At 67.9% G+C, this 55722-nt stretch carries 55 protein-coding genes (2 of these 55 running past the window's edge); 20 read left to right on the top strand and 35 right to left on the bottom strand.

The genetic code is table 11. The features are described from left to right. The 5 genes from ACO05L_RS12830 to ACO05L_RS12810 form a co-directional block, all read right to left on the bottom strand. A protein-coding gene (locus tag ACO05L_RS12830; RefSeq protein ID WP_421731692.1) for a YfbR-like 5'-deoxynucleotidase crosses the window boundary here: on the bottom strand, window positions 1–246 show its 5' end (the start). It extends 348 nt beyond the left edge of the window; the window shows 246 of its 594 coding nt (coding positions 1–246); it begins with the start codon at window positions 244–246; the stop codon falls past the left edge of the window. Between the two features lie 135 nt (window positions 247–381). Further along, on the bottom strand, window positions 382–1281 hold the full coding sequence (locus tag ACO05L_RS12825) for a methyltransferase type 11 (RefSeq protein WP_421729554.1): 900 nt from the start codon (window positions 1279–1281) through the stop codon (window positions 382–384). A gap of 123 nt (window positions 1282–1404) precedes the next feature. Then, on the bottom strand, window positions 1405–2277 hold the full coding sequence (locus ACO05L_RS12820) for an AAA family ATPase (RefSeq protein WP_421729553.1): 873 nt from the start codon (window positions 2275–2277) through the stop codon (window positions 1405–1407). 96 nt (window positions 2278–2373) lie between these two features. Continuing rightward, window positions 2374–3195, bottom strand: a complete 822-nt coding sequence (locus ACO05L_RS12815) for a transglutaminase-like domain-containing protein (RefSeq protein ID WP_421729552.1) — start codon at window positions 3193–3195, stop codon at window positions 2374–2376. A 43-nt stretch (window positions 3196–3238) separates the two neighbouring features. Next, complete coding sequence (locus tag ACO05L_RS12810; protein ID WP_421729551.1) at window positions 3239–4138, bottom strand: transglutaminase family protein; 900 nt, start codon at window positions 4136–4138, stop codon at window positions 3239–3241. A 48-nt stretch (window positions 4139–4186) separates the two neighbouring features. Between ACO05L_RS12810 and ACO05L_RS12805 the strand changes: the two genes are divergently transcribed. Further along, window positions 4187–4951 (top strand): N-formylglutamate amidohydrolase, encoded by a 765-nt coding sequence (locus tag ACO05L_RS12805; protein ID WP_421729550.1) that lies wholly within the window; start codon window positions 4187–4189, stop codon window positions 4949–4951. Window positions 4952–4955: 4 nt separating this feature from the next. On the opposite strand, the gene ACO05L_RS12800 is transcribed toward ACO05L_RS12805, so the two are convergent. The 3 genes from ACO05L_RS12800 to ACO05L_RS12790 are packed head-to-tail and all read right to left on the bottom strand — an operon-like array spanning window position 4956 to window position 7291. Continuing rightward, the gene (locus ACO05L_RS12800) at window positions 4956–6284 is read right to left on the bottom strand and encodes a sensor histidine kinase (protein WP_421729549.1); all 1329 of its coding nucleotides are present in this window, start codon (window positions 6282–6284) and stop codon (window positions 4956–4958) included. Further along, window positions 6281–6943 carry a response regulator transcription factor gene (locus tag ACO05L_RS12795; RefSeq protein WP_421729548.1) on the bottom strand — a complete coding sequence of 221 codons (663 nt, stop codon included), beginning with the start codon at window positions 6941–6943 and terminating at the stop codon, window positions 6281–6283. Before ACO05L_RS12795 ends, ACO05L_RS12800 begins: the two co-directional genes overlap by 4 nt. After that, entirely contained in the window at window positions 6944–7291 is a 348-nt protein-coding gene (locus tag ACO05L_RS12790; protein WP_421729547.1) for a PepSY domain-containing protein, read from the bottom strand. A gap of 101 nt (window positions 7292–7392) precedes the next feature. On the opposite strand from ACO05L_RS12790, the gene ACO05L_RS12785 reads away from it, so the two are divergent. Continuing rightward, entirely contained in the window at window positions 7393–9486 is a 2094-nt protein-coding gene (locus tag ACO05L_RS12785) for a TonB-dependent receptor plug domain-containing protein (RefSeq protein ID WP_421729546.1), read from the top strand. On the opposite strand, the gene ACO05L_RS12780 is transcribed toward ACO05L_RS12785, so the two are convergent. From ACO05L_RS12780 to ACO05L_RS12770, 3 genes are read right to left on the bottom strand one after another with little or no spacing between them, the layout of a single operon-like run. Then, entirely contained in the window at window positions 9452–10921 is a 1470-nt protein-coding gene (locus ACO05L_RS12780) for an alkaline phosphatase D family protein (protein ID WP_421729545.1), read from the bottom strand. The genes ACO05L_RS12785 and ACO05L_RS12780 overlap by 35 nt on opposite strands. A 5-nt stretch (window positions 10922–10926) precedes the next feature. Next, window positions 10927–11730 (bottom strand): inositol monophosphatase family protein, encoded by an 804-nt coding sequence (locus tag ACO05L_RS12775; RefSeq protein WP_421729544.1) that lies wholly within the window; start codon window positions 11728–11730, stop codon window positions 10927–10929. A 13-nt stretch (window positions 11731–11743) separates the two neighbouring features. Further along, window positions 11744–13090, bottom strand: a complete 1347-nt coding sequence (locus tag ACO05L_RS12770; RefSeq protein WP_421729543.1) for an MFS transporter — start codon at window positions 13088–13090, stop codon at window positions 11744–11746. A 273-nt stretch (window positions 13091–13363) separates the two neighbouring features. On the opposite strand from ACO05L_RS12770, the gene fliQ reads away from it, so the two are divergent. The 7 genes from fliQ to ACO05L_RS12735 all read left to right on the top strand — a co-directional run bounded on the left by fliQ (window position 13364) and on the right by ACO05L_RS12735 (window position 21476). Continuing rightward, on the top strand, window positions 13364–13627 hold the full coding sequence (gene fliQ / locus ACO05L_RS12765) for a flagellar biosynthesis protein FliQ (RefSeq protein ID WP_421729542.1): 264 nt from the start codon (window positions 13364–13366) through the stop codon (window positions 13625–13627). 24 nt (window positions 13628–13651) lie between these two features. Continuing rightward, entirely contained in the window at window positions 13652–14422 is a 771-nt protein-coding gene (gene fliR, locus ACO05L_RS12760; protein ID WP_421729541.1) for a flagellar biosynthetic protein FliR, read from the top strand. After that, complete coding sequence (flhB, locus tag ACO05L_RS12755) at window positions 14415–15494, top strand: flagellar biosynthesis protein FlhB (RefSeq protein WP_421729540.1); 1080 nt, start codon at window positions 14415–14417, stop codon at window positions 15492–15494. Before fliR ends, flhB begins: the two co-directional genes overlap by 8 nt. 208 nt (window positions 15495–15702) lie before the next feature. Then, complete coding sequence (locus ACO05L_RS12750; protein WP_421729539.1) at window positions 15703–16785, top strand: serine hydrolase domain-containing protein; 1083 nt, start codon at window positions 15703–15705, stop codon at window positions 16783–16785. Further along, window positions 16782–17291, top strand: coding sequence for a nuclear transport factor 2 family protein (locus tag ACO05L_RS12745; protein ID WP_421729538.1), 510 nt, complete (start codon window positions 16782–16784; stop codon window positions 17289–17291). The genes ACO05L_RS12750 and ACO05L_RS12745 overlap by 4 nt, the downstream gene beginning before the upstream one ends. A 187-nt stretch (window positions 17292–17478) precedes the next feature. Next, the gene (gene cckA, locus ACO05L_RS12740; RefSeq protein WP_421729537.1) at window positions 17479–19587 is read left to right on the top strand and encodes a cell cycle histidine kinase CckA; all 2109 of its coding nucleotides are present in this window, start codon (window positions 17479–17481) and stop codon (window positions 19585–19587) included. 62 nt (window positions 19588–19649) lie between these two features. Next, window positions 19650–21476 (top strand): DUF885 domain-containing protein, encoded by a 1827-nt coding sequence (locus ACO05L_RS12735; protein ID WP_421729536.1) that lies wholly within the window; start codon window positions 19650–19652, stop codon window positions 21474–21476. Between the two features lie 18 nt (window positions 21477–21494). Here the strand turns inward: ACO05L_RS12735 and ACO05L_RS12730 are convergent, their stop codons facing one another. From ACO05L_RS12730 to ACO05L_RS12715, 4 genes are all read right to left on the bottom strand, one after another. Then, entirely contained in the window at window positions 21495–22412 is a 918-nt protein-coding gene (locus ACO05L_RS12730) for a LysR substrate-binding domain-containing protein (protein WP_421729535.1), read from the bottom strand. A gap of 279 nt (window positions 22413–22691) precedes the next feature. After that, on the bottom strand, window positions 22692–23606 hold the full coding sequence (locus tag ACO05L_RS12725) for an NAD(P)/FAD-dependent oxidoreductase (protein ID WP_421729534.1): 915 nt from the start codon (window positions 23604–23606) through the stop codon (window positions 22692–22694). A 10-nt stretch (window positions 23607–23616) separates the two neighbouring features. Beyond that, window positions 23617–24750, bottom strand: coding sequence for a DUF1176 domain-containing protein (locus ACO05L_RS12720; RefSeq protein WP_421729533.1), 1134 nt, complete (start codon window positions 24748–24750; stop codon window positions 23617–23619). 52 nt (window positions 24751–24802) lie between these two features. Next, window positions 24803–25147 carry a DUF2945 domain-containing protein gene (locus ACO05L_RS12715; protein WP_421729532.1) on the bottom strand — a complete coding sequence of 115 codons (345 nt, stop codon included), beginning with the start codon at window positions 25145–25147 and terminating at the stop codon, window positions 24803–24805. A 236-nt stretch (window positions 25148–25383) separates the two neighbouring features. Between ACO05L_RS12715 and ACO05L_RS12710 the strand changes: the two genes are divergently transcribed. From ACO05L_RS12710 to ACO05L_RS12700, 3 genes are all read left to right on the top strand, one after another. Continuing rightward, on the top strand, window positions 25384–26604 hold the full coding sequence (locus ACO05L_RS12710) for an NADP-dependent isocitrate dehydrogenase (protein ID WP_421729531.1): 1221 nt from the start codon (window positions 25384–25386) through the stop codon (window positions 26602–26604). A gap of 190 nt (window positions 26605–26794) precedes the next feature. Next, the gene (locus tag ACO05L_RS12705; protein WP_421729530.1) at window positions 26795–27445 is read left to right on the top strand and encodes a DUF2939 domain-containing protein; all 651 of its coding nucleotides are present in this window, start codon (window positions 26795–26797) and stop codon (window positions 27443–27445) included. A 24-nt stretch (window positions 27446–27469) separates the two neighbouring features. Beyond that, the gene (locus tag ACO05L_RS12700; protein ID WP_421729529.1) at window positions 27470–28039 is read left to right on the top strand and encodes a DUF2939 domain-containing protein; all 570 of its coding nucleotides are present in this window, start codon (window positions 27470–27472) and stop codon (window positions 28037–28039) included. Between the two features lie 39 nt (window positions 28040–28078). Here the strand turns inward: ACO05L_RS12700 and ACO05L_RS12695 are convergent, their stop codons facing one another. The 11 genes from ACO05L_RS12695 to chpT all read right to left on the bottom strand — a co-directional run bounded on the left by ACO05L_RS12695 (window position 28079) and on the right by chpT (window position 41717). After that, window positions 28079–29866 carry a DUF885 domain-containing protein gene (locus tag ACO05L_RS12695; protein WP_421729528.1) on the bottom strand — a complete coding sequence of 596 codons (1788 nt, stop codon included), beginning with the start codon at window positions 29864–29866 and terminating at the stop codon, window positions 28079–28081. A gap of 78 nt (window positions 29867–29944) precedes the next feature. Beyond that, window positions 29945–31615: a ShlB/FhaC/HecB family hemolysin secretion/activation protein gene (locus ACO05L_RS12690; protein ID WP_421729527.1), complete on the bottom strand. Its 1671-nt coding sequence runs from the start codon at window positions 31613–31615 to the stop codon at window positions 29945–29947. A 110-nt stretch (window positions 31616–31725) separates the two neighbouring features. Then, window positions 31726–32445 (bottom strand): hypothetical protein, encoded by a 720-nt coding sequence (locus ACO05L_RS12685; protein WP_421729526.1) that lies wholly within the window; start codon window positions 32443–32445, stop codon window positions 31726–31728. Continuing rightward, entirely contained in the window at window positions 32442–32777 is a 336-nt protein-coding gene (locus ACO05L_RS12680) for a hypothetical protein (protein ID WP_421729525.1), read from the bottom strand. The genes ACO05L_RS12685 and ACO05L_RS12680 overlap by 4 nt, the downstream gene beginning before the upstream one ends. Before the next feature lie 422 nt (window positions 32778–33199). Next, window positions 33200–35866: an alanine--tRNA ligase gene (alaS, locus tag ACO05L_RS12675; RefSeq protein ID WP_421729524.1), complete on the bottom strand. Its 2667-nt coding sequence runs from the start codon at window positions 35864–35866 to the stop codon at window positions 33200–33202. Between the two features lie 173 nt (window positions 35867–36039). Next, window positions 36040–36231 carry a hypothetical protein gene (locus ACO05L_RS12670; RefSeq protein ID WP_421729523.1) on the bottom strand — a complete coding sequence of 64 codons (192 nt, stop codon included), beginning with the start codon at window positions 36229–36231 and terminating at the stop codon, window positions 36040–36042. 259 nt (window positions 36232–36490) lie between these two features. Beyond that, a complete protein-coding gene (recA, locus tag ACO05L_RS12665; RefSeq protein ID WP_421729522.1) occupies window positions 36491–37573 on the bottom strand; it encodes a recombinase RecA in 1083 nt (360 codons plus the stop codon). 178 nt (window positions 37574–37751) lie between these two features. Then, window positions 37752–39644: a M20/M25/M40 family metallo-hydrolase gene (locus tag ACO05L_RS12660; RefSeq protein WP_421729521.1), complete on the bottom strand. Its 1893-nt coding sequence runs from the start codon at window positions 39642–39644 to the stop codon at window positions 37752–37754. A gap of 114 nt (window positions 39645–39758) precedes the next feature. Then, a complete protein-coding gene (locus ACO05L_RS12655) occupies window positions 39759–40574 on the bottom strand; it encodes a CheR family methyltransferase (RefSeq protein WP_421729520.1) in 816 nt (271 codons plus the stop codon). Window positions 40575–40590: 16 nt separating this feature from the next. Continuing rightward, window positions 40591–40962: a response regulator gene (locus tag ACO05L_RS12650; RefSeq protein ID WP_421729519.1), complete on the bottom strand. Its 372-nt coding sequence runs from the start codon at window positions 40960–40962 to the stop codon at window positions 40591–40593. 83 nt (window positions 40963–41045) lie between these two features. After that, window positions 41046–41717 carry a histidine phosphotransferase ChpT gene (gene chpT / locus ACO05L_RS12645; RefSeq protein ID WP_421729518.1) on the bottom strand — a complete coding sequence of 224 codons (672 nt, stop codon included), beginning with the start codon at window positions 41715–41717 and terminating at the stop codon, window positions 41046–41048. 90 nt (window positions 41718–41807) lie between these two features. Between chpT and cysQ the strand changes: the two genes are divergently transcribed. Continuing rightward, a complete protein-coding gene (gene cysQ / locus ACO05L_RS12640) occupies window positions 41808–42587 on the top strand; it encodes a 3'(2'),5'-bisphosphate nucleotidase CysQ (protein ID WP_421729517.1) in 780 nt (259 codons plus the stop codon). 8 nt (window positions 42588–42595) lie between these two features. Here the strand turns inward: cysQ and ACO05L_RS12635 are convergent, their stop codons facing one another. The 5 genes from ACO05L_RS12635 to ACO05L_RS12615 form a co-directional block, all read right to left on the bottom strand. Next, window positions 42596–43852 carry a hypothetical protein gene (locus tag ACO05L_RS12635; protein WP_421729516.1) on the bottom strand — a complete coding sequence of 419 codons (1257 nt, stop codon included), beginning with the start codon at window positions 43850–43852 and terminating at the stop codon, window positions 42596–42598. Window positions 43853–43966: 114 nt separating this feature from the next. Continuing rightward, window positions 43967–44335, bottom strand: coding sequence for a hypothetical protein (locus tag ACO05L_RS12630; RefSeq protein ID WP_421729515.1), 369 nt, complete (start codon window positions 44333–44335; stop codon window positions 43967–43969). Between the two features lie 94 nt (window positions 44336–44429). Then, entirely contained in the window at window positions 44430–45218 is a 789-nt protein-coding gene (locus tag ACO05L_RS12625; RefSeq protein WP_421729514.1) for a hypothetical protein, read from the bottom strand. A gap of 60 nt (window positions 45219–45278) precedes the next feature. Beyond that, the gene (locus ACO05L_RS12620) at window positions 45279–45788 is read right to left on the bottom strand and encodes a hypothetical protein (RefSeq protein WP_421729513.1); all 510 of its coding nucleotides are present in this window, start codon (window positions 45786–45788) and stop codon (window positions 45279–45281) included. Window positions 45789–45840: 52 nt separating this feature from the next. Continuing rightward, window positions 45841–47487 (bottom strand): peptide chain release factor 3, encoded by a 1647-nt coding sequence (locus ACO05L_RS12615; RefSeq protein ID WP_421729512.1) that lies wholly within the window; start codon window positions 47485–47487, stop codon window positions 45841–45843. 226 nt (window positions 47488–47713) lie between these two features. Between ACO05L_RS12615 and ACO05L_RS12610 the strand changes: the two genes are divergently transcribed. Further along, window positions 47714–47857 (top strand): hypothetical protein, encoded by a 144-nt coding sequence (locus ACO05L_RS12610; RefSeq protein ID WP_421729511.1) that lies wholly within the window; start codon window positions 47714–47716, stop codon window positions 47855–47857. 22 nt (window positions 47858–47879) lie between these two features. On the opposite strand, the gene ACO05L_RS12605 is transcribed toward ACO05L_RS12610, so the two are convergent. Together ACO05L_RS12605 and ACO05L_RS12600 are read right to left on the bottom strand one after the other, a co-directional pair. Then, window positions 47880–48260: a hypothetical protein gene (locus ACO05L_RS12605; RefSeq protein ID WP_421729510.1), complete on the bottom strand. Its 381-nt coding sequence runs from the start codon at window positions 48258–48260 to the stop codon at window positions 47880–47882. Between the two features lie 119 nt (window positions 48261–48379). Further along, the gene (locus tag ACO05L_RS12600; RefSeq protein ID WP_421729509.1) at window positions 48380–48715 is read right to left on the bottom strand and encodes a DUF1491 family protein; all 336 of its coding nucleotides are present in this window, start codon (window positions 48713–48715) and stop codon (window positions 48380–48382) included. A gap of 56 nt (window positions 48716–48771) precedes the next feature. Between ACO05L_RS12600 and ACO05L_RS12595 the strand changes: the two genes are divergently transcribed. Then, window positions 48772–49638, top strand: coding sequence for a hypothetical protein (locus tag ACO05L_RS12595; protein ID WP_421729508.1), 867 nt, complete (start codon window positions 48772–48774; stop codon window positions 49636–49638). Between the two features lie 21 nt (window positions 49639–49659). Here the strand turns inward: ACO05L_RS12595 and ACO05L_RS12590 are convergent, their stop codons facing one another. Beyond that, window positions 49660–50409, bottom strand: coding sequence for an SDR family NAD(P)-dependent oxidoreductase (locus tag ACO05L_RS12590; protein ID WP_421729507.1), 750 nt, complete (start codon window positions 50407–50409; stop codon window positions 49660–49662). Window positions 50410–50525: 116 nt separating this feature from the next. After that, on the bottom strand, window positions 50526–51299 hold the full coding sequence (locus ACO05L_RS12585) for an IclR family transcriptional regulator (protein WP_421729506.1): 774 nt from the start codon (window positions 51297–51299) through the stop codon (window positions 50526–50528). Between the two features lie 183 nt (window positions 51300–51482). Here ACO05L_RS12585 and ACO05L_RS12580 point away from each other — a divergent pair, with 183 nt between their 5' ends. From ACO05L_RS12580 to ACO05L_RS12560, 5 genes are all read left to right on the top strand, one after another. Further along, on the top strand, window positions 51483–53057 hold the full coding sequence (locus ACO05L_RS12580) for a sodium/sugar symporter (protein WP_421729505.1): 1575 nt from the start codon (window positions 51483–51485) through the stop codon (window positions 53055–53057). 1 nt (window position 53058) lies between these two features. Continuing rightward, entirely contained in the window at window positions 53059–53946 is an 888-nt protein-coding gene (locus ACO05L_RS12575; protein WP_421729504.1) for a 2-dehydro-3-deoxygalactonokinase, read from the top strand. Continuing rightward, entirely contained in the window at window positions 53943–54578 is a 636-nt protein-coding gene (locus tag ACO05L_RS12570) for a 2-dehydro-3-deoxy-6-phosphogalactonate aldolase (RefSeq protein WP_421729503.1), read from the top strand. Before ACO05L_RS12575 ends, ACO05L_RS12570 begins: the two co-directional genes overlap by 4 nt. After that, a complete protein-coding gene (locus ACO05L_RS12565) occupies window positions 54575–55429 on the top strand; it encodes an SMP-30/gluconolactonase/LRE family protein (protein ID WP_421729502.1) in 855 nt (284 codons plus the stop codon). Before ACO05L_RS12570 ends, ACO05L_RS12565 begins: the two co-directional genes overlap by 4 nt. Before the next feature lie 177 nt (window positions 55430–55606). Continuing rightward, window positions 55607–55722, top strand: partial view of a cyclic nucleotide-binding domain-containing protein gene (locus ACO05L_RS12560; RefSeq protein ID WP_421729501.1) — the 5' end (the start) only. Its footprint extends 640 nt past the window's final position; only the first 116 of its 756 coding nucleotides appear in the window; the start codon lies at window positions 55607–55609; its stop codon lies off the right edge, out of view.

Genomic DNA, 55722 nt, shown 5'->3' with positions numbered 1-55722 from the left:
GTCGCCGATGACGTATTCCGACGCATCGTGGAGCAGGGCGGCGAGGCGCCATTTGGGCTCCAGCCCCGGCTGGATGTGGGCGGCGATCTCTTCGACCACGCAGGAGTGCTGGGCGACGGAGAAGGCGTGCTCGCCGATCGTCTGGCCGTTCCAGCGGGCGACGCGGGCCAGGCCGTGGGCGATGTCGCCGATCTCGATGTCGAAGGGCGAGGGGTCCAGCAGATCCAGCCGGCGGCCGGACAGCATACGCTGCCAGGCGCGGGGCTTGGCGCTGGAGGAGGATTTCGAAGAGGTCGTCGGGCGCTCGGCCAAGGGAATGTCCTGATGGCGGTGGCGGTTCAGGTGACCCAACTGGCCGCCGGGATCAAGGCCGAGGGCCGGTTATTCGCCGACGTTGAGGGTGACGAGCTCCTTGGCGTCGTCGAATGCGCTGTCGTTGTCACGCTCCTTGGCGCGGATCGTCGCCACCACGATGGGGCCGCCGCGAGGGCCGCGGGCCTCATAGCCGACCATGCGCCAGCCAGCGGGGGACGGCGTCTGGTCGGTCAGCAGATAGGTCTGGCGCGTCGCTTCGCCTGAGGTGCGGGTGCGGATCTCGGCGGCATTGTCGCGGGCGTTGATGCTGACGGCCTCGCTCTCGGCCGCGGCGGTGGCAGAAGACGTGGCGTTCGGCGGAGTGACAGAGCCCTGGACCTGGGCGCTTTCGCCATCGGCGCGGATGGTCAGGCCGCCGATACGGACGTCGGCATTGTCGCCGTTCGCTTCAATGTGGATGCCCGGCATATGCACCGAGGCGCGGTCGCCGTTGGTGTCCACGGTCATCCCCGGCAGGGCGACGGAGGCGGCGTCGGCATCGGCGCGGGCGGCCTCTGCATCGGCCCGGCTTGCGTCGGCGTCAGCGCGTGCGGCGTCCGCATCACGCCGCGCGGCCTCAGCCTGTTCCCGCACCAGGGTCGTGGGCATGAGCGCAGCCAGGCGTGTCTCGAACCCACGCAGGGCCTGTTCCGGGGTCTGGCTGTCGACCGCGACCAGATGCAGCGAGACCTCGGTGCCGCGCCGGCCGACATAGTTGCAGACCGTGCCGTCGGCCTGGGCCGAGCCCTTGCGCGTCAGCTCGCCCATGCTGTCGGGGCATTGCAGGGCCGTGACGACCTTGAGAACGCCCTTGGACTCGTCGCCGGCCGTGTTGGTGCTGATCCTGACCGAGCGGTCGCCATCGCAGCCGGCCAGCAGGGCGGCGGCGGCGAGTGTCACGGCAAGGGCGGCGGAGCGCAGGCGCATCAAGGTCCTCTTTCGATACCCATCCTGACCGGAAAGTCCGGTCATGCCAGTGAAATCGCCGTAACCGGCATGACCAAACCTGTTCGAACCTGTGTTGGGAAGGCCGCAATCGGCCCGCCGAACTCAGCCTCCGGGGCGGGCGCCTTCGCGGCGGGTCAGGAAGGCCAGCCGCTCGAACAGATGCACGTCCTGCTCGTTCTTGAGCAGGGCGCCGTGCAGGGGCGGGATCAGCTTGTTGGGCGTCTTTTCGCGCAGGGTCTCGGGGTCGATGTCCTCGACCAGCAGCAGCTTCAGCCAGTCCAGCAGTTCCGACGTGGAGGGCTTCTTCTTCAGGCCAGGCGTGTCGCGGATCTCGTAGAAGGTCCGGAGCGCCTCGGACACCAGCCGCTGCTTGATGCCGGGGAAGTGGACCTCGATGATCGCCTTCATCGTCTCGTCGTCGGGGAAGCGGATGTAGTGGAAGAAGCAGCGGCGCAGGAAGGCGTCGGGCAGTTCCTTTTCGTTGTTCGAGGTGATGACCACGACCGGGCGGACCTCGGCGCGGATCGTCTCGTTGGTTTCCTGGACATAGAACTCCATGCGATCCAGCTCTTGCAGCAGGTCGTTGGGGAACTCGATGTCGGCCTTGTCGATCTCGTCGATCAGCAGAACGGGGCGGACAGGCGAGGTGAAGGCCTCCCACAGCTTGCCCTTCTTCAGATAGTTGCGGACGTCGTGGACCCGCTCGTCGCCCAGCTGGCTGTCGCGCAGGCGGCTGACGGCGTCGTATTCATACAGGCCGTTGTGGGCCTTGGTGGTCGACTTGACGTGCCAGGTGATCAAGGGGGCGTTCAGGGCCTTGGCCATCTCATAGGCCAGCACCGTCTTGCCCGTGCCGGGCTCGCCCTTGATGAGCAGGGGGCGTTCCAGGGCGACGGCGGCGTTGACCGCGATCTTCAGGTCCTGGGTGGCGATGTAGTTCGAGGTGCCCTCGAACCTGTCGGTCGGCTTCGGCATGGGTCGTACGCTCCGGTATTTCTGTCAGTGGCCTAGCCGATGGGCCGCGAGGTTTACAATGATAACCTCTGTCCGGCGCCGCCACTTCGCCTCACATCAGCCGCCGGGCAGGGCGTCGATCGCGTCGGTGTGGACCTCGAACCGGGTCAGGGTCGCCTGGCCGAAAGCGGTGGTCAGGGCGGCGTCGACGGCGTCGCGGCCGGTGGCCATCAGGATGCGGCCGATGCGCGGCTTGTTATGGCGGGCGTCGAAGGCGTGCCATTTGCCGCCCAGATAGACCTCGAACCAGGCCGAGAAATCCATCGGCGCGTCGATGGGGTCGATGCCGATATCGCCCAGGTATCCGGTGCAGTAGCGCGCCGGGATGTTCATGCAGCGGCACAGGGTGATGGCCAGGTGGGCGAAGTCGCGGCAGACGCCGCAGCGTTCGTCGTGCGCGTCGAAGGCGGTCTTGGTCGCGCGGGCGTGGTGATAGCCGAACTCGATCCGGTTGTGGACGTAATCAACGATTGCCTGGACCCGCTCCCAGCCCGGCTTGGTCGATCCGAACAGGCTCCAGGCCGTCTCGATCAGTCGGTCGGTCTCGCAATACCGACTGGCCAGCAGATAGACGACCACCTCGTCGGGCAGGGCGTCGACGGAATGCTGTTCAGCGTCGGGCGACTGGGGATCGGGCAGGCCCGAATCCTCGACCACGAAATCACAGCTCAGGGTCAGACCGCCCGCCGGCACGGTGAAGCGGCTGCAGACGTTTCCGAAGCCGTCGATGTAGTCGTACATCGGCACGTCCGGCGTCGCGACGATGTGGTGCGAGGTGCGCATGTCCTTGTGCCGCGAGGGATGCACGCTGAGCAGGGCCAGCATGGGCGTCGGCGTATCGGTGTCGAAGCGAATGTCATAGCCGGTTCGGATCAGCATTCAGCGGGCTCTGTCTGGGGACCGGGCGCGGTCCTGGCGAGGGTTATGTCCGGGCGACGGCCGAGGCGACCGGATCGTCCAGGGTGATTTCGACATCGACGGTCATGTCCAGGGCGCTGCCCGGAAACCCGGTCCAGGCGCCGGACAGGGGCACCGCCTGATAGGGATCGCGGGCCTGGGCCACGCGGATCAGACCGGTGTTGCCGACGATGCCGTTGGTGGGATCGAACTCCACCCAGCCGGAGCCGGGGATGAAGATGCGAACCCAGGCGTGGGTGTTGCCGCCGCCGACGCGGCCTTCGTGTCGGGACGGGGAATAGACGTAGCCGGAAATGAACCTCGCCGCGAAACCCAGCGAACGGGCGGCCTCGATCATCAACACCGCGAAATCCCTACAGGTTCCCTTGCGCGCCTTGAGGGTCTCCATCGGGGTCTGGGTGCCCATTTCGGGGCGGGGGATATAGGTGAAGTCGCGCTTGATGGCCCGCGTCATGGCCGTCAGCAGGTCCAGGGTGCCGGTCCTGCCCTCGGCGGCGACGAACGTGCGCGCCCAGGCGTCGACGACCCGATAGGGGTCGTGGTGCTGACGCTCGATCGATCGCAGCAGGTCGGGCATGTCCTCCGACGAATAGGTGAAGGGGTACTGCCGGGCATAGGGTTCGACATCCACCGTGTCGGTCTGGACCGGGTTGTGCTCCATCCGCACCGTGCTGGCGAAGGTCAGCTCGGTGGCCCGTTTGGCGAAGGTGGCCAGGGCCACGGCGTTGCCGAACACGTCCTGGACCCAGCGCAGTTCGGCGGGCGCCGGGGTGATGTCGAGCCGGGTCTCGATCACCCGCTGATCGAAGCTTTCGCGCGGGCGCATCATGATGCGGTGCTCGCCGAACGCCACCGCTTGCCGGTATCGATAGGTCGTGAGATGCGAGATCGTCAGGAAGGGCATGCGTGGTGCGTCGCCGTCATGGCCCGGGAGTGAATATGGAGAGGCCGCGTGAAGGATAGCCTGTTCGGAGCCTCGGACCCAGCCGCCGTCGAGATCATCAACCCCGAAGGGCGTTCGCCGTTCCTGCTGCTGGGCGATCATGCGGGCAACGCCATCCCGCAGGCGCTGGGCGATTTGGGCGTCAGCGCCGCCGACCGCCTGCGTCACATCGCCTGGGACATCGGCGTTTCCGATCTGGGGCAGGACCTGGCCGGAAGACTGGATGCGGTCTTCGTGCGCCAGCATTATTCGCGGCTGGTGATCGACTGCAACCGCGACCCCGCCGAGCCGGGCGCGATGCCGGAAGTCAGCGACGGCGTGACCATTCCCGGCAATCTGGGTCTGACGGGCGAGCAGAAGCAGGCGCGGATCGAGGCCATCCATCAGCCCTATCAGGCCGCCATCGCCGCCGAGATCGCGCGGCGCCTGTCGGTCGGCTTGAAGAGCGTTCTGGTGTCGCTGCACAGTTTCACGCCGCTCATGGACGGTTTCCATCGGCCCTGGCACGCGGGCGTCCTGTTCGACGGGCGCAACGACGCGTTTGCCTGGGCGCTGCTGGAAACCCTGCAAGCCGAGCCGGAGCTGCATGTCGGCGAGAACGAACCGTATCGCATGAACACGGTCGACCACACGGTGCCGCTGCACGCCTTTGCGGCGGGACTGGCCTATGCCGAGCTGGAAATTCGGCAGGACCTGTTGGGCGATGCCGACGGGGTGGCGGCCTGGGCCGAGCGGCTGGAGCGCTGTCTGAACGCGGCGCTGCCGAGCGCGTGACGGACTAGGTCGTCGGCCAGACGATCTCGACCCTGAGGCCGCCCATGGTGGACCGGGTCAGGGTCATCCGGCCTTGCGACGTCGTCACCAGATCTCGGGCGATGGACAGACCCAGGCCATAGCCGCCGACCGTCTCGTCCAGCCGGACCCCGCGCACGAAGGCCTCGCCCAGGCGGGTGGAGGCGATGCCGGGGCCGTCGTCGTCAAGCGTCAGCCGCGTGCCCTCGGCGTCGCTGGCGGCGGTCGCCCGGACCTGACGGCGGGCGAAGCGGGCGGCATTTTCCAGCAGGGGTCCGACGATCTCGGCCAGATCCTCGCGCGCGACCGGAGCCGCAGCCTCGTCGGCGTCGATGGTGAAGACGATGGCCTCGCCGCGTTCGGTCTGTTCGATGACGCCGACCACCTGTTCCAGAACGTCGCGGATGACGGTGCGACCGCCGCGAGCCGCCGCGATCCGGCTGCGGGCCAGTTCGGATTCGCTGGTCGTGGTGATGGCGGCGATGGCGCGGTCCAGGCCATTGGCGATGTCGATATCGCCCGCCTCGCGCACCCGCCGCGCCTGGGCCATCAGGGCCGCGAGCGGCGTCTTCAGCCCGTGGGCCAGGTCGGAGGCTCGCCCGCGCGCGCGTTGCAGGTCGGCCTCGCGCGCGGCGGCGAGGTCGTTGATGGCGTCGGTCAGCGGCTTGAGCTCGTTCAGCCGAGGCTCGGCCAGACGGGCGGCCGATGTGGCCATCAGGGTCTCCACGTCCTGGCGGATGCGCTTCAGCGGCGACAGGCCCAGCGTCACCTGCAGCCAGGCGGCGGCGGCCAGCACCAGCCACAGGCCAGTCAGAAACAGGCCCAACTCGCGCTCGAACTCGGACTGGGCGGTGGTCACGTCGGACGCGTCCTGGGCCAGTTGGATCACCACGGCCGGTCCCGTCGCATTGGGCCGCACCGACCGTTCCAGCAGGAAGACCGGCTCGTCGAACGGCCCGGTCGATTGTCTCAACCGCCAGGTGTCGTTGGGGGCGTCGGTGGGGGGCGTCAGGCTTTCGTCCCACAGGGAGCGCGAGCGCACGGCGTCGATCGGGGTCGAGGCCTGCCAGTAGAGACCGCTGGCGGGAATATCCAGGCGAGGGTCCGTCAGGGGATCGACCAGCGAGGGTCGCCCCGAGGGATCGACCACCAGGGCGGCGGCCAGACGGGTGGCGTCGCGGGTCATCTCGACCGTCAGGCGGCGCTCCAGATGGCGCTCGAACAACAGGGTCATGAAGATCCAGGCCACGACCAGGGCGGCCAGGATCGCCGCCCCGCCGCCGATCAGCAGCCGCCACCGCAGCGAACGGATCACGCGGCGGCGTCCAGCAGATAGCCGAAGCCGCGCCTTGTGGTGATCAACTCGGGGCCGAACTTACGGCGCAGGCGGGCGACGATGGCCTCGATGGCGTTGGCGTCGCCGCTCTCGGTCGCCCCGTACAGGTGTTCGGCCAGTTCGCCAGCGGACACGGCCCGGCCCGGCTGGTGCGCCAGATAGTCGAGCAGCCGGTATTCCAGCGGCGACAGGCGAGCGGGCGCGCCGTCGAAGGTGGCGGCCATGCGGGTGGTGTCGAGCCTCAAACGGCCGATGCTGACGACGGTCGACAGAACGCCGGCGCCGCGCCGGATCAGGCCGCGCAGGCGGGCGACCAGTTCGCCCATCTGGAACGGCTTGGCCATATAGTCGTCGGCCCCGGCCTCGATGCCCTCGACCTTTTCGGTCCAGTCGCCGCGCGCGGAAAGGATCATGACCGGAAAGGCGCGACCCGCCGCCCGCCAGCGCCGCAGCACCGACAGGCCGTCGAGGCGGGGCAGGCCCAGGTCCAGCACGGCGATGGCGTAATCCTCGACGTCGCCGGCGTACCAGGCCGCGTCGCCGTCGCCGGCCACATCGACCACGAAACCGGCGGCTTCGAGCGCACGCTTCAGGTCGGCCTGGATGTCCGGATCATCCTCGACCACCAGGCAGCGCATTCAGTCGTCCTCGATTTCCTGCACCACCCCGGTGCGGGCATCCATCTTGATCTCTCGCACACGCCCCGTCGAGGTCAGAACCTTGACCTCATAACGCCACTGGCCGCGATGGCGGTCCAACTCCACGTCGATGACGTCGCCCGGAACGGCGCGCAGGGCGATGTCCAGGATGCGGGTCAGGGGCAGGATCTCGCCGCGACGCAGGGCCTCTCGCGCCGCGATATGATCGTCGTCATCGACCGAGGCGTGAGCGACCGTGGCCGGAGCCATCAGGACGGGGACCGCACCGGCAACGGCCAGCACGGCGGCGAAGGGCGCGATACGGCGCAGGGAGAGGGCGTGTTTCATGCCGACAAGATGCTGTCCGTTCCCTGACATTTCGCTGACGGGCTCCGCGTGGGGACTGTCAGGCAGGATCAGCAATAGTCCGGGCGAAACAGGGGTTCGAGATGGTTCGTATTGGTGGGACGGGTTGGCGCAAGGCGGCCTCTGTAGGGGCGTCGGGTGCGGTCTTGGCGCTCGCGCTGGTGTCTGCTGCGCAGGCGCAGGACGCCCGAACCGGCATCGAACGCTATGAGGCGGCCAGTTTCGCCGCCAATGCGCCGGCCAACGCCGCCGACATGCTGGCCCGCGTGCCGGGCTTTTCCATCGTCGACGCCGACGCCGACGTGCGGGGTTATTCGGGCGCCCAGGGCAATGTGCTGATCGACGGCGAGCGACCCTCCAGCAAGCGCGAGAACATCGGCGACCTGCTGAAGCGCATCCCGGCGCGCACGGTCGATCGGATCGAGCTGATCCGGGGCGGGGCGCCGGGCATCGACATGGCCGGATACGCCGTCATCGCCAACGTCATCCGGCGCAGCGCCGCGACGGCCCAAGCCGGCTCGGGATCGGGATCGGCGGCGACGGTCGAGGGCGCCTATCAGGCGGGCGTGGTCGTCTCGACCGACGGCTGGGCCGCGCCGTCCGGCCAGTTCGAATACACCCGCCGCAGCGGCGACCGGACTCTGGATCTGGCCCTGAGCTCGGAGCCGGAACTGGACGACGACAGCGGCGAGGGCCTGATCCGCAAGATGTCGCCCGACGGCGTCACGACGGAAGAGAAGGACCTCGACACCCGCACCACGGTTCGCCAGTCCGAGGCCAGCGCCGGCTATCGCGCGCCTCTGGCCGGCGGTCGGCTGACGACGACGGCGGCGGTGAGGGGAGAGCAGACCCGCACCGAAAGCGACTTCACCCCCCGCGACGGCTCCGATCCCGAACGCGTGGACGAGGACGAGGATTTCACCGAGGCCGAACTGACGGCGCGCTATGCCCGCCCCCTGGGACCGAAGACCTCGCTGGAGGTGGTCGCCTCGCAGCAACTGGGCTGGCTGGAAGGGTCCGAGCACAGCGTCGAGGGCGATTCGACCGAGAGCTTTTCCGAAAAGACCGATACCGGCGAGAGCATCGGTCGGGTCGATCTGGCCTATGAGCATTCGTCGAAACTGGCCTTCTCGGCCGGGCTTGAAGGCGCTTTCAACTTCCTCGAAAGCCAGGCGCGTCTGGAAGAGGACGGCGTCGCCGTGCCCCTGCCGGGATCGGATGTCCGCATCGAGGAACGCCGGGTCGAGGGTTCGCTGGACGCGGCCTGGAAGCCGCATGACCACTGGGTGATCGAGGCCGGGTTGCGCATCGAGGATTCGACCATCACCCAGACGGGGGATGCGCCGCTGGAGCGGTCCTTCCTCTATGCGAAGCCGCGTCTGGCGGCGACCTGGGACGCCAATGCCGACACCCAGTTGCGGCTGTCGGTATCGCGGGAAGTGGGGCAGCTGGATTTCGGTGATTTCGTCGCCTCGGCCTCGCTGGACACGGGCCAGGTCACGGCGGGCGCCGCCGATCTCGTGCCCGACCAGACCTGGCGGCTGACCGCGTCGTGGGAACGCCGGTTCTGGGAGAGCGGCGCCCTGACCCTGACCTATACCCATGATGAAATCTCGGACGTGATCGACCGCGTCCTGGTGGTCACGCCCGACGACGTGTTCGATGCGCCGGGCAATATCGGCGACGGGTCGCGCGACAGCCTGAGCCTGGACGCGGCGGCGCCTCTGGACCGGATCGGGTTCGCGGGCGGCCGGGTGCGTTCGGTCCTGTTATGGCGGACCAGCCAGGTCACCGATCCTGTGACCGGCCAGACGCGCGGCATCTCCAAGGAAAAGCCGTTCGAGGGCTCCATCGAGATCAGCCAGGACCTGCCCGCCCATCGCCTGCACTGGGGCGTCACCGTCGAGCATATCGGGGAGAAGAAGACCGAGTACCGCTTCGACGAGATCAAGCGCGAGCGCGAGGCCGTGGGCTGGACCGCCTATGTCGAGCGGCGGATCGGCGAGCGCTGGCGCCTGCGGGCCGAGGCCACGGACCTGTTCGGTCGCGACTTCGACGAGCAGCGCGAGACCTGGGACGGACCGCGCTCGACCGGGGCGCTGGACGAGATCGAGACCCGCCAGCGCCGCACGCCCGGCTTCGTCAGTCTGACGCTCCGTCGTAGTATGGGCGGCTAGGCCAGCCCGGTTCGGGGTCGTAGCCGTAATAGCCGCCGCCCCGCTTGAACCGCTCCAGCCGGGCCAGTTCGGCCGGGTCCGACTTAGCGTCCCAGGTCTTGACCCTGTTCGACAGATCGGCGGGCGTCAGGACCAGAGCATCCCACACGGCCTCGCCCTGAACGTCGTGCAGGGTATAGGTCAGGGTGGGCGTGGGCCCCGTCATGTCGAAGCGCATCAGGCCGACGTTGACGCTGCGGGTCCAGGTGTCGCGGACGCGGACCTCGGGCGTCTGGCGCGTATTCTTGTTGGCCGGCATCTGGGCCAGGGGCGAGGAACAGAAGTCGTAGATGTCATAGCCGCCGACCTCGGAGCGGGGCACGCAGTTCAGCTCGCCCATGTGGCTGTCGCCCGAGATGCAGAAGACGCCGCCGATATTGCGGTCGCGGATGAAGTCGAAGATCTCGTTACGCTCGGTCAGATAGACGCCCCAGCTGTCGCCGCCCTTCTCGTTCTCGGCCGAGCTGAAGCCGCCGCCCGACACCAGCACCTTGAACGGCGTGGTCGAGGCCGCCAGCTCGCGCTTCAGCCAGGCCTTCTGGCGGGCGCCCAGCATGGTCTTGGCGCCGTTGTCGGGCGTCTCGATGGGGTCGCGGTAATAGCGGCCGTCGAGGAAGAAGAAGTCCACCCCGCCGTAGGTCTGCTTGAAATAGACGCCGGGGTTGTCGGCCTCGCCATAGGCGGGGTTGGCCCAGAAGACCTTGAAGACGCTGAGCGCCGAGGCCTTGTACGGGCTGAGGCCGTCGGAGTTGTTATATCCGAAGTCGTGGTCGTCCCAGATGGCCAACTGGGGCTTGGAGCGGAGCAGGGGCGTCAGCCGCTCGACCGCCCGGCCACGCCCGTAGAGGTCGGCCAGGGCGCTGCGCTGATCGCTGTCGCCATAGATGTTGTCGCCCAGCCAGAACATCATGTCCGGGTCCAGATCGCGCACGGCGTTCCAGATCGGCTGTTCGGCGTCATACTGGATGCGGCAGCAGGATCCAAAGGCGACGCGGAACTTGGCCGGGCCTGCGGGTGCGGTGCGGGTGCGATGGGGCAGGAACTGGAAGCGGTCGCCCTCGCCATTGTATTTCAGCCGGTACCAGTAGTCGGTGTCCGGTTTCAGGCCCTCGACCCGGAAGGTCAGGCACAGGTCGTCTTCGGCGCGGGCGGTCTGGGTCGGTCCCTGGATGACGGTCCCGAAATCGCGGTCGGTCGAATACTCGACGGTGACCGGAAAGGCGCCGCTGGCTCGGACCCAGATGGTCATGTGGTTGGGGCCGGGGGCGCCGACCATCGGGCCCTGAAGGGCCCGGGGATAGCCCAGCACCTCGGCCAGGGCGCGAGGCGCCGAGGCGATGAAGGCCAGGAGGGATGCGCCGCCCAGGAAGCCGCGACGGCCGAAGTTGTGAGCCATGGACCTTAACCCTCCAGCGCGGCGTTCAGGCGGCCGATCAGGGCGTCGTGGATCAGGCCGTTGGTGATGCAGACATTGCCGCCGTTCACGTCCATTTCCGACCCGTCACAGTTCGAGGCGCGACCGCCGGCCTCTTCGACCAGGATGATGCCGGGCGCCATGTCCCAGGCGTTCAGGCACCGCTCCCAATAGGAATCCCAGCGCCCGGCCGCGACCCAGGCCATGTCCACGGCGCAGGCGCCCGTGCGGCGGATGCCCGCCACGTCGCCGCTCAGCGAGGCCATCTCCCGCGCGAAAACATCGTGGTCCGGCTTACCCGCGAACGGGATGCCGCAGGCCAGGACGCTGTCGATCAGGTTGGCGCGTTTGGAGACGTGGATCTGCTGGCCGTTCAGCCAGCAGCCCTTGCCCTTTTCGGCGACGTAAAGCTCGTTCAGGATGGGGATATAGGTGACGCCGGCGACCACCTTGCCCTCGCGCGCCATGGCGACGTTCACGCCCCACAGCGGGCACGAGAACAGGAAGTTGGTGGTGCCGTCCAGCGGATCGACGATCCACATCTGCTCGGTGTCCGAGCCGCCCACCGCGCCGCCTTCCTCGCCGAGGAAGGAATAGCTGGGCTGGGCGCGGGCCAGGATGCGCCGCGTCGTTTCCTCGGCCTCCTGATCGGCGATGGAGACCATGTCGGCGGGGCCGCTCTTGGTCTGGATCACCAGGTCGGAGAGCTTGGCGAAGTGGCGTTCCAGCCCGTCGCCCGCGGCCTTCGCCGCCTCGATCATGGCCTTCAGGTCGTCGGAGGGAGAGAGCAAGGCGAGTAATCCTCTAGTCGCGAAGGCGGGTGCGCCACAGGCTGGCGGCCAGGATCATGGACAGCACCGAGGCGCCGATCCACACCCAGATCACCGGGCCGAAATCATAGATCTTGTCGTCGCCGACGGTGGTCATCCCGGCCTCGATCAGGTGGCCGGAGACGTTCTCCTGAATGGCCGCGCCGATGTAGCTGAACACCCCGATGACCCCCATGGTCGCCCCCGCCACCCGCTTGGGCGCCACGTCGACCGCGAACAGGCCGCCGAGCGAGGTCACCAGGCCGGTCATCCCCAGGCCGAACATCAGCATGGCGGCGGTCAGGGAAAGCAGATTGTTGGGTCCGAAGAAGAACAGCAGCAGGCCGGCCAGCTCGATCACCGCGAACAGCAGGTTGGCAGGGGGGCGGCGGGTGGCGAAGACCTTGTCCGAGATGAAGCCATAGGCGATGGCGCCGACGATTCCCGCCATCGTGCTGGCGAACAGCAGACCGGCGGCGGTCTGAAGGTCCAGGCCGCGTTCCTCCTGAAGGTACAGCACGCCCCAGGAGTTGATGGCGTAGCGGGTGATGTAGATCAGGGCGCTGGACAGGGCCAGAATCCAGATTGCCGGCAGTTTCAGGATCGACAGCTGCTGACGCAGCACGCTGGCGGGCTCGGCCTTGACCGTGCCGGTATAGTGGTCGTTGCGCCAGTCGGCGACCTTGGGCAGGCCCAGGGTTCCGGGCCGGTCGCGCATCAGCAGATAGGTGGCGATGGCGACCAGAACACCGACGACGCCGGGCATCCAGAAGCCTGCGCGCCAGCCCCACCAGGCCACGGCGGCGCTGACCAGCAGGAAGGTCGCCCCCTCGCCGATGGAGTGGGCGGTGGACCAGATGCCGTACATCCGGCCGCGCTCGCGGTTCGAGAACCAGGCCGTCATGGCGACCACGCCGCCCGGCGCGCCGAAGCTCTGGAACCAGCCGTTCAGGCCCCAGACGAGAGCGGCGATCCACACGACGTTGGAAAAGCCCATGAAGATGCAGCAGACGCCAGACAGCAGAAAGGAGGCGGTCAGGAACTTCTTCATGTTGGCGTGGTCGGCGAAGAAGCCGTTGGTCAGCTTGCCCAGGGCATAGGTCCAGAACAGCGCCGACCCGATCAGGCCCAGTTCCGAAGGGGTGAAGACGCCCTGATCCAGCAGCGGCTTCTTCACGATCCCCAGCGCCAGCCGGCACATATAGATCAGGCCATAGCCGCCCGTTATGGCCAGCATCACACGGAAGCGGTTCTGGCGGTAAAGTCGGTCGATCACGCCGTGATCGGCCATGACCGGCACGTCGGAGCCTGTCGCAAAGAAGCTGAAAATGCCGCGCGCCATGGTGTCTCGTCCCGGGTGTGCGGGTCGGCGATCGTGCGCCGGCCTCGTTAAGCCAAAGCCTATTTCAGCCCCGTGATGAATGGAAGAAGAATTCTAATTCATTTGCAAAATGGAATAAATGTCGCAGGCGTGTCCGGTTTGGCGCTCGCGGGGGTTAAAGTCGTTCAGAACACCGGCCGCCATCAGAAACGTAACGCCTCGTTAACCACGGTCCCGGCATTTTCTGCCCAGTGGGATCAGGGCCGGAATCACGCCCGGCACGAGGAAGTTTGTATGAACGGCGCTGAAGTTCTCGATGTCGGCCGCGACGCCATCTGGCTGACCGTGCAGCTGTGCGCGCCGATCCTGATCGTCGGCCTGGTCGTCGGCGTCGGCATCGGCCTGTTCCAGGCCCTGACGCAGATCCAGGAACAGACCCTGATCTATGCGCCCAAGATCATCGCCATCTTCGTCTCCCTGCTGCTGTTCCTGCCGTTGATGGGCGCCCTGCTGGGCGGCTTCATGCGCAACATCGCCGCCCGCATCGCGGGGATGTAGCGACCCCGCATGGAGCGCACCTAAGTGGAGCCGTATGCGACCGCCGATCAGGTCTGGGCCGGCGGGCTGATCTTCTGCCGCATCGGCGCGCTGATCCTGACCATGCCCGGCATCGGCGAATCCTATGTTCCGCCACGCATCCGGCTGTCGTTGGCGCTTGTCGTGTCCCTGGTCTTGTGGCCGGTGGTCGCCGGAGCCCTGCCGCCCTTGCCCGCCACCCTGGGCCTTACGGTCGGATGGGTCCTGCGAGAGGTCATCACCGGCCTGATGATCGGCGCCCTGCTGCGGATCTTCATGTCGGCCCTGGCCACGGCGGGCGAGATCGTCTCGTTGCAGACCACCCTGTCCTTCGCCCAGACCGCCAATCCGCTCCAGGCCCAGCCGGGCTCGACCCTGGGCGCGTTTCTGATGCTGCTGGGCACGGTGCTGATCTTCGCCACAAACACCCATCACCTGTTCGTCGCCGGGCTGGTCGGATCCTATGAGGTGATCGCCCCGGCCAAGCCTCTGGTCATGAGCGATTTCGCCGCCATGGCCGTCAAGACCGTCGGCGACAGCTTCCTGCTAGGGGTGCAACTGGCGGCGCCGGTCATCGTCTTCGCCCTGATCTTCAACCTGGCCTCGGGCTTGGTGGCGCGGGTCATGCCGTCGTTCCAGGTCTTCTTCGCCGCCGCGCCGCTCAGCGTCATCCTGGGCCTGTCGGTCTTCGCCCTGTCGCTGGGCGTGATGGGCACCGTCTTCATCGACCGTTACCGCGTCCTGGCGCGGGTGTTCGCGGGAGGGGCTGGTGGCTGAAGACCAGGATCCCGACTCCAAGACAGAAGACGCCTCCCCACGAAAACTCGAGGAGGCGCGTCGCAAGGGCGACGTCGCCAAGTCCGCCGATGTCGCCCAGACATTGAGCCTGATGGGGGCCAGCGCCGTGGTCGTGTTCGGCGGCGGCTATTTCGCCACCAGCATGGCCGAATCCTTCCTGCCCTTCATAGCCTCGCCCCACGCCATGATCGGGGCGCTGGAGGCCGGAGCGGGGGTCGAGATCGGCGCCACGGCGCTGTGGGCGGTCGCGCCGTTCCTCGGAGCGGTCGCCCTGGCCACCATCCTGGGCGGGGTGGGGGGCAATGTCGGCCAGATCGGCGGCTTCATCTTCACGGGCGAGAAGATCAAGCCGACCTGGAACAAGGTCAGTCCCATGGCCGGGTTCAAGCGCATCTATGGCCCGGACGGCCTGATGCATTTCGGCCAGACCCTGATCAAACTGATCGCCGTGGGGGTCATCTGCTACACCGTGTTCAAGCCGCATATGCGCGAGTTCGAGAACATGGCGGCGATGTCGCCGGCCAACATCCTGCCGGTGGCGCGCGACCTGATGATCGCCATCCTGGTCTCGACCCTGGTCTTCATGGGGTTCACCGCCGGGGCCGATTTCATCTGGCAGAAGATGCGCTTCGCCAAGCGGATGCGGATGACCAAGGAAGAGGTCAAGGAGGACTACAAGCAGTCCGAGGGCGATCCGCACGTCAAGGCCAAGCTGCGCCAGATCCGGATGCAGAAGGGCCGTCAGCGGATGATGCAGAACGTGCCGACAGCCACGGTCATCGTCACCAACCCGACCCACTATTCGGTGGCCCTTCGCTATGAGCCGGACCAGGGCGACGGCGCGCCCATCTGCGTCGCCAAGGGCGTCGACGCCCTGGCTATGCGCATCCGAAAAGTGGCCAAGGAGCACGACGTGCCGATCGTCGAGAACGTCCCCCTGGCCCGCGCCCTCTACGCCGCCGTCGACGTCGACGAAGCCATCCCGCGCGAACATTTCGAGGCCGCCGCCAAGATCATCGGCTTCGTCATGCAGAAGCGCAAAGGGCGCTAGGCCGTTGGCGTGACGGCGTCGCCCGTCGCGATCCGAGAGGCGAGAAGCGGACTCTTTGGAGGCTGTTATGGTGGGAAGCAGACCTTATCGCGGAGCACTTTCGCATTGCCGAACCTTAACTTGATGGCGGTAGGGCGAGACGACAAGGGTGCTCTCATGCGAGACGGTCGCGATTGAGGAAGCTATTGTGTTTCGGTTTACAGCCATCTTGGCCGCCGCCTCGTTAGCGGCCGCTACGGCGCAGGCGCACCCTGTTCAACGGGGTGTCGACGACGCCGCCCTGTCGCCGCTGTCCGGTCTTGAAACGGCGGCGCCTCGGCTGCTTTCGAGCCTGAAGATTGCGAGCCTCTCCGTCGCGATTGTGGAAAACGGGGAGATTGCTGAAGCCCACGCTTGGGGAGAGGCGTCGCCTGACCGACCCGCGACCATCGCCACTCTCTACAATGTCGCCTCCTTGACGAAACCGGTGAGCGCTGAGGTGGCCATGCGCCTCGCGGCCGAGGGTCGGATTTCACTTGATGAGCCTATGTCGGCCTACTGGGTGGATCCGGATGTGGCGAATGATCCTCGGTCGGCCCGACTGACGCCCCGGCTTGTGATGAGCCACAGGAGCGGATTACCGAACTGGCGCCCGGCTGGGGGCGGTAAACTCAGCTTTATCAATGAACCCGGCGAAACCTTCGGGTACTCCGGAGAGGGCTTTGAATGGCTGGCGCGCTTCATCGAGGCAAAGACCGGCGAGCCGTTCGAAAATTTGGCTCAAGCGCTCGTGTTCGAACCGGGCGCTATACGCGATACAGCCTATACAAGACGCACGTGGTTTGAGGGCCGTCTCGCCGTCCCCTACGACGCCGATCTCGACGTCCTGGCGCCGCAAGTGGCCGACCATTTCTTCGCGTCCGACGACCTGATCTCGACGCCTCGGGACTACGCTCGCTTCGTGGTCGGGATGTTCCAGAAGCAGGGAGTTACGCCCGATCTGTATCTAGAGAGGGAAAAGCTCCAGACTGTCCGTCTCACGCAAACCTGTGCGGGAGACGAGCCCGGCTGTGCGGCCGAAGATGGATTCGGTTTAGGTTGGGAAACCTTCCTGATCGGTGGGCGTCGTTTCCTGATGCACACCGGCATGGACGACGGGACCTTCACCTTCGTCTACCTGGAACCCGAGACCGGCGCCGGCTTGGTGCTGTTCACCAACAGCACCAACGGCTGGAAGGCTGTCCTTCCCGTCCTCGAACTGACCGGTGCAGATGCCGGATTCATCGCTCATCTTCGGAGCAGCCTTTCGTGAAGTTCATCATCAAGACTCTGAGCGTCTGCGTCAGCGTGCTGGCACTTATGGCGGGCGGACGCCCTGCCGTGGCGGCGGATGTTGACGACCTTAGATCCCAGATCGTGGCGGCGGACGCTCGGCTCTTCGAACTATTTATGGAAGGGTGCGATCCCACAGCCCATCGCGGGATGGTGACCGACGACTTCGAGTTCTTCGATGATCGCGGTGGTCTGGTCGCCACAAATGGCGACGCTTTCGTAGCCCAATATGCAGGGCGCTGCAGCGGTCGGGACGCCCCCGACGCTTGGCGGTCTCGCCGTGAAGCGTTGGCCGAAACCATCGAAATCTTCCCAATCAAGGAGTACGGCGCGGTCGAGACAGGCGAGCATGTTTTCTACGAACGTCAGGGCGAGGGCAAAGAACGTCGGGTGGGCCGGGCAAGATTCGCCCAGATGTGGAAGCTTGAGGGCGACTCGTGGAAGCTGGCGCGGGTGTTCAGCTACGATCACGCTCCGCTGCCCTAGGTCCGAGGGGACTACAAACAGCGGACTGCCCGAATGTCGCCTACGGGTCGCTACCAGACCTCAAGATCTGGCCAGAAACTGAACGCCGCATCAGCGCGTCCTAACCGTGGATGTCCTGTTTCGCCCGCCACTGCGCGATGAAGGCCGGAAGGCGTACACTGCAAAGATTGATTCGCCTCGAGGTCGCATGACCCAAGCTCGCCCCACGTCCGCAAACGACAACCGTCGTCCGTTCGACCCGCTGCCCATCATCATGGCGGTCGGGTTCGCCGTGGCCGTGGCCGCCCTGGCCTGGCCGGCGTTCCAGGCGGGGCCGACGACGACGCCGGGGATGATCCTGTTGCTGACGGTGGCGGTGGTGTCTCTGGTCGGCCTGTTCGCCTTTGGCCGCGCCGGGGCGAGGACGCCTGCGGGCGATGTCGCGGTCGAGATGCTGGACGCCATGGCCGAGCCCGCCGCCCTGGTCTGGTCCGGAGGACAGGTGCTGGCCTTCAACGCCGCCTGGGCGTCGCAGAACGGCGCCACCGTGGCCCTGCCCAAGCTGAGGGCGGGTGGCGGCAAGTCCGCACAGGCGTTGTACATGGCCTTCGCCCAAGCCCGTAAGGGCGAGCAGGGGCGGGCCATCGTCACCGTCGGCGACCGCGCCGTCGAGGTCCTGATCGGCCAGGCTGGAGCGGGACGTTTCCTGGTCCGCGAGGCGCCCGAGGCGGCCCTGACATCGGCGACCACCGCGCCTGCGGCCCGCGCCTATGTCGCGGCGTCGGGCGAGGGGCGGGCCATGGCGGCCGGGGCGCCTTTCGGTTCGGCGGTCATCGGCGGCGACGACATCTTCGCCGGGCGGGCGGAGGAGGCCAATGCGGCCCTGGCCGTCCTGACCGGCCCGGCCGCCGCCCGCGACGCCGCCTTCGGCCACCTGTTCGACCCGGCCGGCGTGACCGAGGCGCGCGCCCGGCTGGAGGCGGGCTCCAACGGCCCGATCGAGCTGGTCGCCCGCGCCTTTCCCGACAAGATGCTGCACCTCTATGTCGCACCCGAGGGCGACAAGCGACGGGTCTGGCTGTTCGACGTCTCGACCCAGAAGTCGATGGAGCTGCAGCTTTCCCAGGCCCAGAAGATGCAGGCCGTGGGCCAGCTGGCCGGCGGCGTGGCGCACGATTTCAACAACCTGCTGACCGCGATCCAGCTTCAACTGTCGGGTCTGCTTGAGCGTCACCCGGTGGGCGATCCGTCCTATGACGGCTTGAACGAGATCCGCCAGACCGCCATCCGCGCCGCCGACCTGGTGCGCAAGCTGCTGGCCTTCTCGCGCAAGTCGACGGTGCGGCGCGAGCGGCTGGACGTGGGCGAACTGGTCTCGGAGTTCACCGTCCTGCTGCGTCGTCTGCTGCGCGAGGACGTGCGGCTGGAGACGGACTATGGCCGCGACCTGCCGGTGATCCTGGCCGACAAGAGCCAGCTTGAGACCGCCGTCATGAATCTGGCGGTCAATGCGCGCGACGCCATGCGCGGCGTGGTCGAGCCGGGCGCAGGGGTGGTCACCATCCGTACCGCGCGCCTGAGCGCCGAGGACGCGCGCGCCATGGGCTGGCGCGATGCGCCGGTGGCTTCCGAGGGAGAGGGCGAGGTCGCCCTGATCGAGGTCGCCGACACCGGCCCCGGCGTGCCGCCCGAACTGCTGGACAAGATCTTCGAGCCCTTCTTCACCACCAAGGCCGTCAACGAAGGCACGGGCATGGGCCTGGCCACCGTCTATGGCATCGTCCAGCAGGCAGGCGGCCATATTGGCGTCAGCAATCTGGAAGACATCGACGGGGTGGTTCGGGGCGCGGCCTTCCGCATCTTCCTGCCCGCCGCATCGGCCGCCGAACTGGTCGAGGTCGCGCCGGTCGAGGTCAAGGTCAAGGCGGCGCCGCGCGACCTGTCGGGCGCCGGACGCATCCTGTTCGTGGAGGACGAGGCCGCTGTGCGCGGCATCGCCGCCCGACTGCTGCGCCAGCGCGGCTATGAGGTGATCGAGGCCGCCGACGGCGAGGAGGCCCTGGCCCTGGCCGAGGAATGGGCAGGTCAGATCGACATGATGATCAGTGACGTCATCATGCCGGGCCTGGACGGGCCGAGCCTGCTGAAGAAGGCGCGCCAGTATCTGGGCGATGCGCCGGTGATGTTCATCTCGGGCTATGCCGAGAGCGACTTCTCGGACCTGTTGCAGGACGAGACCGGCGTCTCCTTCCTGCCCAAGCCGCTGGACATCAAGACCCTGGCCGAACGGGTGAAGCAGGAACTGCACGCGGCCTGAGCGGGCTCTTGCCGAAAAGGACGCGGCGGGCTCTTATCCCTGACCGTGTTCGAGGGGTTCCCATGATCGACCGTCGCCGCCTGCTCGCCGCCGCCATGCTCGGCGCCGCCGTCGTCTCGGCCGGACCCGTTCTGGCCGGACAGGCTGGATCGGAGAGCGCCCGTCTGGCCGCCCTGCTGGAGCGACTCTACGAGGGGATGCTGGATCGGTCGCCGACAACCGTCACCTATCTGGGCCTCGACAAGGGCAGCCGCGCCGCCGCCAAGTCCCGGCTCGATCCCCTCGATCCTCAGGCACTGGCCGCGGGCAAGGCCTTTGACCGGCAGGCCCTGGCGGACCTGAAGGCCATCGACCGCGACGCCCTGAGCGCCGACGAGAAGGTCAGCCTGGACTCCGTCCTCTATTCCTTCGAGACCCAGGTGATCGGCTATGACCGCTTCGATTTCGGCTCCAAGGGCTATCTGTCGCCCTATCGGCTGAGCCAGCTTACCGGCGCCTATCGCGACGTGCCCGACTTCCTCGACACCATGCACACGGTCGAGACCGATGCGGACGCCCGGGCCTATCTGAATCGTCTGGGCGCCTTCGCCGTCCTGATGGACCAGGAGACGGCTCTGGCCCGGATCGATCTGGCGGCGGGCATCACCCCGCCCGACTTCATCGTCGAACGCACCCTGGAGCAGATGCGCTCGGCCATAGCGGGCCCGCCCGCCGAACTTGGGCTGGTCACATCCCTGGCGCGCCGCACCGAAGACGCCGGGTTGTCTGCGGGCTGGGCCCCGCGCGCCACCGCCATCGTCGTCGAACAGATCATCCCGGCGGCGCAGCGCCAGATCGACCTGTACGAGGGGCTGAGGGCCGGGGCCGTCCATGACGCGGGTGTGTGGCGGCTGCCGGTGGGCGAGGGCTACTACGGCTATGGCATCCGCTTCTTCACCACCACCGCCCTGACCGGCGACGAGGTGCACGAGATCGGCCTGGCCCAGGTGGCGGAAATCTCGGCACGCGCCGACGCCATCCTGAAGGCCGAGGGGCGTTCCGACGGATCGGTCGGCGCGCGGCTGGCGGCCCTCGGCAAGGAGCCGCAGTTCATCTATCCCAACACGCCCGAGGGCAAGGCGCAGCTGCTGGCTGACCTGAACACCCAGGTCGCTGCGGTCACTGCCAAACTGCCCGAGTGGTTCGGCCGCCTGCCCAAGGCGGGCGTCGAGATCCGCGCCGTTCCCGCCGCCATCGAGGCCGGTGCGCCGGGCGGTTACGCCATGGGGCCGTCGCTGGATGGCTCGCGACCGGGCGCCTATTACATTAACCTGCGCGACACGGCGGAGTGGCCCAAGTGGACCTTGCCGACCCTGACCTATCACGAGGCGACGCCGGGCCATGTGATGCAGGGCACCCTGGCGGCGGAGGCCGCCGACATCCCGATGATCCGCAAGCTGTTGCAGTTCTCGGCCTATGGCGAGGGCTGGGGCCTGTATTCGGAACAATTGGCCGACGAGATGGGGATGTATGAAGGCGATCCCTGGGGGCAGCTGGGCTATCTGCAGTCGATGCTGTTCCGCGCCACGCGGCTGGTGGTCGATTCCGGCCTGCACCACAAGCGCTGGAGCCGCGAACAGGCGATCCGCTACATGGTCGACACCCTGGGCGATCAGGAAAGCAGCGTCACCACCGAAGTCGAGCGCTACTGCATCTGGCCGGGACAGGCCTGCAGTTACAAGATCGGCCACAACGAATGGGTCAGGCTGCGCGAGGGCGCCCGCGCCGAGCTGGGCGATCGCTTCGACATTCGGTCTTTCCACGACACGATGCTGAATAGCGGCGACATGCCCCTGGCGGTGTTTGCGACCCTGGTCGACGACTGGGTGGCGGCGCGAAAGGCGGCCTGAGACTCAGCGACCTGGGTTTCAGCGAATAGCGTCGAAGGCGGCGGTGATGGCCGGATCGTCCGCCGCCGCCTTCAGCACCCAGTCTCGGAAACGCGCAATCTTGGGCGACAGCCGCCGGTCCGTCGGCCAGCAGACCCAGTAGCCCGCCGACAGTTCGACCATGTGGGCAAACGGCTGGACCAGCACCCCGGCCGCGATCTCGCGCGCATAGAGGATGGGCGAGGCCAGGGCGACGCCCTGACCGCCCAAAGCCGCCGCCACCTCCAGCGCCTGGAAGTCGGCCCTCAGCCTGACCGCCGGGTGGCCCACGCTCTCGACCCCGGCTGAGGCGAACCAGGCCGCCCATTCCTTTTCCTCGCCGATGCGGGGCGCAGCCACCAGGTCGGCGGGCCTCTGCAGGTTCAGCCGGGCGCACAGGTCGGGCGCGCACAGGGGAGTGAAGACGCCGGGCATCAGCAGGGCCGCGTCCAGTCCGGGCCATTTGCCGTTGCCCGAGCGGATGGCGATGTCGACGTTCTCGCGCATCAGGTCGGTCAGGGTGGACGAGGTGTCGACCCGCACGGCCAGGCCGGGATTGGCGACCTGGAACTCGCCCAACCTCTGGGCCAGCCACTGGGACGCCAGGGTCGCCAGGGAGGTGATCGACAGGACCCCGTCATCGGCCTCGGTCAGGTCGGAGATGGCGCGCCGCAGCAGCAGCATGGCCTCGGTCGCGGCGCGCGACAACCGCTCGCCCGGCTCGGTCGGCGCCACCTCTCTGGGCAGGCGGCGGAACAGGCTGAGCCCCAGCCGGGTCTCCAGCGCCTTGATCTGCCAACTGACGGCGGCCTGGGTCATGCCCAGTTCCTCGGCGGCGCGAGTGAAACTGCGCAGACGCGCGGCGGCCTCGAACACCCGGATCGAGGCGAGGGGCAGGCCGGAAAGGGGGTCGGACATAAGTCAGCCTTGTGATGACATCCGATCATCTGGTTTGCGAGGGGCGCCCGTCAAGCCCAGATATAAGCCTCCAACAAACATCAGCGCAGGAGGCTGCTATGGAAGATATGCACCGGACCCATAAGGAGCCCGCATGGCGCTGGATCGGGGTCGTGCTGGACGGATTCGCCTCGCGGCCACGACCTGCGCTGCGCCCGACCCCGCAACCTGCGCACCGGATCCAGGCGACCAAACGGATCGTGCGGCCGGCTTAGGTCAGGCCCTCAGACCGTCTGGCCCTCAGACGGTCTGGCCGTCCGCCTGCCTGAGCATATTGTGAATGGCGGTGGCGGCGATGGCGGCCTCTGCGGTGGCGACGGCGATCTGATTCAGGCCGCGCACCACGTCGCCGGCGGCGTAGAAGCCGGGGATGCTGGTCTGCTGATGGTCGTCGACCTCCAGCCGCCCGTCGTCGCAGGTCGCGGCGCCCAGGGCCTGGGCAAGGTCGACATTGGCTGTGGTCCCCAGGGCCGAATAAACCAGATCAAAGGCGGTGGCCCGCCCGCCCCAGCTCAGGGCTGTGACCCGGTCGCCCTCAAGCTCGACCCTGTCGATGGGGGTCTCGACCAGGGATACGCCCAGCCGGTCGAGCGCGTCGCGTTCGCTGAGAGCCTCAGGCGCGCCGACGTGGATCAGGGTCACCCGGTCGGAATAGGTGCGCAAGAAGGCTGCCTCGCGCACCCCCATGTCGCTGTCGCCAATCACCGCCACCGCCTTGTCGCGCGCCTCATAGCCGTCGCAGATGGGGCAGATACGGACCAGGGCGCGGGCGATGGCGTTCTCGACACCCGGCAGGTCGGGATGATGATCCACCACCCCCGCAGCCAGAAGCACGGCGCGCACCTGGACCTGTCGGCCGTTCAATTCAGCGACGAAGCTGCCATCCTCGACAGGCGTCAGCCGCGCGACCGCGCCGGATTCGATCACCGCGCCATATTCCTCGGCCTGTTCGCGCATCCGCGACAGGATGGCGTCGCCGCTGATGCCGGCGGGAAAGCCCGGCATATTGTGGCTGAGCGGGATCCAGCAGGCGCGCGGGGAACCGGCGTCGGCGACCAGAACCCGCCGGAGAAACCGCGCCAGATAGGTGGCGGCCGTCAGCCCAGCCGGGCCTGCGCCGATGATCAGCACCTCGGGGTCGGGCGTGGGGCTCATCGCGCCGGCCTCAGCGCGAGCGATAGGTGGTGGGCCAGAAGTCCGACACCATGCCCCAGCAGTCGCCCATGATCTGTTCGCGGCTCATGACAAAGCCGCGTCCGGTCCAGGTCCAGGTCTGAAGCGCGCCGCAATCGCCGATGCCGCGCGCCTTGGAAAAGGCCGTGATGGTGCGTGTGGCGGGGTCGTAGATCGGGTTGACCAGGCCGTCGGGCGAATACTCGGTGGTCACGACCTGGCCGTTGCTGCCGGGGAAGTCGACGTTGCGGGGGTTGGCGCCCTTGGCCCCCGTCAGGAAGTAGGAATAGACGATGTTGTAGGCGCCGGCGCCGCAGGGCACGCCCCACATCTCGGTAGAGGCGTCCAGCCGAACGGCCGTGACCGCCTTCTGGATATAGTCGTTGAAGTTCGTGTCCTCGCGACATTTCTCGACGTCGCCCAGGGCCTCGAGCGTGGCGGGCAGGAGCCGCGGGGCGTTGCCTTCGAGCCCGGCCTGGCTGATGGCGGGGGCGGCGGTGATGACGGGCAGGGCGGGCGCGGCTGGCACGGCCGAGGCGGGCTGGGGGCCGCGCCGGATCAGGGCCGTGGTGGTGTTCAGCCGCCCCTGCCGCTCGTCGATCCACAGCAGGGAGGCTGAGGCTCCGGCGGTGGGGAAGCTGGCGCTTTCGCCGTCCCAGGTCGCCGTGATCGTCGAGGCGGCGGCCAACTCGCTCAGGACGGCGCCAACCTCGCCGGGCGCCACATCGAAGCTGAAGGTGTCGGCTGGACCGGCGCGCAGTCCGTGACGCTGCCCGTCGATGACCAGGGCGACGGACGAAGCCGTGGTTCCGTTCAGGGCGGGGATGCCCAGGCTGACCGATGGGGCGGCGTCGGCTCCGGCGTCCATGCCCACCCGCAGCCAGCCGCTGTCGCCGCCGGTGTAGGCGACGCAGGCATTGCCGTTGTCACAGGTGGCGCGCCAGTCGCGGAACTCGCGGCTTTCGGACGCCACAGCTGGGCCGGCCGTCTGAGGGGCCGCAGGCGCCGCGCCGGGTACGGGGGCGGGATCGGCCTGCGCAGGCCTGTCGCTGGCCTTTTCGCCACAGGCCACCAGCGTCAGGGGCGCCAGGGCCAGGGCGGTGATGAAGCCGAGATGTCGCGTCATGATGGTCCCCCGAAGTGATCGTGCTGGGCGCAAGGAGTCTGGGCGCAAGGCGTCAGGCCTTGCGCAGTTCCGAAGGCTTGTGCGCGGCGCGGGCGCCCGTCTTTCCGCTCTCGACCAGATATTCCGGGTTATCCTGGGATGCCGCAACCTTGTGGTCTTTGATCTTGGTCGGGTGGGTCAGCTTGCGGACCACCTTGCCGGTGGTCGTGCCCTGGCTGTGGTCCCATTTGACCGTGTCGCCGGCCTTGAAGGTCTTTTCGGTCATGGCGTCCTGTTCCCGATCCGCGATCTCCTTCTCAGCGAGCAGGCGGCGCATCAGTTCCGGGTCGATCAGGACCGGGGCCTCGCAAAAGGCCATGATCCAGCGGTCGACCAACGCCTGTACGTCGTCGTTCATCCTGTCTCCAAGTTTTCAGCCGGGTGTTCAGCGGGCGGGGCGGGGCAGAGGAAGCCCCGGATCACCCGCCGGTTCAGCTTGGCCGTGGGCGGCTTTTTGCGGGCAGGGTTAATGCTGCGGGGCCAGCCCGCGCGCGGCCCAACGACGCTTTCGCCCGACCGGGCTTTGCGAATGACGGCAGGGGTGGCTATACCGCCGCCAACCTTCTCCCCCGACACAGCAGACAGAGGCGCTTCATGGCCAAGATCAAGGTCGCCAATCCCATCGTGGACATCGACGGCGACGAGATGACCCGGATCATCTGGCAGTGGATCAAGGACAAGCTGATCTTCCCCTTCGTCGAGGTCGACCTCGACTACTACGATCTGGGCATGGAGCACCGCGACGCCACCGACGACCAGGTGACGATCGACGCCGCCCACGCCATCCAGAAGCACGGCGTCGGCGTGAAATGCGCCACCATCACCCCTGACGAAGCGCGCGTCGCCGAGTTCGGCCTGAAGAAGATGTGGAAGTCGCCCAACGGCACCATCCGCAACATCCTGGGAGGCGTGGTCTTCCGCGAGCCCATCATCTGCCAGAACGTGCCCCGCCTCGTTCCAGGCTGGACCCAGCCCATCGTCGTCGGCCGTCACGCCTTTGGCGACCAGTACAAGGCCACCGACTTCCTCTTCCCCGGCAAGGGCACCCTGTCGATCAAGTTCGTCGGCGAAGACGGCGCGGTCATCGAGCATGAGGTCTATCAGGCGCCCGGCGCCGGCGTGGCCATGGGCATGTACAACCTGGACGCCTCGATCCGCGACTTCGCCCACGCCTCGTTCAGCTATGGCTTGGCGCGCAACTACCCGGTCTATCTGTCGACCAAGAACACGATCCTCAAAGCCTATGACGGTCGCTTCAAGGACATCTTCCAAGAGATCTTCGACGCCGAATACGCCGAGGAGTTCAAGAAGCGCGGCCTGACCTACGAACACCGTCTGATCGACGACATGGTGGCTGCGGCCATCAAGTGGTCGGGCGGCTTCGTCTGGGCGTGCAAGAACTATGATGGCGACGTCCAGTCCGACATCGTGGCTCAGGGCTTCGGCTCGCTGGGCCTGATGACCTCGGTCCTGATGACGCCCGATGGCAAGGTGATGGAAACCGAGGCCGCCCACGGCACCGTGACCCGCCACTTCCGTCAGCACCAGAAGGGCGAGGCCACCTCGACCAACTCGATCGCCTCGATCTTCGCCTGGACGGCCGGCTTCAAGCACCGCGCAAAGCTGGACGGCAACGCCGAGCTGATGACCTTCGCCGAGACCCTGGAAAAGGTCGTCGTCGACACCGTCGAGGCTGGCTTCATGACCAAGGACCTGGCGCTGCTGGTCGGCGACCAACAGGGCTGGCTGACCACCGAGGGCTTCCTCGACAAGGTCGCCGAGAACCTGACCACGGCTCTGCCCCAAGCGGCTTAAGGCAAGGCCTTAACGCGCATCCTGCGGGGGCGCTGACGCTCGGCTCGCGGAGCCTCGCTGCTTGAGCGCCAGGTTTTGCGATCCTTGACCACTACAGCGGCCCATCCCGTCATCGGGGTGGGCCGTTGCGGCTTTTGGCGGGCGCCGCTAGCGTTACCAGCGCCGGGTGATCCGGCCATGAGGTCGCGACGTGAGCCCACCGGATCATCCGACGCCAGATGCCTATCAACCCGTCTGGGCGCGGTCGGTCGCGCGCAAGGCGTCGCGCGAGCCCTCGTTCAAGGCGCTGATCCTCAACATCCTGGCCGTCGCCGTAGTGGCGGCGGTGGTCGCCTTCTTCGCCGCGCCCGCCGTGGCCTTCTTCGGCATCCGCGCCGCCGCCGAGGCGGGCGACGTGGCGGGGCTGAGCCGGCTGATCGATTTCGACGCCGTGCGCGCCTCGCTTCGTCCGCAGATCTCGCGCCGCCCCGAGATCCTGACCCCGCCGCCCTCGATCCTGCAGGACCCGATCGGCGCCATCCGCCGCCAGTTCGAGGACACGGTCGCCCCGGTCACGCCCGGCGCCCCGCCGGTGGACGCCTGGCTGAGCCCGACGGCCCTGCTGGTCCTGACCGCAGGCGAAGCGCGGGCCGATGCGCCGCCCAGCGCTGCGTCCTCGGCCATCGCGGTTCAGAACCCGCCCCTGCCGCGTCCCGCCTACTGGAGCATCAATCGCGCGCGGCTGGCCGTGGCCGGCCAGGATGGGTCACGCACCCTCTTCACCTTCGAACGCCGCGCGGCGTTCGAGTGGAAACTGGTCCATGTCGGCCTGCCCGGCGCTCTTCCCAGCACGCAACCGTAAAGCTTTCCCGGCGTTCGAGGCACCATGAGCGGTAAACTGATCAAGGCGCTGGTCGCCATCGTCGTCGTGGCGTTTGCGGCGGCCTATCTGGGCTCGCCGGTGCTGGCGTCCCAAGCCCTGGTCAAGGCGGCCAAGGCGGGTGACGAGGCGGCGCTGGACCGGCTCGTCGATTTCCCCGCCTTTCGCACCAGCCTGAAAGAGGAGCTGAACGCGCGGCTGGTCGCCGAGATGCGCGCCGACCTGGGCGACAGCGGGCGCGGCAATGTCCTGAGCGGCCTGGGCATGATCCTGGCCCCGTCCCTGATCAGCGGCGCCGTCGACGCCTTCGTCAACGCCCCCGCCATCGCCTCCATGGTCCGAACCGCCGAGGCCCCCGCGACGACCCCGACCGGAAGGGTGACCCCGCCCCCAGCCGAGAAGGCTGCGGACGAAGACAAGGTGCGTCGCTCCTATGGCTATCGCGATCTGAACACCTTCGTGGTCACCCTGCGCCGCGACGACAAGCCGAACGAACAGGTGGACCTGCTGATGCAGCGGCGCGGCCTGTTCGCCTGGAAGCTGGCCGGCATCGACCTGACGCCGCCCACGGAATAATCCTTTCCCGCCCAACTCGGACAGGGAAGGGTCGGGGCGTTATTGACCCGCGATCCAGGCGTCCATCCTCTGGTCGAGCAGGTCTAGCGGCAGGGGCCCGTCCACCAGCAGGGCGTCGTGGAAGTCGCGCACGTTGAACCGGTCGCCCAACGCGTCTTGGGCCCGCGTGCGGATGGCGCGCAGGCGGATCTCGCCGATCTTGTAGGCCAGGGCCTGACCCGGCCAGCCGATGTAGCGTTGCAGTTCGGTCTCGATGTTGTGGGGCGACAGGGCCGAGTTCTCGGCGAAACACTGGCGCGCCTGTTCGATGGTCCAGCCCATGGCGTGCATGCCGGTGTCGGCGACCAGCCGACAGGCCCGCCACATCTCGTAGGACAGTCGCCCGAACCGTTCTTCCGGCGTGCGATAGAAGCCCATCTCCTCGCCCAGGAATTCGGCATACAGGCCCCAGCCCTCGGTGAAGGCGGTGACGTCCACCCCGCGCCGGAAATAGGGGCCCTCGGCGGCCTCCTGTTGCAGGGCGATCTGCAGGTGGTGACCGGGCACGGCCTCGTGCAGGGTCAGGGCTGGCAGTTCGTACAGCGGTCTCTGGTCCAGCCTGCCGGTGTTGACGATGTATCCGCCGGGCACGCCCTCGGCCAGTGAGCCGCCGAAATAGCGCCCGGTCGTATAGGTGTCCTCGATGTCCAGCGGCACGGGCCGGACGTCATAGGTTAGTCGCGGCAGGGTGCGGAACAGGGCGGGCAGGCCGCCGTCGGCCCGCTTGGCCATTTCCGAGGCCTTTTCGATCATGTCCTCGCGCGACTGGGCGTAGAAGGAAGGATCGCTCCGCAGATGCGCCAGGAAGCCGGCGAAATCGCCGGTCCAGCCCGCAGCCTTCATCTCTGTGTCCATGCGCGCCCGGATGCGCGCGACCTCCTGCAGACCCAGGGCGTGGATCTGGGCCGGCGTCATGTCGGTGGTCGTGTAGCTGCGAGCCTGGAAGGCGTAGTATTCCGTCCCGCCGGGGCGTGAGCCGATGCCGACGACGGGCGAGGCGGCGGGCCTGTATTCGTCGCGCACAAAGGCCAGCCAGGCGGCGCGGCGCGGCGCGATCTCTGCTGCGACGGCGGCGGCGGCGCGGGCGCGCAGCGCGGTCTGATCGGCGGCCGAAATCGTTGCAGGCAGTTCGGCGAAGGGCGTCAGCAGCGGCTCGGTCTCACGCGTATAGGCGGCCTCGTTGCCCAGGGTGACCAGCATGCTGTCGACCACGGAGGTCGGTTGGGTAAACCCGGTTTCGATCCCGCGCCGGGCATTGGCCATCGACACGTCATACAAGGCGCCCAACCCCTCCAGCCGGGCGATCCAGGCTTCGGCGTCGGCGCGGGTGGCGATCCGGGTCGATGTCGCCAGATAGGCCGCAAGCTGGCCGACGCCACCCTCGGAATCGAAAGCCAGGCGCCCGTCGTCGAACTGGATCTCCTCGATCGACCGGGCCAACACCCAGATCAGGAAGTCGCGGTTCAGCCGGTCCGCGGAAGACAGGCCGGCAGGCGTGATCGCCTCGGCCCGCGCCTTCAGCGCCTCCAGCGGAGCCTTGCGGGCCAGTTCGGCCTCGCGGCTGAGGTCGGGCAGTTTCGACTTGGCGGCCTGATCGCCCTCGAAGCCAGCGGTGATCGGGTCATTGGCCTTGAGGAAGCTCTCGTAGTCGCTCAGCAGGGCGGCCAGGGCAGGATCAGGCGCGACGGCCGGTATCGCCGTCGTCGCGGGCGCGGGGTCCTGGGCCAGGGCGGCGCTTGCAGACGCGGCGGCGAGGACGACGGCGGCAATGAGGGCGAGGCGGGTCATGCGTAGGGCTCCTGAACAGCGCCGGGCATGGGGCGCGACGCGCCGGTCTGCGTCAATGCTCGCCGCCGAGATTTCCGCTCAGTATCGGGCGCTGACGCCGACGTTCAGCCGCCACTTGTCGGCGGTGGGGCGAGGGTCGTCGACGGCCCGTGCGGCCTCCAGTTCCAGTCGTGTCCTAGGCCCCAGGGCGATGCGGGTTCCGGCGCCGACCGAGGCCAGACGCAGGGTGCGGCCGGGCAGGCCGGGCCGATCGTTGAGGGTCGCCTCGCCGCCGTCGCCGAAGGCATAAACCTCGCTGCCCGCCAAACGGCCGCGAATCCTTTGCGGTCGCCATGCCGCCTCGGCCCGAACGCCCCAGCCGGCATCGCCCGAGATCAGGGCGGTGGGAAAGCCGCGCCCGATATCGCCGCCGCCCAGGGCGAATTGCTCGGACGAAGGGGCCGCGTCGCGGCTGTATTGTGCGGTCGCGGCGGCGCTGATCCGAAACGCGGTTCCCAGGGCGCGGGTGGCGTCCAGCCGGGCGTTGATCTTGCGAAAATCCAGGTCGGTCAGGCCGGAGGGTGCGCGGGCGCCCAAGGTGTCCAGTCCTTGGCTGAGCGTCACGCCGCCGGAAAGGGTCGAGCGTTCGCGCACACGACTGGCCGTTGCCGAGGCACGGAGAACCCGCGTGCGTTCGGTGGCGATCCGCTCGCCGAACACCGCCGCATCGCTGTTCACCCCGTCCAGCCCAACCCCCAGAACGACGTTGGTGCGGTAGCTTCGGATCAAGGGCCAGGACAGGTTCCCTCCACCCGTTACCGCGTCGCCCTCGATCCCACCCGTAGGACGGGTCCGCAGGTAACCAAGGCTGCCGGTTACGGCGGCCCCGTCGAAGCCGAGCGGCTGGCGGTGAGATACGGCGACATACTGAAAGCGCTCGACATCGGCGGGCAGGATGGCGGTCACCCGCGTCTGGTCGCCCATGCGAAAGGCTCCGTTGAGGGCGGCTGACGCGATCAGCTGGGTCCGGCCCAGAATGCGAGAGCCCCGCGTGTCGAGACCGAAATCATAGGCCCAGCGCTGGCGCGCGACCGTCATGTCCAGATCGACGCCGCCGGCCTGATCGCCAGGTGTGGCGCGAGTAGCGACCACGACGCCCGGAATGTCTCCGATCAGCGAGAGATAGCGTTCGGCGCGAAGACGGCTCAACGGGGTTTCGGCGATCAAAGCAGCGGCATAGGCCTGTAGCAGCAAGCTGTCGTCGCGGCGGGCCTGGCCCTTGAAGGCGACATGTTGGACCCGACCCTCGACGGCGGCGATCCGCACGACGCCGCGCTGGGCCTCGGAGACGTCGATGGCCACGATCGGCAAGGCCCATGGCGATCCGGCGTAGGCGGCGGCGACGGCTGCTCTCAGCCGCGCCACGCCTTCCACGTCCAGGGTCTGACCGATGAAAGGCTGAACCGCTGCCTGAAGGCGCTGCTGGTCCAGACGCGACCCCTCGATTGCAGCCGCGCGCAGCACAAAGGGGGGGAAGGGGGCGGTGGTGGCGTCAGGCGCGTCCAGTCGGGCTGCGGCCGCGTCGGGCGTGGTTGGCGGACGGCGATCTGGCCGGTTGCGGTCGATCAGGATGGCGTCCTGTCCGGCCTCCGTACGGGCGGCTACGGCCCGAACAGGTTCGGCCAAGGCAGCCACCGAAAGGACCGTCCCGGGCAGGATGACAGGCGCAGCCGCAAGGGTTGCGGTCGCCAGGAGCATAGGGGTGTTCATGGACATCTCCGGACGGAGGAGGCGACCGGCGCTGGCGCGGCCGCCTCCGTCTCGTCTTCAGTCTCGCCTCTGGGGTCCGTGCGGCCCGTCAGCGGACGCTTTCAACAGGGTCAGGGATTCTTCCCGCCCAGCAGGCCGCCGACCAGCCCGCCGACCGTGCCGGTAAGTGCGCCGGTCGTTCCGCCTGCTCCGGCAGCAACGCCGCCGCTGGCTCCTGAGCCAGAGACCGCCCCGCCGGCGCCGACACCGATGCCGCCTGTCAGGCCGCCGACCGTGCCGCCAACCGGCGTCGCGCCCAGGACCGAACCCACGACGTTGCCGACCGTTCCGGTAACGGCCCCAACCGTGCCCGTCACAGTACCCGTGACTCCGCCGAGACCGCCTGCCGCGCCGCCCGTCTGGCCGAGGGCGGAGCCCGCCGTGCCGGTGGCCGTATTGACGACGCCGGCGACCGTATTGGTCACGCCAGTAACGGGGGAGGGCGAGGTGACGTTGACCGCGACGGGCTGGCCATTGGACAACAGCCCAACCGTCGCCGCCTGCCCGGCTGCACCTGTGGGTGACAGGACCGCAGCGCCCAGTAGCGGGGCGCCGCCGCCGTCCAGCACCTGGGCGCCGCCCAGGTTCAGGCCGATCAGGCCTGTCACCGGTCCCGTGGGTGTCGCGACCGGGGTGTTTGGCGTCCCCGTGCCGAGGGTGACGAGTTGCCCTCCACTTGCCGCGCCCACGGTGGCGATGCTGCCTTGGGCGAGGGTTGGGTTCAGGATGCTGACGCCGACTGGGCCGGTGGTCCCGCCAGCGCCGATGAGTGTGGCATCCCCTACTGTCACCGTCCCGACAGGATCGAGAAGTCCGCTGATGCCTGTCGTCTGGCCGAGTTGATCCAGGATCGCGGTTGCGCCGCCGCCAGAGCCGCCGCCGCCAGAGCCACCGCCTGTTCCGCCGCCGCCCGTTCCGCCGCCGCCCGTTCCGCCGCCGCCCGTTCCGCCACCACCAGAGCCGCCGCCGCCTGTTCCGCCGCCGCCCGTGCCGCCACCACCAGAGCCGCCGCCGCCTGTTCCGCCGCCGCCTGTTCCGCCGCCACCAGAGCCGCCGCCGCCGGTTCCGCCACCGCCCGTTCCGCCACCGCCAGAGCCGCCGCCGCCAGAGTTGCCGGGGTCATCGAAGCCGAGGCCGCTGCCGAAACTGTAGGTGCGGGCGCCGTGGCAGGCGCTCGTCGCCAGGAGAACGGCGCCCAGACCGAGGGCCAGGGCCGTACGTGAAGTCATTGAGTTCGAGTGGGACATGTAGAATCTCCTTCCTGCAACCGGGAATGGAGAGCGCGTCACGCCGTTCCTCGTTATCTGTGATAACTCACGGGTATGTGATGAAATAAAGCGATAAAAAACAGATAGTTAATGGTTATCTATCCGTTAATGAGCTTCGCCGTCACAAGTCAAGCTTGTGGGGTTTCCTCAGCGGCGCGCGCCAGAACCCGACGCGCCGGGCCAAATACAGGCCTGCGACTGACGCCCTCGCATCGATCGGCGAATGACGATTTGAAGTCCTCTCGCAAGCAGGCGTCTGCACTTGGCCGCGACGAGATCAGCCCGCCAGCGCGGCCCGGATGGCCGCGAGGCCGGCCTCGGCCTTGGACCCGTCGGGCGCGCCGCCCTGGGCGAAGTCGGCCTTGCCGCCCGCGCCCTGTCCGCCCATGGCGATGACCGCCGCGCGGGCCAGATCGGCGGAGTTCACCTTGCCGACGACGTCAGCCGTCGCCGCGACCGTGACCGCCGCCTTGCCGTCCGTCACGCCGATCAGGGCGACGACGCCCGAGCCGACCTGCTTGCGGAAGTCCTCGGCCACGCCGCGCAGACCCTTGCCGTCCACGCCGTCCAGCACGCGCGCGATCAGCTTGACGCCATTGATCTCCTCGGGCGCGGCATTGGCCGACGAACCGCCGCCCAGCGCGAGCTGCTTCTTCAAGTCGGCGACCTGTTTTTCCAGCGCGCGGCGTTCGGTGCTCAGGGCCTCGACCCGGGCGGGCACGTCCAGGGGCTGGACCTTGAAGGACTGGGCCAGGGTCCTGGCCACCCCGGCCTGGGCCAGAAGATACTGGCGCGCGGCCTCGCCGGTCAGGGCCTCGATGCGGCGGATGCCGGCGGCCACGCCCGTCTCGGACACGATCTTGAACAGGGCGATGTCGCCGGTGCGGGCGACGTGGGTGCCGCCGCACAGCTCGACCGAATAGGCCTTGGACGCATCCGTCAGCGAGCGGCCCAGCGTCAGGACGCGGACCTCCTCGCCGTATTTCTCGCCGAACAGGGCGACGGCGCCGGCCTCGATGGCGGCCTGAGGCGTCATCAGCTTGGTCTCGGCCGGGATGTTCTGGCGAATGACGGCGTTGACCTCGTCCTCCATCGCGGCCAGTTCGGCCTCGGTGACCGGGGCGTTGTGGCTGAAGTCGAAGCGCATGCGGTCGGCGTCGACCAGCTGGCCCTTCTGCGCCACGTGCGGGCCCAGCACATTGGCCAGGGCCGCGTGCAGCAGGTGGGCGGCCGAGTGGTTGGCGCGGGTGGTCAGGCGGCTGTCGGCGCCGGCGCGCAGTTGCACGCGCGCACCGATGGCCAGCGTCCCGGACGTGACCTGGATCTTGTGGGCGTAGAGGTCGCCGCCGGCGTGTTTCTGGACATCCAGCACCGTGCCCGAGGCCTGGGCGCCGGAGGCGTCGGTCCATTCGATCTCGCCCTTGTCGCCGGCCTGACCGCCGCCTTCGCCATAGAAGGAGGTCTGGTCGAACAGGACCTCGGCGGTTTCGCCCGCGCCCAGTTCATCGACCGATGTTGCGCCCGCGACGATGGCCAGGACCTCGCCTGAGCCCTCGACCGAATCATAGCCGGTGAAGACGGTCGGCCCCAGGCGGTCGCGCAGGGCCAGCCATTCGCCGGCGTCGGCGGTCTGGCCCGAACCCTTCCAGTTAGCCTTGCCGCGCTCGCGCTGCTCGGCCATGGCGGCGTCGAAGGCGTCGTTGTCCACGCTCAGGCCGCGACGACGCGCCTCGTCCTGCGTCAGGTCCAGCGGGAAGCCATAGGTGTCGTACAGGGTAAAGGCCGTCTGGCCCGAGATGACGCCGCCTTCGGACAGACCGCTGGTGGCCTCGTCCAGCAGGCCCATGCCGCGGCCCAGGGTGGTGCGGAAGCGGATCTCTTCCTGCTTCATGGTGTCCTCGATCGAGGCCTGGGCGCGGGCCAGCTCGGGGAAGGCCTCGCCCATCTGATCGACCAGGGTCGGCACCAGACGGTGCATCAGGGGATCGGCGGCGCCCAGCAGGTGGGCGTGGCGCATGGCGCGGCGCATGATCCGGCGCAGCACATAGCCCCGGCCCTCGTTCGAGGGGGTCACGCCGTCGGCGATCAGGAAGGACGACGAGCGCAGGTGGTCGGCGATGACGCGGTGGCTGGCGGCTTGCGCGCCCTCGGCCTTGGTCGAGGTGGCGTCTTCCGAGGCGGCGATCAGGGTCTGGAACAGGTCGGTGTCGAAGACCGAGTTCTTGCCCTGAAGCACGCTGGTCATGCGCTCCAGGCCCATGCCGGTGTCGACCGAGGGCTTGGGAAGGCTGCGAACGATCTCGTCGTTCTCCTTCTCGAACTGCATGAAGACGTTGTTCCAGATCTCCACATAGCGGTCGCCGTCCTCGTCGGGCGATCCGGGAGGGCCGCCGGCGATATGGTCGCCGTAGTCCCAGAAGATCTCGGTGCAGGGACCGCAGGGACCGTTGTCGCCCATGGCCCAGAAGTTGTCGGAGCCGGCGATGCGGATGATCTTGTCGTCGGAGAAGCCGGTGATCTTCTTCCAGATCGCGGCGGCCTCATCGTCGTCGATATAGACGGTCACCAGCAGGCGCTTGGGGTCCAGGCCGTAGTCCTTGGTGACCAGGTTCCACGCGCGCTCGATCGCGTGTTCCTTGAAATAGTCGCCGAAGCTGAAGTTGCCCAGCATCTCGAAGAAGGTCAGGTGGCGGGCGGTATAGCCGACGTTGTCCAGATCGTTGTGCTTGCCCCCGGCGCGCACGCATTTCTGCGACGAGGTGGCGCGCGGGTAGGGCGGGGTCGCCGCGCCGGTGAAGTAGTCCTTGAACGGCACCATGCCCGCGTTGACGAACATCAGCGTCGGGTCGTTCTGCGGCACCAGGGGGGCCGAGTGGACCTTGGTGTGACCGTCGGCCGCGAAATAATCGAGGAAGGTCGAGCGGATCTGCTTGAGGCTGGTCATGGTCGGTCTTTGGCTTCGTCGGCGCGCTGGGGGCGGAACGCGCGTCATATAGGGGTTTTGGCGCCTGCGCATCACCCGTCGGTCGATGATGCGCGGTCCGGTGGCGGGGTCTGGGGAGGCGGGAGAGGCTGAGACGTACCGCTGTCGGCGGTGCGGGTGGCGTTGGCAGGCGGTCAGGCCGCGTCCTCATCCGCCTCCAGCAGGGCCTGAAGCGCCTCGACGATGGCGTCGAGTTGTTCGCCCGTCGCGGCAAGGGTTAGCAGAGAGCCTCCGTCGCCGCCGATTTCCAGCACATAGCCGTCGTCAGTCTCGGCCAGGTTGAACTGGGACAGGGCCTGAATGGGGGGCTGGACGGTATCGGCCATGGTCAGTCTCGTTGAAGGCGTAGGGCTAGCGGGGAGTGCAGGCGGCCCATCGTGCACATTTCGGGCGGCGACACGACCTGCAAAAAGCGGGGCGAGGCGACGGAGGCCTAGGCTGAGACCAAAGAAAAGGGCCGCCCGGCTTGCGCTGGGCGGCCCTGCTCCGTTCGACCCTGAACCCCGCGGGGGTCAGTGGCGGGTCGCGGGGGACCGGCCGGACGGAGTGTCTGTGTCCTCCGCCAAAAGGAGGAGGAGGCGGACCCTAGCCCTCCAGGTCCTGGCCTTCGTCCGGCTCGGGCGTGCCCAGCAGTTCGTCGGCGATCTTGTTGGTCGATTTCCTGACCTTGTCCTCGATGGCGTCGGCCATGTCGGGGTTGGCTTTCAGGAAGTTGCGCACGTTCTCGCGACCCTGACCGATCCGGGTCGAGTCATAGCTGAACCATGAGCCCGACTTCTCGATCACACCGGCCTTGACGCCCAGGTCGATGATCTCGCCCAGCTTGGAGATGCCTTCGCCATACATGATGTCGAAGATGACCTCGCGGAACGGCGGGGCGACCTTGTTCTTGACCACCTTGACGCGGGTGGTGTTGCCGACGACCTCGTCGCGGTCCTTGATCGCGCCGGTGCGGCGGATGTCCAGACGGACCGAGGCGTAGAACTTCAGCGCATTGCCGCCCGTCGTCGTTTCCGGCGAGCCGTACATGACGCCGATCTTGTGACGGATCTGGTTGATGAACAGGACGATGCACTGGGACTTGTTAATCGAGGCGGTCAACTTGCGCAGGGCCTGGCTCATCAGACGGGCCTGAAGGCCGGGCAGGCTGTCGCCCATCTCGCCCTCGATCTCGGCGCGGGGCGTCAGGGCGGCGACCGAATCGACCACCACGATGTCCACGGCGCCAGAACGCACCAGGGTGTCGACGATCTCCAGCGCCTGTTCGCCCGTGTCGGGCTGGGACACCAGCAGGTCGTCCAGGTTGACGCCCAGTTTCTGGGCATAGCCGGGGTCGAGCGCGTGTTCGGCGTCGACGAAGGCGGCGACGCCGCCGGCCTTCTGGATTTCCGCCACCGTGTGCAGGGCCAGGGTCGTCTTGCCCGAGCTTTCGGGGCCATAGACCTCGATCACCCGGCCACGCGGCAGGCCGCCGATGCCCAGGGCGATGTCCAGACCGAGCGAGCCGGTGGAGACCGAGGGGATGGCTTGCGTCACCCCGCCCTTGCCCAGTTTCATGACAGAGCCCTTGCCGAAGGCGCGATCGATCTGCGCGATCGCCGCCTCCAGAGCCCGTTGCTTGTCGCCGTCGTCTTTACCGACCAATTTCAATGCCGCCTGCGAAGCCATCTTACCCGTCTCCCTTGCCATGATTCCCATCGATGCTTGGGAGAGACCCGCCATGGACCCGCTCCCTGTGAACAGAGGTAGAACACGGATCACGGACGTTCACAATCTGTTCTTAAGAACATTATCGGAACAAAACCGAGGATGCGACCGGAACTGACGTGGCGCGGTCTGGCGCACGTCAGCCTTGGGCGGCGTCGGCGCCGGCGTCGGCCTCGGCTGGCGTAGGCGCCGGCTCGGCGAAACGGGCCGTCGCTGACAGGCCGCAGGCCAGGATCAGGCAGGCGACGGCGGCGGCGGCCAGGGCGCGCGGATGGGTCGGCGTCAGGGGGCGAGCCAGCATCAGCAGCAGCAGGCCGACCACGCCCAGGACGGCGGGCAGGTCCATGCCGATGCCGAGGAAGGCCGGGTGGGCCAGACTGACGAGCCAGGCTCCGCCCAGTACCAGCGCGGCGGCCGGAGCCAGGTGACTGCGCACTCCCGCCAGCCGGGCGCCGATCAGGGCGGCGAGCGCGGCGGCGGTGGCGGCGATGAGCGCGGGCCACAACAGGATAAAGGCGGCGGCGGGCGCCACGGCCTGGACCAGGCCGCCGAGCAGCAGCACCAGGGCGATCAACCCCAGCCAGCCGCCCCAGCGGGTGCGGGGCCAGGCCTGGGTCCACCAGCTCAGGGCGATGGCGACAATGGCGGCGGCGATGACGACCAGGTTGACGCCGCCCAGCAGGGTCGCGACCCCGGCGGCCAGCACCAGGGCGCCGGTCAGGACGCGCTGGCCCATGGCGTCTCGCCCCGCAAGCGCCGTCAGGGCGACGGCCAGCACGGTCAGGGCGGCGCCCGCCTCCATCCACGGCAGGCGGCGCATCAGGGTGTAATAGAGGTCGAACGGCACGGCGGGCGAAAGCACGGGTCCGGCCAGAACGCGGGTGGCCTGGGTCAGGACGACCACGGTCGCCAGGAACCACAGACCCGAGATCATGCCCCGCCCGACATCGGCCAAGGTCACGCCCGTCGCGTGGCGGCCTCCCCAGAAGGCGAAGGCGGCAAGGCCCAGGGCGAGCGCGAACAGGGTCCAGCCGGTCTGGGGCGCATGGCCGATCACTCCCAGGCCCAGGATGTCGGAAAAGACCTGGTCCTGTGTTGCGCGGGGCAGGGCGGGGGTCCGCAGCAGCAGGTCGGTCGCCTCCAGCGCCTGGGAGCCGATATGCTGGACGCTGCCCTGATCCAGGGCGTCGGGTGTCGATGCCGGTGAATGGTATTGTGCCGGGCGTCCCTGGAAGGCCAGGTTCAGCCCGGCGATGCCGCGATCGCGCGCCAGGGTGAAGTCGGTGCCGTTGGGCATCAGTTGATAGACCAGGGCGGTCAGGGAGTTGCTGGTGGTCCCGCCGTCGGCGCGACGGGCGGCGTGGCTGAACAGGGCGATGGTCTGGCGATTGCCGGGGCCGGTCTCGAACATCATGGCGCGACCGCCGCCGCCGCGCGCCTCCAGATTGACGACGGCGCCGATCCGGCTGCGCCAGGGATGCTCGCTGAAGAAGACGCGGGCCCCGTCCAGCCCCACCTCTTCGGCGTCGGTCAGGAGGACGATCAGGGTGCGCTCGGCCGCACCCCGCGCCTTGATGGCCCGCACGGCCTCCAGGATAGCGGCGACGCCGGCGCCGTCGTCGGCGGCTCCAGGCGATTCCGGCGTGGTGTCATAGTGGGCCATGACGACGATGGCCGGGGCGGAAGGGTCCGTGCCCGGCAGGACGCCGACGATATTGGTGGCGGTCGTGGGCGGTGTGTCGCTTTGCGTCGCCAGCCATCGGATGGTCGCCGGCGACAGGCTGCCGGTCTGAAGCGCGGGGTTCAGGCCCAGGCCGATCATCCGGCCGAACAGATAGCCGCGCACCCGCTCATGTTCGACCGAGCCGATGGGGTGAGGGGCGCGGGCGATGACCCTGACATCGGCCATGGCGCGGGCGGCGGCGAAATCCACGGCGGGGGTGTCGAGGCCTCTGGGCGCGGGGACCTGCAGCGAAATCACGCCGATCAGCAGCGCCAGCGCCATTGACCCGAACAGCAGTATGGATCGCATCAGATATCCCCCTCCGACAACGGGTTCAGCCTAGTCCGGTCGGGAGGGCTGCGTCTATGCGTACACCGACGCCCGCTTATCCCCGCCATCGCGGGATAAGCGGATCAATCGCGTTCAGGCGGCGCGGCTAAGGGCGGCGGGGGCCTTGACGAACAGCCCCTTGCGGCCGCTGACGGGGCGGAAGGCGACGGTGTCGCCATCCAGTCGCTCGTCCGGTCCCAGGAACAGGCAGCCGTCATCGACCAGGCGCCGCTCCAGCGCCTCGATGACGCCGCCCCGACGCACGGGGTCCATGTCCTTGAGCACATGGCGGCAGAAGATGACGTCGAACCGCTCGTCGTCGGTCGGCTCGTCCAGCAGGTTGGCGCGGGCGAAGCGAACGACCTGGGCCAGTTCGGGCCGCACGGTCCACTGGTCCTCGAGCGGGGTGAACCAGCGCAGCATGGTCGCAGCCGTCAGGCCACGCTGGATCTCGAAGCCGGTGTAGGCGCCCAGTCGGGCTCGGTCGATGGCGCGTTGCGACAGGTCGGTGGCGACGATGTCGATATTGGCGTGGGCTTCCAGGGCGCCGATGGCGATCGACCAGGCTTCCTGGCCCGTCGAACAGCCGGCCGACCAGACGCGCACGCGGCCTTGGGGGCGGACCTGGCCGATGGCGGGCAGAAGCTCGCGAGCGAAGGTGTCGAAGGGGGCGCGGTCGCGGCGGAACCAGGTTTCGGCGTTCAGCAGGGCTTCGATCACCGCCCACCCCAGGCTGGCGACCGGCTTGGCCCACAGGGCGGCCAGCATGGCGTCGACGCTGTCGAACCCCTCGCGCCGCGCCACGGGCCCCAGGCGATGCTCGGCCAGGTGAATCCGGTCGCGCGTCAGCCGATAGCCCGCGCGCGAGGCCATCAGGGATTGCAGGCGGTCGAAGTCTTCCTGGATCATGCGGAGATAACGGACCTCAGACGGCCCCGACCTCCATCAGCTTGGAGTGCAGGATTTCACCGTCGAACGGCTTCATAACATAGTCGTCGGCCCCGGCCGTCAGGGCCTCTGCGATCCGTTCGGGCGCTGTCTCGATGGTGCAGAACAGGACCTTGGGCGTCTTGCCGCCGGGCTGCTCGCGCAGGCGGCGCAGGAAGGTCAGGCCATCCATCACCGGCATATTCCAGTCCAGCAGAATCACGTCGGGCATGACCGAGGCGCAGTAGGTCAGGGCCTCGGCGCCGTCGGCCGCCTCGTCGATCTCGAATCTCAGATTCTCGAGGATGCGGCGCGCGACCTTCCTGATGATCCGACTGTCATCGACGATGAGGCAGGTACGAAGGTCCAAGACCGGTAGTCTCCAACGCGGACAGCCCGCGCATCGGTGTTATAATTGCTTCGCGTCGGTTAACGAGGCGTTGGCGGTTGAGCTTAAGACGGCATTCGTACTGTCAGGCGGACGCGGCCTTCCTCACTGGAAACGTTCAGACTTCCGCCCGCCTCGGTCACCGTAGTCCACAGCCAATAGGGCTGGATCCACTGGCCGGGCAGGCCCTCGCTGAGGCGCTTACCCGAGAAACCGACCACAGCTTCGGGCTTCAGCCGTGCGCGGGCGCCCTCGGCGACGCCTTCCAGCACCAGGAAATCGTGTTCGCGGCGGCTGGTGATGGTGGCGACGCCGCCGGTGGCGAGTGCGCCTGCGGTCAGATAGGCCAGGTTGACCAGGGCGCGGGCGGCGGGCTTGGAAAAGCCGGGCTCGACGACCTGCCAGTCCAGGGTCGCCCGCCCGCCCTTGGTCATGCCCTGAACCAGCGCCTTCAGTTCGTCTCCGGAGAACCGCTCGCTGGTCGTCGCCGCGCCGAAGGCCACGCGGGCGAAATGGGTCAGGGCGATCATCTTGTCGGCGCTGTCGGCGATCAGGCTCAGCGCATCGTCGCGCATATCCTGGGCCGAAGGATCGTCCAGCAGGTCCAGGCCAGAGCGGATCGCGCCCGCCGGGCTGATGAAATCGTGGCACAGTTTGGCGGCGACATAGGTGGCCAGTTCTGCCCCGTCCACGGGCGAAGAGGCGGCGGCGAGAGGCGTTTGGGCGGCGTCGGTCATGCGGTCTCTTGAAGCGGCGTCGTGGACGCGATGCAAGCTGGGCTGATTTGCCGGTTCGCGAAACCGTTCCGATCCTCTATCGAGCGGCCCATGACCGACAGACTGACGAAAGACCTCGCCTCGGGCGCCCTGGCCGACGTGCTCGCCGACATCGCCGAAGAGGCATCGGCGGTGATCCTGCCCTTCTGGCGCGCGGGCGCCGAGGTGACGACCAAGGCCGACGACAGCCCCGTGACTCTGGCCGACCAGCAGGCCGAGGCCCTGATCCTGCAACGACTGGCCGCTCTGTACCCCAAGGTGCAGACCGTGGCCGAAGAAGCCGTGGCCGCCGATGGCGCGCCCGATGTGGCGGAATCACGTTTCTGGCTGATCGACCCGCTGGACGGCACCAAGGGTTTCATCTCCGGCAAGGAAAGCTTCAGCGTCAACATCGCCCTGATCCAGGACGGCGCGCCGGTCTGCGGCGTGGTTTCGGCGCCCGCGACCTCGATCACCTGGCGGACAGGCGTGGATGGCGCTGAGCGCCGCCGCTTTGGCGGATCGTGGGAGCGAATCAAGGTCCGCGACCGCCCCGACGTCGGCGTCGCCCTGATGAGCCACACCATGACCGACGAAGAGGCGCTGCGCCTGGCCGGTCGCCACGGCTGTGGTCAGTGGCAGGGCATGGATTCGTCGCTGAAGTTCTGTTTCATCGCCGAGGGCCGTTTCGACGCCTATCCCCGCACAGGCCCGACCCACGAATGGGACACCGCAGCGGGTCAGGCGGTGCTGGAAGCCGCGGGCGGCCGGGTGCTGGACGCCGATGGCGCGCCGCTCCGCTATGGCAAGCCGCGGTTCAAGAACGGCCCGTTCACCGCGATGGGCGGCTAGGGCGGCGGCTAAACCCTGACGGTCGTAGCGCTGAGCAGGCCCACTGCGCGGGCGGCGATGGCGGGGACGCCGTATTCGCGAGCGACCTCTGCGGCCTCGCTCAGACCCAGGGCGCCCAGGCTGGCGTCGGAACCTGTCAGGCCTGCCCGCGCGGCGCCGATGCGCGCCATGCCGATCTGATCGACGGCCCAATCCAGTTCAGAGCCCTTCGACATCGGCTCCGCCAGGCGACGGCGCACGCCGCTTTCCAGCATCGACAGCCGGTCCATGTCGCCCTCGTCATAGGCGAAGGCGACTTCGGCCTCGACCAGCAGGTCGCGGGCCACGGCGCCCAGCACCAACCCCTGACCGGCGGACAGGGCCTCGGCCTGGCGCAGGACGGCCAGCGAGGCGCCGCCGGGCGTTGCGGCGCGCACGATCTGGATGACGACCCAGTCCAGCGGACTGTGGTCGGGGGTGAACTGGTCGGCGGCGGCGTCGAACATCACCCGGCCCTGGGCATGGGCCTCGGCGTTGTCGGCCAGGGCGGCCAGAGCGGACAGGCCCGCCGCGCAAAGGGTCAGGGCGCGCGCCCGCGTCAGGGGACGATAGTCGGGCGAGGCGTTGGTCACCAAGGCCTGCAGCTCGCGCCCCGCCTGATCCAGCAGATTGGCGTCGCGACGGATCACGCCCGTCTCCAGCGACAGGGCGGCGCGGTCCATCCGCAGGTCGTCGATCTCTGCCGCAGGTCGACCCGCCATGTCGTGAATGGCGGCGTCCAGCAGAGCGGCGGCCTGCATCAATGCGGACGGGTCGTCGTTCAGCCGTGCCGAACGGGCGCGCAGCCGGGCGTGGATGGCGGAAATCTGTGCGGCGGTCTGGTGACGGCATCCGGCGGCTGAGGCCGGAGCGGCGCGCATGGCCTCATCCAGGCCGCCAGGGCCGCCGTTCAGGTCAAAACGAACCAGCAGGGCCTGAGCCTTGCAGACATCGGCCAAAGCGATCTCGTCGCGGGTGCGGGCGGCTCCGGCGGCGTCGGCGGCGGCGTCCAGCGCGCGGCGAACGCTCTCGGCGCGGCCGGTGCGGCGGGCGTGTTCTCGCCAAAGGGCGGCGGCGCGCAGCCAGGCGGCATGGGGTTGGGCGCAGGAGACGCGGCCGGCGTCAGTGCTCTGCTGGCGGGCTTCGGCGGCCAGAAGATCGACGCCGATCAATTCGAGCCAGCTCAGATCCTCGCTCTCGCGGGCCTGGCTGAACAGCTTTCGCAGATCCTTGCCGAACTCGAACATACGCCCTCAAGACCTTTCGGTGTCGTCCCGCTTCGGGACCGCGGACGCGATCCCGGATCAGACCTAGCAAGGGCGACACCAGTCCAACGCCGGGACGCGCATGAAGTTCGCGCCTCAGCCCAGATCGGGCGTCCGCTGGCGGCAGCGCTGCAACAGGGTGGCGGCCTCTGCGTCGCGGATGGTCAGGCGACGCACGGCCTCGATCCGGGCCAGGGTCTGGTCGCGGTCGGCGGCGACGGGATCACGCCCGGCGGCCTGGGCTGCCTGACTGGCAGCCAGCGACCAATAGAGTGCGGCGTCGAACAGCTTGCTTCCGGCCTCGCTTTCGGCCCCCTCAAGTTCGGAAGCGGCCTGGCTCAGACCGGCGCAGCGCACCACGTCCTCATAGGCCATCAGGTTCGCCACCGGACCCGTCGCGGCGGGAGCGGTCTGAAACAGGGCGGCGATAGCCAGGGCCGTGAACATCACGAATGCGAACTCCACGACGCCATCGCGTCGTCCCCGTCACAGAACCACGGGTGAATGACAGAAGAAAGTGCGTCTTAGGGGAATCCGACGACGCGCTCGGGATGAAGCCTCAGCCCGCCAGCTCGTGGAAGCGGGCTTCTTCAGGCACACGCTCGATCGGGCAGGATTTCCAGCTGTCCTGCTCCGTGCTGGCGTCGATGCTGAGAGTGGCCTTTCGGATCAGGGTGTCGGCAGCCGTCTGGCGGTACTCGATACTGTACAGGCCGCCGTCGCCGCCGGTCTCGGTCTGGCACCGTTGGTCCTCGTGCCAAAGGGCAGGGCCGACCTGGCGGATCTGGCCTGCCTCGCAGCCGCCGAAGTCCAGGGTAAAGGAGACGTCGGACAGCCAGGCCAGATCGCCTTCGCCGGGCCAGACCTGATCGCAGTCCATGTCGCCGCGCACATAATAGCCCTGGACGAGAGCGGGGTAGTCGACGGGTTCGGCCGGGGCATCGGCCGTCTGTTCGGCGCCGCCGTTGAGAAGCCGGGTCACCGCATCGTCAGGGGCGCTTTGGGATGGGGCGCTTTGGGATGGCGCACTTTGGGGCGGCGCGCTTCGCGGGGCGGCGCTCTGAGGCGGCCGCGCCGCCTGAGCGGCCGGAGCGGGCTGCTGCTGGATGACGCGCGCGGGCCGTTCGACCTCGCTTAGGGGCGGGCCTGCCGTGACCCGGTCGGGACGCATGACGCTGTCGCTCGGGCCGGTGTTGAGGGACTGGGTCGTGGACCGCCCCTGGTCCCGGGCCTGGTTTTGGGTGACGGACTGGGCGCTGGCGACGCTGGCGCAGGCCAGCCCGGCGCAAAGGGCCGTTACCGCTGCCAAGGTGCGCGAATGGGGGAGGAGGGGCGTCGTCGTGCTCATGCGATCAGCCAATCATGGGCTTGGGACCGAACAATGGCCGACGCGCGGCGGCTGCCGGCCTCAGGACTGGAAACGGGCGTTGTCCGACACGTCTTCGGCGGGGCAGTATTTCCAGTCATCGACCTCGACCCAGTTAGTCTCGGTCTCGGCGTCGCCGACATCGAGGCTGGCCTCGCGCTTGATCAGGTCGGCGCCAATGACCTCATAGGTGACATTATAGGCCCCTGCGTCGTCTCCAAGCTCGGACAGGCAACGCTGTTCCTCGCGCCATGAGTTCGGGCCGGTCTGCAGAAACTGGCCGGGCTCGCAGCCGCCGAAGTCGATGATGAAGGCTGTCGGCGTCATCCAGGCCAGGTCGCCGTCGCCGGGCCAGACCTGATCGCAATCCCGATCGCCCCGTACATAATAGCCCAGGGTCATCTGGATGGGGTCGGGCTCGGTCTGGCCCGCAGCTAGGGTGACGCCGGCCCGAGACACAGGCTTCTGCTGCGCAAAAGCCGCGCCGGCCAAGAGCATCACGCCGCCCGTCAGAGCCAGGGCCGCGCAAGCGAATTTCGATCTTCCAGTCATGCTGGCCATTCCAGCATGGATGAAAGACAAAACGATGGCGGGCGACCAAGGTTCAGCCGCGTTCCTTGGTCCGAGTGAAGGCCACCTTGGGGAAGCGCTCCATGACATAGCCGGTCTCCCAGCTCGACTTGGCCAGGAAGACCGGGGCCTGGTCTATATCGCGCGCCATCTGGCCACGGTACTTGCCGCTGAAGTCCTCGATGTCGGCGTCGGTGCCGTCGATCCAGCGCGCCTCGGCATAGGGGCTGGGTTCGAAGATGACTTCGAGCCCGTACTCCTCGCCCAAGCGGTCGGCCATGACCTCGAACTGCAGCTGGCCCACGGCGCCGACGATGAAGTCGGCCCCCAACTCTGGCCGGAACAACTGGGTCACGCCCTCTTCGGCCAGACCGTCCAGCGCCTTTTTCAGGTGCTTGGCCTTCAGCGGATCCTTGACCCGGACCCGTTGCAGGATTTCCGGCGCAAAGTTCGGCAGGCCGGCAAAGCGGATCATGCCGCTTTCGGACAGGCTGTCGCCGACCCGCAGCACGCCGTGGTTGGGAATGCCGATCACGTCGCCGGCGAAGGCGTCCTCGGCCAGTTCACGGTCGCTGGCGAAGAACATGATGGGGGCGTTCACCGACAACGACTTGCCGGTGTTCTGCACCTTCAGCTTCATGCCGCGCTTGAAGCTGCCCGAAGCCATACGGAACATGGCGATCCGGTCGCGGTGGTTGGGGTCCATGTTGGCCTGGACCTTGAAGACGAAGCCGGTGACCTCGGCGGCGCCCGGCTCGACCGTCAGTTCGACGGGGGCGGGGGCGTTGCGGGTCTCGGGCGGGGCTTCCTTCCTGGCCTTCATGACTTTCGGAGGCGGGGCCCATTCGCCGATGGCGGCCAGAAGCTCGTCGATGCCGAAATGACGCAGGGCCGAGCCCCACAGCACCGGCGTCATGTGGCCTTCCAGGAAGGACTGGCGGTCGAACGCGGGATAGCCGCCCTCGACCAGTTCGGCGGCGTCCAGCAGGTCCTGGTGCTCGCCGGGTTCGAAATACCGTGCGGCGTCGGCCAGGGGCAGGGCGTCGGGGTGGCCTGCGTCCTCCACGGCGCCGGGGATCTTTCGGGCATAGGGCTGGAACCGGCCCGTGCCCATCTCGACCATGCCGCGCAGGCGGTTGCCGCTCTGGGCCGGCCACCAGATCGGCGAGGGATCGAGCTGAAGCTTGGACGCGATCTCGTCCAGAATCTCCATCGGGTCCAGGGCCTCGCGGTCCAGCTTGTTGATGAAGGTGATGATCGGGATGTCGCGCAGGCGGCAGACCTCGAACAGCTTCAGCGTCTGCGGCTCGATGCCCTTGGCGGCGTCCAGCACCATGATGGCGCAGTCGGCGGCGGTCAGGGTGCGATAGGTGTCTTCCGAAAAGTCTTCGTGCCCGGGCGTATCCAGCAGGTTGAACATCTTGGCCACACCGTCGGATGTGGTGTGCTCGAAGGTCATGACCGAGGCCGAGACGGAGATGCCGCGTTCCTTCTCGATCTTCATCCAGTCGGATTGCGTGCGCCGGTTCTCGCCGCGCGCACGCACGGCGCCCGCCGCTCGGATGGCCCCGCCGGCCAGCAGGATATGCTCGGTCAGCGTGGTCTTGCCGGCGTCCGGGTGGGCGATGATGGCGAAGGTCCGGCGGCGACCGGCCTCCTGTTCGAGGGTCAGTTTTGACATGGGGGATCCTTGGGCGGCGGACCTAGCGCAAGACCGCGCGGAAGTCACTGACCGCCGCTCAGAGCCAAATTATCGACGTTCCATCGACAACTATCGACGACATATCGAGAGCGTGATGAGAAACCCCTCGCCAATCGTGGTTTTTGAAGGCATCGTTCCGTGGCGAGACGTTCCGGCCATGTAGTCGGGCGCCGCGGATTGGGAACGGAAACCGAGGAACAACGCCATGGCGCTCATTCATCCGACCGACAGTGCGGCCGCGGGCCACAAGGAAACGACCAACCATCCCCGCATCTGCCTGGCCGCCGGTTTCGCGGTCATCATCGGCGCGGCCCTGATCGTGCATCTGGTGTTCAGCGCCGTCACCTGAGGAAACCGGGCGGCGCGGTCGATCAGGCCGCCATGCGGTTCCAGACGGCGCGGTCGGCGGAGACGGCGTTTAGCTGGCCTCTGGAATCGCGCGAGCGCAGCCGGCTCATGACGAGCGCGGGCAGGGCGCAGAAGCGCGGTTCGACCAAGTCGGGATCGCAATCCTGAGCAGGCGCCGCGAACAGGGCGGCGTTCACGTCGGGGCTGGTCTGCGACACCAGCCAGGCCAGGCGGCGGGCGCGACCGGGATCGTTCCGGTGCATCAGCGGATCCTCGGCGAACAGCTCGCAGCCAAGTTCCAGCACATAGTCGAAGTCCAGCTTCTCGAAACGGCGCGCATCGGCGGGCGAGACCGGGGTGGCCTCGTCCAGATCGAACACGACATCGTTCAGAAGAAACAGCATGAGGGGCTTACTCGCCAGACATCGACGTTTCTTCGCCGACAACCGGACCCTACAGCCGCCCGCTTGCGGTCCCGTTCACGAACGCGGTTAAGTGTTTCTGACCAAGCTCGGAAATCCGGTCAGGCGTTCTTCGCCACCGTCTCCGTAATAAAGTGCCGCCCCTCGCGGTCCTCGATCTCGACCACCCAGATGTCGGGGTCGTACCCGATCTGGCGCTGGATATAAGCGTCGAGCTCGCTTTCCATTTCGCTCTGAACCGGCTGAATCCACAGACGTTCGCCGTCGGCGCCGAAGGCCTCGGTGAACAGGCGGGCCTGGCGGTTCGACGTGTCGTAGGCCTTGACGATCACCGTGCCGGCGCGGGCGTCGCCCTTGCGCACCACGGTGGCGAAGGCCCCGCCGATCTCGGCCCGGCGGATGAGTGCACTGACCCACAGGTCGCTGGAAAGAAGCAATTCGCTAACCCTGCTCGGAAACGCGACCGGAACCGTCGGCGCCTATGGTGGGCCTCATGAAGACCGGTCTGCCCCTCCGATACGCCAAAGCCGCAGCGATTGCAGCCGTGATCGCGGGCCAGCCCGTGGCCGCCTGGGCCAATGTCATCGACACCTTCTACGAACGCAGCTTCGTGCTGGCGGCGAACGACCGCTGCCGTCTGTTCGCGCCGGGCGTGACTTCGGCCCTGACGTCTGCGGCGCTTCAGGCGCGCGGCGCGGCGGCCCGCGGCGGCGCCAACGACGTGGTACTGGGCGAGACCGTCGCGCGAGCGCGGGCCAGAGCGGCTCGGACAGCCTGCAACGATCCTGATCTGGTCATGGTGCGCGGTCGGGTGAACGAGGCCTTCTCCGGCTGGACGCGAACCGCGCGGATGAGCTTCCCAGGTTCGACCGCCAGTTGGAGCGCCAATCGCAGCGAATTCTCGTCGCCCACATGGAGGCTGATGCAGGCGTCATCGACCGGCGCCTCGCCCGTGACCTTCGGTTATGCGGCTGGCGGGGGGCAGTCCCATGAACTTCAGGCGGTGGTGTCCTGGTTCGGACGGCCCCGTCCCTATGCAGTGAGGATCGTCATGCGCGACGCGGACCGGGCGCCGCGACCCTGGCTGGTCGGACAGGGCGTCCTGCCTCCCGAAGCGCAGCGCCGGGTGATCTTCTCGTCGGGCGGACGCGACGCCGCCCCCACCCTGTTGTCCGCCGACAAGACGCAGGGGCAGGCCTGGATCTTCCCGGCCTCGACCGCCGACGCCCTGGCGCGTCTGGACCCGCGCGAGCCCTTTGTCGTCGAGTTCCTGTTCCGTGATGACAGCGTGGCCCGCACCACCTTCGAGGCCGGGGATTTCGCTGCCGGGCGCGCCTTCATCGCCATGGGGTCGATCTAGCCGTCGGGCGCTGTCCTGAGGTCAGGTCCAGCCGCCATCCACGACGTAGTGCTGGTTGGTGATGGCGCCGGCCTCGTCGGAGGCCATGAAAACCACGACACGGGCGATGTCGTCGGGGACCAACCGCCGTTTCAGGCACTGGCGCTCGTAAAGGTCCTTTTCGGTCTCGGGCGTGACCCACAGCGCCAGCTGGCGCTCGGTCATGATCCAGCCGGGGGCCACCGCGTTGACCCGCACGCCGAACTCGCCGAAGTCGCGCGCCAGCGAGCGGGTCAGGCCGATGACCGCCGACTTGGACGCCGTATAGGCCGCCATGCCGCCCTGACCGATGACCCAGGATGTCGAGCCCAGGTTGACGATCGCGCCCTTGCCGGTGGCCTGCATGTCGGGAAGCACGGCCTGGGCGGCGAAGAACTGGTGTTTCAGGTTCACCGCGATCCGCCCGTCCCAATAGGCTTCGGTGACGTCCAGCGTGGGGTGGCGCTCGTCATGGGCGGCGTTGTTGATCAGGACGTCGATGGGGCCAAAGGCGTCGCGCACGCTCTGGATCGCAACCTTCAGCGCCGGGATGTCGGTCAGGTCGCAGGCGACGAAGCGGGACTTTTCGCCCAGCTCCGTCTGCAGCCGCTCCCCGCGGCCTGCGTCGATATCTAGGAAGCCGACGCGGCAACCCTGGGCCAGGAAGGCGCGGGTGATGGCCTCGCCAATGCCGCCGGCGCCGCCGGTGACGATGACGACCCGTTCGCCGAGGTCGGTATAGATTGCGGCCATGATGTTACGCCTCCCGGGCGTGGGCCGCTCTGTGTCGGCTGAATTGTCTGAGGATAGAGAATTGACGCTGGCGGGCCGGTGCGAGCCTGTCAACGGTGGGTCGGCCGCCGCGCGGTTCAGGCATGGGGGACCGACGACATCTTGTCCGAGATTTCCCCTGCGGCGCGGCGCAGGCGGACGACCGTCTGGGCCAGGGTCAGGTGGCGGGGCGTGCGTTCGATATAGGGGGTGATCAGGGTGGCGATGACGCCGTCCGATCCCATGATCGGCGCCACCAGATCGGTGACCCCCTTCACGAAGTCGCTGGCGCGTTCGATGTGGCCGGCCTGGGCCACGGCCATGGCGTTCCGGGCGAAGGCCGCCGTCTTTCGGGGGCCGTGGATCTGGGCGAGGGCGTCGTGCAGCGCGGCGCGGGCCGAAGGGTTGGCGCAGCCGTAGAGCATCAGGCCCGAGGTGGCGTGCAGGATGCTGCGGCGATAGCCGATCCGCACCGAATAGCCGAGATCGCCGGGGCTCTCGACACGGGCGATGACCACGATCTGGTCGCCGGACGGCACCACCAGATGGCAGGACTGGATCGTCTCGGCCGCCAGGGCGCGCATCACCGGCAGGGCTGCGTCGCTCAGCGTGCGGATCGGCGCCTGGGCCATGCCCAGGCTGAACAGCCGGTTGGTCAGCCGATAGCCGTCGGACGACTGTTCGATATAGCCGCGGAATTCCAGCACCTGGATCATGCGGAACAGTTCGCTGACCGACCGGCCCAGTGTCGTCGACATCTGCGACGGGGTCATGGGCTCGGCCTGCGACGACAGCAGTTCCAGCACGTCCAGCCCTTTTTCCAGGGCCGGGGCGCGGTATTTGCGTTCGTCTGTGGCGTCGTGAGGGGTCATCAACATCCGGCTCGGTCGGTCGCGCCGGTCAGCGGCGGCGACCTCATGATTGTCGCATGTAAAAGCATTCCGCACATATAAAAAGCGTTTGCGACGCAATCGGGCGTGGAATAGCCTGAGCGCGAATTCCGGCGAACGGAACAGGCCCGGACGTCGGGGCCGACGAATGGGGAGGCTGACCGCATGACGCTTGCGACCATCGATCTGGTGATTCTGGCGATCTACGCCGTCTTCATCTTCGCCCTGGCCCAGTGGGTGTCGCGCGACAAGGGCGGCCCGGCCAAGACCTCGACCGACTATTTCCTGGCGTCCAAAGCCCTGCCCTGGTGGGCCATCGGCGCGTCCCTGATCGCGGCCAACATTTCGGCCGAGCAGATCATCGGCATGAGCGGATCGGGCTATGTCATCGGCCTAGGCATCGCGTCCTATGAGTGGATGGCGGCGCTGACCCTGCTGATCGTGGGCAAGTTCTTCCTGCCCATCTTCCTGCGGAACGAGATCGTGACCATGCCGCAGTTCCTGCAGCAGAGGTATGGGCCGACGATCCGCAACGTGATGGCCGTGTTCTGGCTGCTGCTCTATGTCTTCGTCAACGTGACCTCGATCCTGTGGCTGGGCTCGATCGCCGTGACCACGGTCACCGGCCTGGACCAGAACTACGCCATCATCGCCATCGGCGCCTTTGCTCTGCTGTATCAGCTGTGGGGTGGGCTGAAGGCCGTGGCCCTGACCGATATCGTGCAGGTGACCCTGCTGGTCGCGGGCGGCCTGATCATCGGCTTCATCGCCCTGTCCAACATCGGCGACGGCGCGGGCCCCATAGCCGGCTTCACCACCCTGATGACCGAGTTCCCCGACAAGTTCGACATGATCCTGTCCAAGGACAACCCGCACTACAAGGAACTGCCGGGCATCGCCGTCTTGCTGGGCGGTCTGTGGATCATGAACATCAGCTACTGGGGCTTCAACCAGTACATCATCCAGCGCGCCCTGGCCGCCAAGTCGCTGGGCGAGGCCCAGAAGGGGATCGCCTTCGCCGCCTATCTGAAGCTGCTGATGCCGGTCATCATCGTCCTGCCGGGCATGGCGGCCCTGATCCTGGCGCCCGGTCTGGCCAAGCCCGACCAGGCCTATCCGACCATGATGAACCTCTTGCCCATCGGGCTGAAGGGTCTGGTCTTCGCCGCCCTGATCGCCGCCATCATCGCTTCGCTGGCGTCCAAGGTGAACTCGATCTCGACCATCTTCACGCTGGATCTCTACGCCAAGGCGCGCAAGGGAATGAGCGAGCAGCACCTGGTTCTGGTCGGCCGGATCGCCGCCGTCGCCGCCATGATCATCGGCATTCTGGTGGCCCGTCCGCTGCTCGGCGGCTTCTCGCAGGCCTTCCAGTTCATCCAGGACTTCACCGGCTTCTTCACCCCCTCGATCGTGGTCATCTTCATCCTGGGCCTGTTCTGGAAGCGGGCGTCCGAGGCCGGCGCCCTGACCGCAGCCATCGGCGGCGTGGCCCTGTCGGGCTTCATGTTCTGGCTCGACAAGGCGGGCATCTTCACCCTGCCGTTCATGAACCGGGTCGGCGTGGTCTTCGTCGTCGCCCTGATCGCCGCCGTGGTCGTTTCGCTGCTGTTCCCGCCCAAGGCCGGGACGATGCAGATCAAGCTGGACGGCATCAGCTACAAGACCTCGCTGGGCTTCAACCTGGCCGCCGTCGGAGTGATCGCCTTCCTGATCGCAGTCTATGCGATCTGGTGGTGAGATGACCCAGCCCGTCCTGATTGGCATCGACTGGGGCACCAGCAATCTGCGGGTGTTCCAAATCGGCGAGGGCGGCGTCGTCCTGGACCAGCGCGCCGATCCGCGCGGGGCAGGGGGGCTGGCGCCTACCGACTTCGCCCCCGTGATGGCCGAGGTCGCCGGCGACTGGATCAAGGACGGCCTGCCCATCCTGGTCTGCGGCATGGCCGGCGCCCAGGATCGCTGGGCCGCTGTCCCCTATCGCCCCTGTCCGGCGGGGCTCGGCGACATCGCCGCCGGTCTGGTCAAGCCGGCCGACAGCCCTGTGCGACTGGTCCCCGGCGTGGGCCGCGACAATGGCGATGGGCTGCAGGACGTGATGCGCGGCGAGGAGACCCAGATTTTGGGTCTGTTGTCCGACCCCGGAGCCAGCGCCCGGGTCGTCCTGCCGGGAACCCACAGCAAATGGACCACGGTTCAGAACGGGCGGATCACCGACTTTCGCACCTTCATGACGGGCGAACTGTTCGGCGCGATCCGCAAGGCCACCATCCTGGGCGGCGGCATGGGCGATCCGGGCGTCGATGACGACGCCTTCCGCAAGGGCGTGTTGCGCGGCCTGTCCGAGCCCGCCGTCACCGCCGCCCTGTTCTCGGTCCGCATCGAGAAACTGTCGGGACGTTTGCAGCCCGAAAGCCTGGCCGACTATCTGTCGGGCCTGCTGATCGGCGCCGAGATCGGCGCCCAGAAGGGGCCTTCGGAGCCCTTGATGCTCATCGGGTCAGACGCCCTTGTGGCGCGTTATGTCAGGGCCCTGTATCTGGCCGGGTTCACCGACGTCACCGCCGTCGGCGGCGCCGACATCACCGCGCGCGGCCTGTGGCGAATCTGGAAAGCCTCGCAATCATGACTGTCGACGACGCCCTGAAGACCCTGCCTCTGGTGGCGATCCTGCGCGGCCTCGTGCCCGAGGAGGCGGTCGAGGTCGCAGAGGCCCTGGTCGCCGCCGGGTTCCGCTGCCTGGAGGTGCCGCTGAACTCGCCGCGTCCGCTGGAAAGCATCCGGCTGATGCGCGACGCGCTGGACGGCCGGGCCGTGGTCGGCGCCGGCACCGTGCTGTCGATCCCCGCCGCCAAGGCCGTCGCCGACGCGGGCGGCCAGATCGTCATCTCGCCCAACACCAACGTCCAGGTCATCGCCGCCGCCAAGGACCTGGGCCTGTTCTCCATGCCCGGCTTCTTTACCCCGTCCGAGGCCTTCGCCGCCCTGGATGCGGGCGCCGACGTGCTGAAACTGTTCCCGGCCGAGGTCGCCGGTCAGGCCGGCCTGAAGGCCGTGCGGGCGGTCCTGCCGACAGGAACCCGCGTCTATGCCGTGGGCGGCGTTTCTCCCGAGACCGTGCCCGCCTGGCGCGCGGCCGGAGCGGATGGCTTCGGCATTGGTTCGGCCGTGTTCAAACCGGGCTGGACCCCCGATAAGGTCGGCGCGGCCGCTGCCGAATTCGTCGCCGCCTGGACCTCAACGGAGACCGCCCCAGCATGACCGAACCGGAACTGATCTGGGACGTGCAGGCCGAATTGGGCGAGGGTCCTGTCTGGGACGTTCGGCGGCGGGCCGTCTGGTTCGTCGATATCAAGGGCCGCAAACTGCATCGCTATGGCGTCGATGACGGCGCCCAGGTATCCTGGGACACGCCGGATCAGACCGGATTCGCCCTGCCGGCCGAGGACGGGTCGCTGGTCTGCGGCGTGCGCGGCGGCCTGTATCGCTTCGATCCCGACAGCGGCGTCTTCACCCTGATTGTCTCCGTCGAGGCGGATCGCCCTCAGAACCGGCTGAACGACGGCTTTGTCTCGCCCGACGGCGCCCTGTGGTTCGGGTCGATGGACGACAGCGAGGAGACCATTTCCGGCGCTCTCTATTGCTTCCGCGACGGTGTGGTGACCCGCCATGACGACGGCTATCGCGTCACCAACGGACCGGCGCTCAGCCCCGATGGCCGGACCCTGTATCACCACGACACGATCGAGCGCCGCATCTACGCCTTCGACCATGTGGACGGGGCGCTGACCAACAAGCGGCTGTTCGCCGAGACGGTCGACGGGTTCGCCGACGGACCCAGCGTGGATTCCGCCGGGGTCCTTCACGTCGGTCTGTTCAACGGCTGGGGCCTGGCGCAGTTCTCGCCCCAAGGCGAGCGGATCGGCACGATCCGGATGCCGGTCCAGACCGTGACAAAGGCCGCCTTTGCGGGCGACGACCTGCGCGACGTCTATTGCACCACGGCCTGGCTGGGCAACGCCGACAAGCGCGCGGCCCAGCCGACACTGGGCGGCCTCTATCGCCTGCGGGTAGAAACGCCCGGACTGCCTCCGGCGCTGGTCCGCCTTTAGTCTGGCTTCTGCTTTCAGGCCAACGAGACGGTGTGGCGCCGTGGCCCCTGTCTGAAACCGGAGAATGGGTTTAGGCGAGGCGCTCGGGGGGTGTTAAGCCACCCTTGTGACGCGCGTCTCCGTCAGGACAGCGGCGCCATGTGTCGATGCTTGATCTGACGCGGGTCCAAAGGTCCGATGCTTGAACTTCGCTCATTGCCGTCCGAATGCGCCAAGCGCCGCACCCAGAGCGCCTGTGTCACCTGTGGAGCCCGCGCCTTCAGCGTGTGCGGCAGCCTTGCGGACGATGACCT

Source organism: Brevundimonas sp., assembly GCF_965227765.1.
Taxonomy (GTDB): Bacteria; Pseudomonadota; Alphaproteobacteria; order Caulobacterales; family Caulobacteraceae; genus Brevundimonas.
This window is presented reverse-complemented; position numbering and strand designations above follow the sequence as displayed.

Bases quoted from the DNA above. Each gene is read 5' to 3' on its own strand.
- ACO05L_RS12825 (WP_421729554.1), bottom strand. From the start codon at position 1,281: ATGCGCCTGCGCTCCGCCGCCCTTGCCGTGACACTCGCCGCCGCCGCC.
- ACO05L_RS12820 (WP_421729553.1), bottom strand. From the start codon at position 2,277: ATGCCGAAGCCGACCGACAGGTTCGAGGGCACCTCGAACTACATCGCC.
- ACO05L_RS12815 (WP_421729552.1), bottom strand. From the start codon at position 3,195: ATGCTGATCCGAACCGGCTATGACATTCGCTTCGACACCGATACGCCG.
- ACO05L_RS12810 (WP_421729551.1), bottom strand. From the start codon at position 4,138: ATGCCCTTCCTGACGATCTCGCATCTCACGACCTATCGATACCGGCAA.
- ACO05L_RS12795 (WP_421729548.1), bottom strand. From the start codon at position 6,943: ATGCGCTGCCTGGTGGTCGAGGATGATCCGGACATCCAGGCCGACCTG.
- ACO05L_RS12790 (WP_421729547.1), bottom strand. From the start codon at position 7,291: ATGAAACACGCCCTCTCCCTGCGCCGTATCGCGCCCTTCGCCGCCGTG.
- ACO05L_RS12785 (WP_421729546.1), top strand. From the start codon at position 7,393: ATGGTTCGTATTGGTGGGACGGGTTGGCGCAAGGCGGCCTCTGTAGGG.
- ACO05L_RS12780 (WP_421729545.1), bottom strand. From the start codon at position 10,921: ATGGCTCACAACTTCGGCCGTCGCGGCTTCCTGGGCGGCGCATCCCTC.
- ACO05L_RS12770 (WP_421729543.1), bottom strand. From the start codon at position 13,090: ATGGCGCGCGGCATTTTCAGCTTCTTTGCGACAGGCTCCGACGTGCCG.
- fliQ (WP_421729542.1), top strand. From the start codon at position 13,364: ATGAACGGCGCTGAAGTTCTCGATGTCGGCCGCGACGCCATCTGGCTG.
- cckA (WP_421729537.1), top strand. From the start codon at position 17,479: ATGACCCAAGCTCGCCCCACGTCCGCAAACGACAACCGTCGTCCGTTC.
- ACO05L_RS12735 (WP_421729536.1), top strand. From the start codon at position 19,650: ATGATCGACCGTCGCCGCCTGCTCGCCGCCGCCATGCTCGGCGCCGCC.
- ACO05L_RS12730 (WP_421729535.1), bottom strand. From the start codon at position 22,412: ATGTCCGACCCCCTTTCCGGCCTGCCCCTCGCCTCGATCCGGGTGTTC.
- ACO05L_RS12725 (WP_421729534.1), bottom strand. From the start codon at position 23,606: ATGAGCCCCACGCCCGACCCCGAGGTGCTGATCATCGGCGCAGGCCCG.
- ACO05L_RS12720 (WP_421729533.1), bottom strand. From the start codon at position 24,750: ATGACGCGACATCTCGGCTTCATCACCGCCCTGGCCCTGGCGCCCCTG.
- ACO05L_RS12715 (WP_421729532.1), bottom strand. From the start codon at position 25,147: ATGAACGACGACGTACAGGCGTTGGTCGACCGCTGGATCATGGCCTTT.
- ACO05L_RS12710 (WP_421729531.1), top strand. From the start codon at position 25,384: ATGGCCAAGATCAAGGTCGCCAATCCCATCGTGGACATCGACGGCGAC.
- ACO05L_RS12700 (WP_421729529.1), top strand. From the start codon at position 27,470: ATGAGCGGTAAACTGATCAAGGCGCTGGTCGCCATCGTCGTCGTGGCG.
- ACO05L_RS12695 (WP_421729528.1), bottom strand. From the start codon at position 29,866: ATGACCCGCCTCGCCCTCATTGCCGCCGTCGTCCTCGCCGCCGCGTCT.
- ACO05L_RS12690 (WP_421729527.1), bottom strand. From the start codon at position 31,615: ATGAACACCCCTATGCTCCTGGCGACCGCAACCCTTGCGGCTGCGCCT.
- ACO05L_RS12680 (WP_421729525.1), bottom strand. From the start codon at position 32,777: ATGACCCCGGCAACTCTGGCGGCGGCGGCTCTGGCGGTGGCGGAACGG.
- alaS (WP_421729524.1), bottom strand. From the start codon at position 35,866: ATGACCAGCCTCAAGCAGATCCGCTCGACCTTCCTCGATTATTTCGCG.
- ACO05L_RS12670 (WP_421729523.1), bottom strand. From the start codon at position 36,231: ATGGCCGATACCGTCCAGCCCCCCATTCAGGCCCTGTCCCAGTTCAAC.
- recA (WP_421729522.1), bottom strand. From the start codon at position 37,573: ATGGCTTCGCAGGCGGCATTGAAATTGGTCGGTAAAGACGACGGCGAC.
- ACO05L_RS12660 (WP_421729521.1), bottom strand. From the start codon at position 39,644: ATGCGATCCATACTGCTGTTCGGGTCAATGGCGCTGGCGCTGCTGATC.
- ACO05L_RS12655 (WP_421729520.1), bottom strand. From the start codon at position 40,574: ATGATCCAGGAAGACTTCGACCGCCTGCAATCCCTGATGGCCTCGCGC.
- chpT (WP_421729518.1), bottom strand. From the start codon at position 41,717: ATGACCGACGCCGCCCAAACGCCTCTCGCCGCCGCCTCTTCGCCCGTG.
- cysQ (WP_421729517.1), top strand. From the start codon at position 41,808: ATGACCGACAGACTGACGAAAGACCTCGCCTCGGGCGCCCTGGCCGAC.
- ACO05L_RS12635 (WP_421729516.1), bottom strand. From the start codon at position 43,852: ATGTTCGAGTTCGGCAAGGATCTGCGAAAGCTGTTCAGCCAGGCCCGC.
- ACO05L_RS12625 (WP_421729514.1), bottom strand. From the start codon at position 45,218: ATGAGCACGACGACGCCCCTCCTCCCCCATTCGCGCACCTTGGCAGCG.
- ACO05L_RS12620 (WP_421729513.1), bottom strand. From the start codon at position 45,788: ATGACTGGAAGATCGAAATTCGCTTGCGCGGCCCTGGCTCTGACGGGC.
- ACO05L_RS12615 (WP_421729512.1), bottom strand. From the start codon at position 47,487: ATGTCAAAACTGACCCTCGAACAGGAGGCCGGTCGCCGCCGGACCTTC.
- ACO05L_RS12610 (WP_421729511.1), top strand. From the start codon at position 47,714: ATGGCGCTCATTCATCCGACCGACAGTGCGGCCGCGGGCCACAAGGAA.
- ACO05L_RS12605 (WP_421729510.1), bottom strand. From the start codon at position 48,260: ATGCTGTTTCTTCTGAACGATGTCGTGTTCGATCTGGACGAGGCCACC.
- ACO05L_RS12595 (WP_421729508.1), top strand. From the start codon at position 48,772: ATGAAGACCGGTCTGCCCCTCCGATACGCCAAAGCCGCAGCGATTGCA.
- ACO05L_RS12590 (WP_421729507.1), bottom strand. From the start codon at position 50,409: ATGGCCGCAATCTATACCGACCTCGGCGAACGGGTCGTCATCGTCACC.
- ACO05L_RS12585 (WP_421729506.1), bottom strand. From the start codon at position 51,299: ATGACCCCTCACGACGCCACAGACGAACGCAAATACCGCGCCCCGGCC.
- ACO05L_RS12580 (WP_421729505.1), top strand. From the start codon at position 51,483: ATGACGCTTGCGACCATCGATCTGGTGATTCTGGCGATCTACGCCGTC.
- ACO05L_RS12575 (WP_421729504.1), top strand. From the start codon at position 53,059: ATGACCCAGCCCGTCCTGATTGGCATCGACTGGGGCACCAGCAATCTG.
- ACO05L_RS12570 (WP_421729503.1), top strand. From the start codon at position 53,943: ATGACTGTCGACGACGCCCTGAAGACCCTGCCTCTGGTGGCGATCCTG.
- ACO05L_RS12565 (WP_421729502.1), top strand. From the start codon at position 54,575: ATGACCGAACCGGAACTGATCTGGGACGTGCAGGCCGAATTGGGCGAG.